The following is a 57,671-nucleotide window of genomic DNA, read 5'->3' as shown; positions in this document are numbered from 1 at the left end:
GTCTGTCGATCATGTGCTATCTCGCTATTTGGTCTTGGTATTCGCCTTGGTGGGAGGCGCTTCGTTGGGTGCTTCGGTCGGTGTGATTACCGGTTTAATTTTAAGCTTGGCCAATATGTCTGCGATTGTGCAGATGAGTTTGCTCGCATTTGCCGGTTTGCTGGCAGGGATGCTGCGTGAAGGGCGAAAAGGCGCTGTGGCGCTCGGGATGTTGCTAGGTTCCTCAATTCTGACGATCTATTTGGACGGAACCGGGGATGTGCTAACATCGACCTGGGAGAGCTGTGCGGCGATTCTATTATTCTTAATGACCCCAAAAAGCTTCTTTAAAGCGGTTTCCACCTATGTTCCTGGTACGCAGGACCACGCCAAATCCCAGCATGAGTATGCCAAAAGGGTCCGTGATCTCACTGCCGAGCGGGTGACGAAATTTTCCCGCGTATTCAGTCAGCTATCCCGCAGCTTTCACCAGATATCTGCGAGTGAGAGCGCGAAGCCGGAAGGTGAAATCGAGCATTTTATGAACGCTGTGGCGGAGGGAACGTGTGCCTCCTGCTTCAAGTGCGAGCAGTGCTGGGACGGCAAGTTTATGCAAACCCATCAGTATATGACGGAAATGATGAGTGCTATTGAGGATAATCCGAATTTGATGCCGGAGCAGATGCCGCCGCAGTGGAGCAAGGCATGCGCCAAGACGGGCGCGGTGCTGCAAGTGATGAAGCAGCAGTATAGCCTCTACCAGCATAATATGCAGTGGAAACGCCAAGTATACGACAGTCGTCAGCTTGTTGCTGATCAGCTATCGGGCGTATCGCAGATTATGGAGGATTTGGCGCGGGAAATTCAGCGGGAAGGGCAAACCATGCATCGGCAGGAGGAGCAAATACGAGAGGCGCTTGATCGGCTGGGCTTATCCATACAATCTATTGAGATTATTAATTTGGATGCGGGCCAAGTAGAAATTGAGATTGTCCATGCTTATACAAGGGGATTTGACGAATGCCGGAAAATCATTGCTCCACTGCTGTCGGACATATTGGACGAGCATATTGCTGTGATGCGCGAAACGGCGGCAGATCGCCGCCAGGGGTTGGCTACAGTCATGTTTGGCTCCGCCAAAACATATGAAATTGCCACGGGAGTAGCAAGCGCTGCCAAAGGAGGGGATTTTTTCTCGGGAGACAGCTACAGCATGATGGAGCTGGGGAACGGGACCTTTGCAGTCTCTTTGAGCGATGGTATGGGCAATGGAGAGCGGGCGCAGCAAGAGAGCAGCGCGGCGCTTCAAATTTTGGAGGAATTACTGCAATCCGGCATGGATGAGAAGCTGGCGATCAAGTCGGTCAACTCTGTTCTGATGCTGAGATCACCCGAGGAGATGTATGCTACGGTTGATATGGCGCTAATTGATCAGTATACGGCCCGGACGACATTCATGAAGATTGGGTCAACACCGAGCTTTATTAAAAGAGGGGAGGAGGTCATTCCCGTATCTGCCAGTAATTTGCCGATTGGCATTATACAGGATATTGAAATTGATCTGGTGTCGCTTCAATTACAGCCGGGTGATATTTTGATCATGATCACAGATGGTATATACGACTCGCCGGGTTATGCGGTAAACAAGGAAATATGGATGAAGCGCATGATTCAGGAAATTGAAAGCGATGACCCGCAGCAGTTGGCCGACTGCCTATTGGAACGAGTTATTCGTTACCAGCAAAATCAAATCTATGATGACATGACGGTAGTTGTTAGCAAAATAGATCATTTCCGCCCAGAATGGGCCACGCTTCATGTACCGGGTATGAGCTGGAAGGAGCGCCCGCGTACGGTTAGCTGAATAGACATTGCCCGGGAAATTCCGCATCCTTTTAAAAAATCCGCACTCTTCGTTTGAATCGTTCGAGATTCGGCAAAGATAGAATCTATCAGGATAGATTACGAGGAAGCGGAGGTCAAAAAGCTATGAAGCAAATTTTGATCATTACAGACGGATGCTCTAATGTGGGTGTCAGCCCGGTCATGGCGGCGGCTCAGGCTTTACAGGAAGGCATTACGGTGAACGTAGCCGGAGTCATAGATTACGGGACGATTGGCGAGCTTGGAAGTACAGAGATTCAGGAAATCGCTAAAGCGGGAGGAGGTTTCAGCCAAATCGTAGGCACGAAGCAGTTGGCACAGACCATGCAGATGATGACCCGCAAAACAGTGGTTCAAACGATTCAGCAGGCGGTTAATAGAGAGTTAACGCATATTTTGGGTGAGGGGGGCGCTCGACATATCGGTGAACTGCCGCCGGCCAAACGGGCCCAGGTGGTCGAGGTGATGGATGAACTGACTGAAACCAGCGCTTTGGAAATTGCTTTGCTCATTGATGCCAGTGCGAGCATGAAGCCCAAGCTGCCTGCTGTAGAAGACAGTATTCGGGATTTGCTGCTCAGTTTACAGTCCAGAAGCGGGCCTAGCCGTATTTCTGTCTTTCATTTTCCTGGGGGACGGATGGGTGAAGATGCGGTAATGGATATAGGTTGGACCTCTGAACTTAGCCAGGTTAAGTCGATATTTGGCCGTTTGCGGATGAAGGGGGCGACGCCAACAGGTCCAGCCATTTTACAAGTGATTGATTATTACCGATATGTTACACTAGGGGAACAGAAAGATATGGAAGAATCCTATGGCAAAGGAGAAGGGATGCTCGGTGACTACGTCGTCTGATCCCGTTCTTGCACCCGGAACGGTCATCAAGGGCAAGTGGAAGCGGAGCAGCTATGTCATTCAGCGTCTGCTGGGCCGTGGGGCGAACGGAACTGTATATTTGGTAAAAGAGGCACAGGCAGATCGACAATTTGCTCTGAAAATGGGGAAGAACACGCTTGATCTGCAATCGGAGATTAACGTGCTGACCACATTGCAGTCGCAGGGAACCCAATCCGCTCTCCAGCAAAACGGACATCCATCCTTTTTGTTCGAGGTGGACGATGTATCCTTGCGTAGCGGTGGGGAAATACCCTTTTATGTCATGCGATACGTCAAGGGAGACCCGCTTCACCGTTTTGTGGCGCTCAAGGGAGCGGAATGGTATGGTGTGGCTGGAACTGGCATATTGAATCGTTTGGCTGATCTGCATCAGGCAGGATGGGTATTTGGCGATTTGAAGCCTCAAAATATTTTGGTCAATGCCTATGGAGAAGCCGAGTTGATTGATTATGGCGGGGTGTCACTTGCGGGACGGAGCGTCAAGCAATTTACAGAATGGTATGACAGGGGATTCTGGAATGCGGGCAGTCGAAATGCCGATTCTCAGTATGATCTGTTTGCCTTTGCCCTTCTGACTATTCATATATTGGAGGGCGAATCGTTAAAAGTAGCGGCGGGCAGGCTACCACAGCTGCGTAATACGGCGGAATTAACCATCATCATTCGTCGTAGCCGTGTATTACGACCCTATGCCGAATGGCTGATGGGTGCAGTGCGTGGAGAATATCCCGATACCCGTGTGGCGGCTCGTTCCTGGTCGCGTCTGGCTGCTGCGCATGTCAGGCAATCGTCCGTGAAAAGAGGAACTCCACGCTGGCTGGGATATGCTTTCACTCTCTCGCTTTTGCTGCTTGCCGGAGCGCTCTGGATTGCGCTAAGGTAGCGGCAGGACTTACATAAGATAACAGAGGATCATCATTTTTCGGTCGGCAGAAAAGAGGGTCGTGAATGGGAACAACAAAACCGACCGGTGTTGTACAGGAAGTGCTCGCCCTCGCGCGGGATCATTCGCTGTGGAGCCCCGGAGACCGCATTGTGGTTGCTGTATCCGGCGGGCCGGATTCGGTGGCCCTTTTGCACATTTTACATGAAATATCCGTTGTACATATGTCTTTGCAGTTGATCTGTGCTCACGTCCATCATGGCTTCAGACCGGAGGAATCGGATGCGGAGGCTGAAGAGGTACGTCACATGGCCCTGAAACTTGAGGTTCCGTTTGAAATGATTCGCGTTGATGTGCCCGCTTATATGAAGGAGAGCGGCAAGGGACCGCAGGAAGCGGCTCGCGAGCTGCGCTATACCTTTTTGCATGATACGGCTGCAAAGTGGGCGGCACAGCATATTGCGATGGCTCATCATGGGGATGATCAGGCCGAAACCGTTCTTCTGCACTTGCTGCGCGGTAGTGGCCCGGCGGGTTTGGCGGGTATGCGGCTGACACGCAAGGAAAAAAATGTGCAACTCATTCGCCCGTTGCTTCGTATGTACAAGGCTGACCTGATCGAGTTCTGCAAGTATCATGACCTTTCCTATGTAACGGATAGCAGTAATTTATCATCGAAATACCGCCGCAACTCCATTCGTATGGATGTGCTTCCTTTTTTGGGGCAATATAATGAGCAACTGACACCTTCTCTAAATAGGCTGGCTGAAACCATGGCTGACGAAAATGATTTTATGGAGGCATCCACGCTGGCGGTATATGAGGAATTGGTGCACATAGATAACAGCAGGTATATGTTTTCCATCGCTTCCTATCGTAAGCTATCCGTTGCTTTACAACGGAGGTTGATTAAACTAATATTAAATTATCTGCCTTCGGACAGTGAAAATTTAGATTTTCGTAAAATTGAGACCGTTCGACTGAGGCTTCTCCAGGAACGACCATCCACGTGGAGTCTGGACTTGGGCGGCGGTGCAGTTGGAGTCCGCGAATATGACCAAGCGGTTTTGTTTGACCGTACGCAAGGCGTTATGGGCGAATGGTGCTATGGACTGGACGTATTGCCTATTTCCGGTGAGCTTGAATTGCCTGAGGCGGGGGGGATACTTCGGTGGCGAAGAACTTCTTATCCGGTTGGACAAAATCCGGCAAATGAGGAGGAAGCATGCTTCGACGCAGATGAATTGGTTCTGCCGTTGACAGTACGCTCGCGATTACCTGGAGATACCATGTATGTAATGGGATTAAACGGAAGAAAAAAGGTTAAAGATATTTTCATTGATGAAAAAATACCTCCTTCGCTGCGTCCCGTTATTCCCGTCGTCTGCGACCGTTCCGGGGCTATTCTCTGGATTCCGGGCGTGCGGCGTTCTGTACATGCCGCGGTGCAAAAGCACACGTCTTCGGTTATATACATGTCATGGCAAAGACAGGAGAGTCCAGGGCATCGGTAATTGCGCAGGAACGGCTTTCATAGTATAAACTTAGGAGGTTTACACCGTTGCAAAATGATATTCAGGAAGTATTGATCAGCGAAGAAGAAATTCAGAGTAAAATCAAGGAATTGGGCGCACAGCTCAGCGTGCAATACGAAGGAAAGAATCCGTTGGTGATCTGCGTGCTGAAGGGTGCGTTTATCTTTATGGCGGATTTGGTTAAAGCTATTACAGTACCACTTGAGCTTGATTTCATGGCTGTATCCAGTTATGGTGTGTCCACCAAGTCATCAGGCGTCGTTAAAATTATTAAGGATTTGGACGCTTCGGTTGAAGGACGCGACGTTCTGATCGTCGAAGATATTATCGACAGTGGCCTGACGTTGACTCATTTGATTGAATTGCTTAAGAACCGTAATGCCAATTCGGTATGTGTCGTAACCCTGTTTGACAAACCTGCCCGCCGGACGGTTAATCTTGAAGCTGATTATACCGGATTTACTCTTCCGGATGCGTTTGTTGTGGGTTATGGTCTGGATTATGCCGAGCACTACCGGAACCTCCCATACATAGGGATTTTGAAGCCGGAAATCTACACCAGCTAATCTCAGCCTCCAGTCCTAGGACTAAATAGCGTCCTTTGTTGAGAAGGGCTTATAGGCTATGGTAAAATAACTTAAGTGTTTCGAGAGGAGGTAGGGGATGAATCGGTTCATCCGGAATTCTGGTTTTTATTTGATTCTTTTTTTAGTTGTGGTGGGTATCGTTCAGTTTGTCAGCAACAGTAACGAAGCCTCCGATCTCCCTAGATATGACCAATTACGGCAAGAGGTTAAAGCAAATAATATCTCTAAAGTAACGGTCCAATTTGACGGTTACGCCTATCTTGTAACCGGTGCATATAAGAAGCAGCCGGCTAATGCCAAATCCACCAATTTTTCTGTGTATGTTCCGCCAACGGACTCTGCTTTAACCGAACTGGTTAATGCTAGTGAAACGAACGGATTTGAATACGTACAGAAGAAAATGGAAGGCGAAAGCATTTGGCTGACGTTCTTGACTTCTATTGTTCCTTTGGTGATCATGTTCCTGTTGTTCTTCTTCCTGTTTAATCAGGCGCAGGGCGGTGGCGGCAAAGTTATGAACTTCGGTAAGAGCAAAGCCCGTCTTTATAACGAAGAGAAGAAGAAAGTCACCTTCGAAGACGTGGCAGGGGCCGACGAAGAGAAGCAAGAGCTTGTTGAAGTCGTAGAATTCTTGAAGGATCCGCGTAAGTTCGCAGCTGTGGGCGCCCGTATTCCAAAGGGTGTTCTGTTAGTGGGCCCTCCGGGTACTGGTAAAACACTCTTGGCGAGAGCTGTTGCAGGCGAAGCTGGAGTACCTTTTTTCAGCATCTCGGGTTCTGATTTTGTAGAAATGTTCGTCGGTGTCGGCGCTTCCCGTGTACGGGATTTGTTCGAAAACGCGAAAAAGAACGCACCATGTATCATTTTCATTGATGAAATTGATGCTGTCGGACGTCAACGTGGCGCTGGATTGGGTGGCGGACATGATGAACGTGAGCAGACGCTTAACCAATTGCTCGTTGAGATGGATGGATTCGGAGCGAACGAAGGTATTATCATCGTAGCTGCAACGAACCGTCCGGATATTCTGGATCCGGCATTGCTTCGTCCGGGACGTTTTGACCGTCAAATTACAGTTGATCGCCCAGACGTTAAAGGTCGCGAAGCTGTGTTGTTTGTACATGCACGCAACAAGCCATTAACTAAAGATGTTAAAATGGATGTTATTGCGAAGCGTACAACAGGCTTTACAGGCGCTGATTTGGAAAACCTGTTGAACGAAGCTGCGTTGTTGGCAGCCCGTCGTGACCGTAAAGATATTTCGATGCGAGAAGTGGATGAAGCGATCGACCGTGTTATCGTAGGTACAGAAAAACGCAGCCGCGTAATCAGTGACCGCGAGAAACGGATTGTAGCTTATCACGAAGCAGGCCACACGATTATCGGCTTCTTCCTGGAAAATGCCGACATGGTTCACAAGGTAACGATTATTCCACGTGGACGCGCAGGCGGATATGTCATCATGCTTCCGAAGGAAGATCGCATGCTGACAACCAAGCAGGAATTACTGGACAAAATCACTGGTTTGCTGGGTGGACGCGTATCCGAGGAACTGTTTATTGGTGAAATCGGAACAGGTGCCTATAGTGACTTCCAACAAGCAACAAGCATCGCACGCAGCATGATCGTGGAATACGGTATGAGTGAGAAGCTCGGTCCAATGCAGTTCGGCACTTCGCAAGGCCAGGTATTCCTTGGACGGGATATCGGTCATGAGCAGAACTACAGTGATCAGATCGCTTATCAGATTGACCAGGAGATGAACCGTTTCATCACCGAGTCTTATGAGCGTGCCAGAGAACTCCTGACCAAGTATTCCAAAGAGGTTCATTTGATCGCCCAAACCTTGCTGGTAGAAGAAACTCTGGAACTTGAGCAAATTAAACGTTTGATCGAGACAGGTTCTTTGGACGGTAGCACGAATGAGGGAGAAGGAACACCACCGGAAAATGGTGAGCCTGTGATCGACAACATCGGAGACGTTCGTGTACGTATTCAAGGCAAGGATGACGAGCCAAAGAATACAACGGATCAACCGAATGATATTCCTAATCTGCAAAAGCCAGAGGACGGTAATAATTCGGGCAACTCTGGTGGCACTCCACCGACAACAACCTGATCATCGGGTTGACAGTTGAATATGCGTAGATGAAAGCTCCGGGGAACCAGTAACGATTGGTTTTCCGGAGCTTTTTAAATACTGGAGAAATAGCTGAGGCGATTTGACAGACGAAGGAACGTTGTGTACATTTATTGTTAAATAAACGGCTGTTCGTGTTCTTAGCTTATACAAGCTGTCAGCCGCTGTAACCGACTTTCAATCCTTTTGAACATATACCTTGAGCGCATACTGTACAACCTATGGTGTGCGCTATTCTTCTGTGAAACAGGTGAAGGCATGATTCCAAGATATCTGGTTGATTTTGATGTAGCGGAATTACCCAAATTCGAAGCCGACGTGATGATTATCGGCTCCGGCATTGCGGGCTTATATACGGCCATTAAGGCTGCGGAGAATCGGCGGGTGTTGCTAATTACCAAGAAGGCATTGTTGGAAAGCAACACCAAGTATGCGCAAGGCGGCATCGCCGCTGTCACTTCGGCTGAGGATGCACCAGCTTATCATATTCAAGATACTCTGATTGCAGGTGCAGGTTTGTGTGAACCTGAAGCGGTCAGGGCTCTTGTTCATGAGGGTCCAAGCGGTGTACAGGAATTAATACGTTTAGGAACGGCTTTTGACCGGGAGAATGGCGAACTTGCGCTGACACAGGAAGGCGCACATAGCCATCGGCGCATCTTGCATGCAAATGGGGATGCCACTGGGTATGAAATTGTTCGTGCATTGTCAGAGAAGGTCGCTGATCATCCCGCTATCGAGGTATGGAACGAGCATATGGTGATCGACCTGCTGACCGAGCATGGCGAGTGCATCGGCGTTCTGGTTCAAAAGCCGAATGGCGAACGATTATATGTCACTGCGAATGTAACGATTTTATGCTCCGGGGGCGGCGGACAATTATATCGATACACGACCAATCCCGATATCGCGACCGGGGACGGGGTTGCTATGGCATATCGCGCTGGCGCAGCTGTGCGGGATATGGAATTTATACAGTTTCATCCGACAGCTTTGTGTCATCCGGGTGCTCCAAGATTCCTGATTTCCGAAGCCGTGCGGGGCGAGGGGGCAGTGCTGCGCAATATTCATGGAGAGCGATTCATGGAGCAGTATGATTCCCGACAGGAACTGGCACCAAGGGATATTGTAGCTCGTGCCATCGTTCATGAGATGGAACGTACGCAGGCTGCGTTTGTATATCTGGATATTACACATGAGCCTTCTGAACGGATCAAGCAACGGTTTCCAACCATTTATCGAACATGTCTGTCCTTTGATCTCGATATAACGACGGACTGGATTCCTATAGCGCCCGCTGCGCATTATATGATGGGCGGCATCCAGACCAATTTGCATGGAGAAAGCACCCTTGCACGCCTGTTCGCTTGTGGTGAGGTGTCTTCGACGGGTGTACACGGGGCTAATCGGTTGGCGAGTAATTCGTTATCTGAGGCGGTCGTATTCGGTAGCAGGATTGTCGAGCGGTTACATTCTTTACCGCCGCTGGCTGGTCATACGCTGATATCCTACAACGACAACCGCGTGGACTCTCTTGCTTCGTCTATCATGGAGCAGCAGCTTAAGCTGCAAGAAACAATGGTTCATTATGTCGGAGTCCGTCGGAATGGGGAGGGGCTGCAAGCAGCACTGGATCAGCTACGGGGGCAGATGTCCGTTTTGAGCGCTGTCCTGACCAGTCGGGAAGAGATTGAGTTTGCCAATTTGCTCACCTGTAGTTTGCTGGTCACGGATGGGGCGTTGCTGCGTGAGGAAAGCAGGGGAGCACATTACCGTGACGATTTTCCTACAGCAGACGATGGCGTATGGCGCAAGCATGTCCAGCAGCGACGTGAGCAAGGGATAACGGAGGAGTGCGTTCATGACATCTAACAGCGAGCATTACGGAGAGTTTAGCGGGTATCAGGAAGAACTGACAGCACAAATTCGCAGCTGGCTGCGAGAAGATACAGGATCGGGCGATGTGACCACGCGCTGGACCATCGAGCCGAATCATCAATCCAAAGCGGTAATCCATGCCAAGGAATCCGGTGTTGCTGCGGGCTTGCCTGTGGCAGAACTCGTATTTCGGGTCGTAGACCCCTCGCTGTCCTTCACTCCACTGGTGACCGATGGGCAATGGATCGAGCAGGGGACCGTTCTGGCAGAAGTGACAGGGAGTACCCATGCGATTCTGACTGGAGAACGTTTGGCTCTAAACTTGATTCAGCGGATGTCCGGCATTGCGACGCGAACAAAATCTTTTGTCGACCAGCTCCACGGACTTTCGACGCGCTTGGTGGATACACGGAAAACAACACCAGGGCATCGGCTGCTTGAAAAATACGCTGTTCGTGTGGGTGGCGGTTCCAATCATCGGTTTGGCTTGTACGATGCCGTTATGATAAAGGATAATCATATCAAGGGTGCCGGTGGGATTATGCAGGCAGTGACCCGGGCACGTACTCATATTCCGCATACGATGACGATTGAAGTAGAGACGGAAAATATGGAACAAGTTCAGGAAGCGCTGAATGCCGGAGCGGATATTATTATGCTGGATAACATGTCCGTTCAGGAGATGAAGGAAGCAGTTCGTTTTATTCGGGAACAGGCTCCACATGTCAAAACGGAAGCTTCAGGCAATGTATCGCTGGAAACGGTGCGTGCGATGGCTGAGAGCGGCGTAGATGTGATTTCTGTAGGCAGGCTGACTTACTCTTTTCATAATCTGGATATCAGCCTTGACCTTAACGCAAAGAAAGATAGGTGACACCGATTGATTCTTGTAGTGGATGTGGGCAATACCAATATTGTGCTGGGGATGTATCAGGGGCGCGAGCTGCTGCATCATTACCGGATTAGCACCTCCAGACAGGCAACCGCAGATGAATACGGCGTGCTCATACATAATCTTTTTAGTATGGGCGGTGTATTTAAGGATGATATTGAAGGGGTCATTATCTCCTCAGTCGTTCCACCGCTGGTTCATGTATTGGAGGAAATGTGCGACAAATACATAGGCAGAACGCCCCTAATTGTCGGACCGGGAATCAAGACCGGTCTTAATCTGCGTTATGAAAATCCGCGTGAAGTAGGGGCTGACCGGATCGTGAACGCCGTTGCTGCTGTCGAGCGGTATGGCGGTCCTCTGGTTGTGGTGGATTTTGGAACAGCGACGACGTTTGATTGTATTGATGACAAGGGAAACTACTTGGGTGGAGTCATTGTGCCAGGTATCGGGATATCGACGGAGGCGCTGTATCAACGAGCTTCCAAGCTGCCTCGCATTGAGCTGGAAAAACCCAAGAAGGTCATCGGCCGCAATACGGTTCATGCTATGCAAGCGGGGATCATTTTTGGTTATGCAGGGCAAGTGGACGGTATTGTGGAGCGCATCAAGGAGGAAATGCAGGCAGAGCCTACGGTTATTGCTACCGGGGGTCTTGCCGAGTTAATTGCCTCGGAGACACGGAGCATTCAGAAAGTGTTGCCGATGTTGACGCTGGAAGGCTTGCGTATCATTTACCAACGTAACGCTGAATAAAAAATGGATATAAGCTGCCGCCGAGGCCAGCCGGAGATGAAACCGGTTTGGATTGGCGGCGTTTTTCGTCTATACTGAAATATGTTACGTTTTTGAACGATTCGCGTGATCTGTCGATGCAGGTTGTTTATATAGCAGGAATCATGCTTTAGTTATGCGGAAAAAAACATACACTAACGAAAATAACATCATATAGCTGCTCTGAGCATAGGGGAGGAAATCAATTTGGAAAAGAAACAGGATCGACTTATTCGTGGTACAGCTATGGATGGAAGGGTCAGAGCCTTTGCGGTCCGGACAACAGAACTGGTGGAGGAACTGCGGAGAAGACATGATACGTATCCTACCGCCACCGCTGCTTTGGGACGAACACTTACAGCGGGTGCCATTATGGGCTCTATGTTAAAAGGTAAGGAGCGACTGACCGTTCAAGTTAAAGGTGACGGTCCAATCGGACAAATCGTCGTTGATGCCAACGCTGTAGGTGAGGTGCGGGGCTATGTGTCCGAGCCGCATGTGCATTTGCCGAGCAACAGTATGGGCAAACTGGATGTAGCAGGTGCTGTCGGAACAGAGGGCTTTATTCATATCATCAAGGATTTGGGATTAAAAGAACCGTATCGTGGCAGTACCCCGATTATTTCCGGCGAGCTGGGTGAGGACTTCACCTATTATTTTGCTAAATCGGAGCAGACACCTTCGGCGGTGGGCTTGGGCGTGCTGGTGGATACCGATAACTCGGTTATCGTGGCGGGCGGATTTATTATTCAATTGCTTCCGGGCTTGGATGATGATGAGATTACGGCCATCGAAAATGCAGTCGGCTCCATTCCGCCAGTTACAGCTCTGTTGGATCAGGGCTTGGAGCTTGATGAAATGCTGCGCTGGATGCTGCCGGACGTTCGGATTCTCGACGAAATGGATATTCATTTTCAATGTGAATGCTCGCGAGAGCGTGTGGAAAAAACATTAATCAGTTTGGGAGAAAGCGAATTGGAGCAGCTGATTGAGGAAGAGGGACAGGCCGAGGTCGTGTGCCACTTCTGTAATGAGGCTTATCAGTTTAATAAAGACGAATTGCAAAATCTGTTAGATCAAGCCAAAGCCTAACCGGATGGGCGGTGCGAGCGATGACTACACGGGAGAAAGGATTATGGACGACTGTCATTATCCTGACCGTCAGTGTCGCCGCCTTGGGTGGTTTTATCATGCTTCGCGGGCTGTTAAAGCCGGGTGATGTAACCAAGGACGACGGCGATCATACTGTGGCGGAGATGGGTCAGGAAGGCATATCTGAGGAACAGTGGATTGCAGAGCTGAAAAAACGCTATGGAGCCACTACACTGTTGCAAATGTTAAACCGCAAAGTTGTGGAGGCGGAGGCTGGGCGTCTCGGTATCAAGGTTACCCAAGAGGATTTGCAGCAGGTGCTGAAGCAGGATAGTAAAGGGTATGCCTCGGATCGCGCCTATTTTGATGAAATGCAGCAACAGTTTGGATTAAATCCGGATGATTTGCGGAATGAGGCGGAATACCGGATTGGGTTGGAGAAAATAGCCACACAGGGTATTCAAGTTCAGGAAGCTGAGATTGACGAGTACTGGAAGCAACATCCTGAGGAATTTGCAGTCGGCAAGCAGATCAAGTTGGCAGCCATATACCCGACCCAATCGGAGGAAGCTGAGAGGCTACTTGAACGGGTTAAGCAGGGAGAAAGCTTTGATACACTTCTTCAAGAACATTCTAGTCATCTTGACGGCAAAGACAAAAGCGGACAGCTGGGATGGGTGGATGAGTATGATCCTTTTCAGCCGCAAGAGATTATGGAGGCAGCGAGAGAGCTAAGCTCCGGTGATGTTGCTGGTCCCATCGCTGTTAACGAGGGCTACGCCGTCATTTTTGTACAGGATATCCGCTTGGAAGCTCCCCCGAACGAACAACAGATTCGACAGCAAATTCGCCGCTCGCTTGCACTCGCTCAAGCTGCCCCTCTGGAAGAGGTAGAGAAAAGCTTGCGTGATAAATATGGGGTACGCATTTTGCCTGGAAAAGATATGCCCTCCATTTCTCTATAAACAGAGTGAGCGATCCTTGATTTGAAGGAAGCGCGATGCTGAAAATCAGAGCTGGAGGCATCGTGTTTTTTATGGCTCGTATTGACAATGGATTTGAAGATTGTTATGATTATCGTGAAAAACCTACCTTTTTTATCGGAAATTAAAACCAGGATTGATTAACAATGTGATTTTGCAAAATTTAATATAACATTCAATGTCAGGGAGGAACTTATCATGGCTAAAGTTGTCAATAGCGTTACCGAACTTATCGGTGAAACCCCTCTCGTCCGTCTTAACCGGATCGTACCGGAAGATAGCGCAGAAATTTATTTGAAACTGGAATACCAGAACCCAGGGTCCAGTGTAAAAGACCGCATCGCGATTAGTATGGTGGAAGAGGCTGAGCGTGAAGGACTGCTCAAACCAGGCGGTACGATTATTGAAGCTACCAGCGGTAATACAGGAATCGGCTTGGCTATGGTTGCAGCTGCAAAGGGCTACAAGGCAGTAATCGTTATGCCAGAAACAATGAGCTTGGAGCGTCGCAACCTGCTGCGCGCTTACGGAGCAGATCTTGTGCTGACACCCGGATCGGAGGGCATGAACGGCTCTGTTAAGAAAATGGAAGAGCTGCTGAGTGAGAATCCGGAGTATTTTGCTGCCGAGCAGTTCAAGAACAAAGCCAACATCAAGATTCACCGTGAAACGACAGGCCCTGAGATCGTTGAAGCCATCCGCTCCATCGGTGGTAGCTTGGACGGTTTTGTAGCCGGGATTGGTACAGGTGGTACTATTTCTGGTGCAGGGGAAGTGCTTAAGAAAGAATTCCCTGAAATCAAAATCGTTGCTGTAGAGCCCGCTGCTTCTCCAATCTTGGCTGGTGGCAAGCCAGGACCCCACAAAATTCAGGGGATTGGTGCCAACTTCATTCCTGAAATTTTGAACCGTGACATCTATGATGAAATTATTCATGTAGAAAACGATGAAGCTTTCGAAGTTGCGCGTACAGTAGCCAAGGAAGAAGGCATCTTGTCGGGTATTTCCTCCGGTGCGGCTGTTCATGCGGCTTTGAAACTGGCTAAAGAATTAGGCAAAGGCAAGCGTATTGTTGTCATCGTTCCAAGTAATGGTGAACGTTACCTGAGTACGCCACTGTATAATTTCGAGCTGTAATTACGTCGTAATTGTGTATACTATATGTAAGGAGTCCCTCATTTCCCTGTTCCCAGGGGGGTGGGGGATTCTTTTTAAAAATAGCTTATAGACTTTGCGCAAAGTAGGGGAAGGGGAAGCACACACGCATGAAATCGACAGCTAGAGTATCGGAGGCACAGTGGCAGGCTTGGCAGAAGGAAGGATGGAGTATGCTCCCATATATCGCTGAGTATCAGTTACCTGCGGACGGTTTACCCTTATCATGGCAGAAGGCATGGGAGGATTCGTCCCCATATGCCTTTTTACTGGAGAGCGCTAAAGGCGGGAGATACACCTATCTGGGCTTAAATCCGGTTGCTATATTGGAAGGTAAAGGGGAACAGGCAGTCTGGACCGATCTAAAAAGCGGCAAGCGTGATCTTATACACGGACAGCCCCTGATAGCCATGAACGACTGGATCGCTCCCTACCGTTCGCCGCGCGTACCGGGCATCTCTTTTTTCACTGGAGGCTTTGCCGGTTATTTCGGCTACGATGTAGCTCGCTCACTGGAGCGTCTACCGATACAGGCAGCAGACGATACAGGCATACCGGACTATGTATGGATGCAAGTGAACGAGCTATGGATCTATGATCATGAGGAAGGCCGTATTTATTGCACTGTTCATACGCCCACACCTGTTCACCTGGATACCGTCAGTAGTAACACCGCCAGTGTCGATGATGTCGCTTTGGATCAGCAGAAAGCCATACTTTCCGAATATTACGCAGAAGCTGTCCAGCGTGCAGAACGTATGCTGACCCAGTGGGAAAACATCATACAAGCCGGAGCATCTGACCCTGCTTATATTCGCCGTTGCGCAAGGCTTGCCGAAGAAGAGCTGTTCGTTGCTCATCATGAAGCAGAAGGCTGGAAAGCAGCTTTCAACCAACAGGATTTTGAACACGCCGTAAAGCGCGTGCAGGAATACATTGCACAAGGTGACGTGTTTCAGGTGAACCTGTCGATTCGTCAGCAACGTACGCTGGCAGCCCAGCCTGAGGATATCTATGAGTGGCTTCGCCTGCTGAACCCTTCCCCTTACATGGGCCTGCTGCGGATGCCGGATTTACGAATCGTCAGCGGTTCGCCGGAATTACTGGTAAAGCTGGAGGATGGACGCGTCAGCGCACGTCCCATTGCAGGTACGAGAAGGCGAGGACTCACACCGGAAGAGGATACTGCCATGGCTGCCGAGCTGCTATCGAGCGAAAAAGAGCGCGCCGAGCATATCATGCTCGTCGATCTGGAACGCAATGATATCGGACGGATTGCTGAATACGGAACGGTGCATGTGCCAGAGCTGCTGACAGTGGAGTATTATTCGCACGTGATGCATCTCGTTTCTCAAGTAGAGGGTAAGCTGGCTGCGGGTCGTACCGCTTTAGATGTGATCGCCGCCACTTTTCCTGGGGGAACCATTACCGGAGCGCCCAAGGTGCGCACTATGGAAATCATTGAAGAATTAGAGCCTGTCCGGCGTGGTCCTTATACAGGGTCCATGGGGTGGATTGACTATAACGGCAATATGGAATTAAATATTATAATAAGAACACTAGCTGTCAAAGGTAGCACGGCCTATTTACAGGCAGGTGCAGGCATTGTCATTGACTCAGACCCGTACAGGGAATATCGCGAGTGCCGAAATAAGGCAAGAGCCGTCATGAAGGCAGTACAATGTGGTGAAGAAGAAGCCGCTTTGAGCAAAAGCGGTATCACAGGAGGGTGAGTCGTATGATTTTGGTGATTGATAACTATGATTCGTTTACGTACAATCTTGTTCAGTATTTGGGTGAGCTAGGCGAGGAAGTAACCGTAAGACGGAACGATGAGATTGATCTGAAAGGCATAGAAGAGTTGGCGCCGGAGCATATTCTGATTTCACCGGGTCCATGCACGCCGAATGAGGCGGGAATATCGCTGGATGTGATTAGCCACTTTAAAGGGCTGATTCCGATCTTCGGCGTTTGTCTGGGTCACCAGGCCATCGGACAGGCGTTTGGGGGGAATGTCATCCGGGCTGAACGACTCATGCACGGCAAAACCTCACCGATTCTCCACCATAATACATCGGTATTTGAAGGCTTGCCTTCCCCGTTCACAGCGACCCGGTATCATTCTTTGCTGGTGGAGCGCGAGAGCCTGCCTGAATGTCTGGAAATTACCGCTGAAACTGCGGAAGGTGAAATTATGGGCTTACGGCATAAAGAGTTTGCCGTGGAAGGAGTTCAGTTCCATCCTGAGTCCATCATTACGGACCACGGGCATCAGCTGTTACGCAATTTCCTAAAACGCAAGGTAGGCGTCTGATTGATGAAATACATCGGAGTCAATGGCGTCCTCACGGAAGCCGCAGATGCCGTGATTCACGTAAGTGATCACGGCTTTTTGTACGGAATGGGCCTGTTTGAGACCTTCCGTACCTACAAGGGAGTTCCGTTTCTGCTCGATCGTCATTTGAACAGACTGGCAGAGGGCTGCCAGATGCTGGGCATTCCTTTTCAACCGGACAAGGGCCAGCTTACCGCGCATGTCCAAAGTCTGATGGCCGCGAATAGTCTGAACGAAGCATATATCCGTTACACCGTGTCGGCGGGCGAAGAGGTACTTGGGTTGCCGTCTGGTGACTATACACGGCCTAACCATATATTGTTCGCCAAGCCGTTACCCGCTACCCATACAGAAACCGTGGGAACAACTGTCGCGTCGGCGCTTCAGTTGTTGCGAACGCCAAGAAACACGCCCGAGGGTGAGATTCGTTTAAAGTCGCTCCATTATATGAATAACATTCTCGCCAAGCGGGAGCTTCAGCAGTACGCCGCTGCCGTCCAGCATAGGGCTGAAGGGATGATGCTTACGGCAGACGGTTTCTTGGCAGAAGGCATGGTCAGCAACCTGTTTTTTGTACGAAATGATACGCTGTACACCCCGGAGCTGTCTACAGGTATCCTGCCAGGTATTACACGTGGACTTATTGTGGAGCTGGCGCAAGCGAGAGGCATCCACTGTGAGCAGGGTCTATACCGTTGGGACGAGCTGCGGCTGGCTGATGAAATATTTATGACGAATTCCATACAGGAAATCCGGCCTGTGAACCTACTGCTGGAGCTGGATGGAACGACGCACCGGTTATCCGATGCCTGGAAACAGGCTGGTTCCATAACCGCTCTGCTGATACACGATTACAGAGAGAAAGCAGGGATGAATTGAATATACCGACCTTTTACCGACGAAGCTATCAGATGGGCGAGGCCGAGCTTACGCTCGGAGATTCCACACAGGTGATGGGTATACTGAACGTGACCCCGGATTCATTTTCCGATGGCGGATTGCACAATAGTCTGGAGATTGCCGTTTTACATGCCTTGAAGCTGGTGGAGGATGGAGCCGATATTATTGATATTGGCGGCGAGTCCACCCGGCCGGGGCATGATCCGGTAGGTGTGGAAGAAGAGCTGGCCCGTGTTATTCCGGTAGTACAGGCTATCCACCGTATTGCTCCACACATTCCATTATCCGTGGATACTTACAAAGCTGAAGTAGCCCGGAAGGCGCTTGAAGCAGGTGCGCATATCATCAATGATGTGTGGGGGTTTAAGGCAGACCCTGACATGGCACGTGTAGCTTCACAATTCGATTGTCCAGTCATTTTAATGCATAATCGTCATGACCGTAACTATAGCGATTTTATACCGGATATGATTAATGATTTAAAAGAAAGTATCGGATTGGCGCTGGATGCAGGTGTACGTGCGGAACAGATTATTTTAGATCCGGGCATCGGGTTTGCCAAAGATTACGACGAAAATATCTATGCTATGACTTCTCTGGATACACTAAGTCAGTTGGGCTACCCGCTGTTGCTGGCGACATCACGCAAAAGATTTATCCGTACAGCGCTGGATTTGCCTGTAGATGATGTGGTTGAGGGCACAGCGGCTACGGTCGCCTTTGGCATTGCCCAAGGCTGTCAGATAGTGCGTGTACATGATGTTGCGCAAATCAAACGCACGGTGAGGATGTGTGATGCGATGGTGTACGGGTCTAAAAATGCACTGAGTTATGATGGTTAGAAGACGCTGCATGAATGATTTGATCCTGCGATCGCTGTTGCAACGGGATTCTTTGAATTGGTAAAACATTTGGCTGTAAGAATCCCGTTGCAAAGGCGAACGCTACGCTTCTTCGGATTCAAATCCTTCATTCCGCTACAACGCACCATAAAGTCACTGCATTTTAGAGAAAAAATTGAAATAAAAAAACAGGGGGACTACCACGATGGATAAAATGGTTTTACATCGCATGGAGTATTACGGATATCATGGCGTTTTTCCTGAAGAACGTAAGCTGGGACAGCGTTTCTACATTGATTTGGAACTGGAGCTTGATCTGCGTGAGGCGGGCGAGCAAGACGCATTGGACAAAACGGTTAATTACGCTGAGGTGCATTACACCGTTAAAGATATTGTAGAAAAGGAATCTTACCAATTGATTGAAGCTTTGGGCGAACGTATTGCATCTTCCTTACTGGACACTTATACTAGTGTCAATGCACTGACTGTCAAAGTCACGAAGCCGCATCCGCCGTTCGATATTCATTTTGAGGGCGTGACGGTTGAGCTTTATCGCGCAAGAAAGTAGGAACGGTACATGAACGCACATTCGACCTCTGAGGCATCAGAGGCTTATATTGCTTTAGGGGCTAATTTGGGGGATCGTGAGCATACCCTGTATGAAGCCATCACGGCGCTGGACGAACATCCGGGTATACGGGTGCTGCGTTGCTCCAGCCTGTACGAAACAGAGCCTGTCGGGTATCTGGATCAGCCTTCTTTTTTGAATATGACAGTAGCCATATCCACAACACTTGCTCCAGAGGAGCTTCTGGCCTTCATGCTGGAGGTAGAGAGTCATTTGGGCAGAGTAAGACATATTCCTAACGGTCCGCGCACCATTGATCTGGATTTGTTATGGATGGAAGCGGTGCAGCTGGCTACACCGGATTTGGAGCTTCCTCATCCCCGTATGCTGGAGCGTGCTTTTGTGCTTGTGCCATTAGCTGACATCGTTCCGAACCAAGATCCATCCGGTCTGTACAGTATCGTGCATACTGCATTGAAATCATTGGATGGAAAGGACGGCATACAGTTTTGGAAAACAAGCAGCTGGCGCAACGGCTTCGCGCCTTTCGGAAGCTAAAAGGATTCACGCAGCAGGAGTTGGCTGAGCGAACCGGCATATCCTTGGCCGTACTGGGTGCTGTGGAACGGGGCAACCGAACAGTAGAGCCTGACATGTTGGACATTATTGCCCAAACGCTAGAAATTGAAGTCCGGGAACTGACGGAATGACGATAAGTGTACGATATAAAAGAAGGAATAAAGGAGTGAACAGATATGTTGAAAATCGGCGGTATTGAAATGAAAAACCAGGTCGTCCTGGCTCCGATGGCGGGCGTGTGTAACCCTGCTTTTCGCCTGATTGCCAAAGAATTTGGCACAGGCTTGGTATGCGCAGAAATGGTTAGTGATAAGGCGATCATTCACGGTAACAAGCGCACGCGTGAGATGCTGTTCGTAGATGATCGCGAGAAACCGCTTAGTCTGCAAATTTTCGGGGGAGACCGTGAATCTTTGGTGGAAGCGGCTAAGGTCGTGGATCAGGAGACGAACGCAGATATTATTGACATCAATATGGGCTGCCCGGTTCCCAAGGTAACCAAATGTGATGCGGGTGCTCGTTGGCTGCTCGATCCCAATAAAATTTATGAAATGGTATCCGCTGTAGTGGAATCCGTGAGCAAGCCTGTTACCGTGAAAATGCGTATTGGTTGGGATAGCGAGCATATTTATGCCGTAGAGAACGCCCGTGCCGTAGAACGCGCCGGAGGTCAGGCTGTCAGCGTACATGGTCGTACACGGGAGCAATTGTATACGGGACATGCGAACTGGGATATTATAAAAGAAGTTAAAGAAGCAGTTTCCATACCTGTAATTGGAAATGGAGACGTGGCATCACCGGAAGATGCCCGCCGGATGCTGGATTTGACCAACTGTGACGGTGTTATGATCGGACGCGGCGCTCTGGGTAATCCTTGGATGCTGTACCGTACGATTGAGTATTTGCAGACAGGTGAGCTTTTGCCTGATCCTTCACCGGAAGAAAAAATCCGCATTGCCATTCTGCATATGGATCGTCTGGTGGCATTGAAGGGTGAAGCTGTGGCTGTCCGCGAAATGCGTAAGCATCTGGCCTGGTACCTCAAAGGACTCAGAGGCTCTGCACGCATTAAGGACGTTGTTATGGAAGAAACGAAACGTGATGATATGGTACGTATTTTGGATGGCTTTGTATCCGGACTGCACACGGTAGAAAATGATGAACATTCCACAGAGGCTGTGTCTCCTGCCGCCGTTGCGCAATAAGGAAGCTGTTTTCTGCCTTTGTATGTGATTGACTTTTCCAATTACTTGCCCTATAATCGTTCAGTATAAAATCTTGATGTATGCTACAAATTGTATGCAGCTCTCAAGACAACAGCAGGAAATGTTCTCATTCCCTCAGAGTGGCATATTATGTTTTGAAAGCGTGCATTCCGATGCACTTTTAAACTTTTCCCATGACAGGAGAATCGGTTAAGATGAGCGATAAAGAAGTCATTCTGACACAGGAAGGTCTTAGAAAGCTCGAAGATGAGCTTGAGAACTTGAAGTCTGTCAAACGCCGTGAAGTGGCGGAACGGATTAAGGTAGCTATCGGATACGGGGATATCAGTGAAAACTCCGAGTATGAGGATGCGAAGAATGAGCAGGCTTTCATTGAAGGCCGTGTCATTACACTGGAAAAAATGCTACGCAATGCCCGCATTATCAATAGTGATGAAATTGAAACCGATGTTGTGGGAGTAGGCGCAACCGTGACCGTTGAGGATATGGAAATCGGAGATGTTACAGAGTATGCGATCGTAGGTTCAGCTGAATCGGACCCGCTCCAGAATAAAATCTCCAATGAAAGTCCGCTTGGCAAGGCAATGCTCGGTAAGAAAAAAGGAACTGTTGTGGATGTCACCGTTCCAGCAGGTGTTATACAATATAAAATCGTGGATATCAAAAAATAAGACACAAACTTTGGAATTGAATGTAAAAGCTTCCTTGGGGAAGCTTTTTTTCTCTACACCCGGACGGACCCCGGCCCGTCTATTCATATTGAAGGAGCTGATTTAGCACCATGTCGGATGAAACTACTAACCAGGAACCTCAAGAAAATCGTGAGGAACTAAGCGAACTGTTGCAAATTCGCCGCGCCAAATTGGACGAGCTTCGCTCGTTGGGCATTGATCCTTTTGGTCGTAAATACATACGCACAGCTGAGGCAGGTGTACTGCTAAGCAAGTATGACAGTCTGACCAAGGAAGAACTGGAAGAAAAGAATATTGAAATTAGCATTGCAGGCCGTATTATGGCCAAACGGGTTATGGGGAAAGCCAGCTTTGCCCATGTACAGGATCTCAGTGGACGTATTCAAATCTATGTTCGTCAAGATACCGTGCCGGAAGCTAAATACAAAGCCTTTGGTATTTTGGATCTGGGCGACATTGTGGGAATTAAAGGCGTGCTGTTCAAGACCAAAACAGGGGAAACCACCATTAAGGTGCTGGACCTTGAGGTATTGTCCAAATCGTTGTACCCGTTGCCGGAAAAATATCATGGTCTGAAGGATGTTGAGCTGCGCTACCGTCAACGCTACGTCGATCTAGTTATGAACCCGGAAGTACAAAAAACGTTCATTACGCGTTCCCGTATTATTCAATCCATGCGCCGTTATCTGGACTCGCTCGGTTATTTGGAGGTTGAAACCCCAACACTGCATTCCATCGCAGGCGGGGCGGCGGCCAAGCCGTTTATTACACATCATAATGCATTGGACATGCAGCTATATATGCGTATTGCCATTGAACTTCATCTGAAACGACTGATTGTCGGCGGATTGGAGAAAGTATATGAGATCGGTCGCGTTTACCGTAATGAAGGTATTTCCACTCGTCATAACCCTGAGTTCACGATGATTGAGCTGTATGAGGCGTATGCTGACTACCAGGATATCATGCAATTGACGGAAAACATGGTGGCTCACATTGCGCAAGAAGTGCTGGGTACACAGCGCATTCATTATCAGGGCCAGGAAGTGGATCTGACGCCGCAATGGCGCAGAGTATCTATGGTCGATGCTGTTAAAGAAGTAACAGGCGTGGATTTTGGAGCGCAATTGAGCAATGAAGAAGCTCATCGCCTTGCGAAAGAGCATAAAGTGCCAGTAGAGCCGCATATGACCTTTGGACATATCCTGAATGCCTTCTTCGAACAATTCGTAGAGGAAACACTCATTCAACCGACCTTTATTATGGGGCATCCGGTTGAAATCTCGCCACTGGCGAAGAGAAACGAGCAAGATCCACGCTTTACGGATCGCTTCGAGTTGTTTGTTGTAGCTCGTGAGCATGCCAACGCATTCACCGAGCTGAATGATCCGATTGACCAACGCCAGCGTTTTGAAGCACAATTGCTGGAACGTGAGCATGGCAATGACGAGGCTCATGAAATGGATGATGATTTTATCCGTGCCTTGGAATACGGTATGCCGCCAACAGGCGGACTGGGCATCGGCATCGACCGCTTGGTCATGTTGCTGACGGATGCTCCTTCCATTCGCGATGTGCTGCTTTTCCCGCATATGCGTAACCGTACGGTAGAATAACATAACATTATGAATATAGAGGATCAGCCGGGCTTCCCGTGTCTTGTTCCTCTTTTTCATAAGAACGGATGGAGAGAAGACTTCTAATGAAACGCAGCGTCAAGCTTGCCCGGTTTGCGTCGTCGCCTCCTTTTATATTGGTCATCGGATACTTGCTGATTATTGCATTGGGCACTTTGCTGCTGATGCTTCCTATTTCCAATCATAGTGGACATGCTCCACATTGGATTGATTCACTGTTTACGTCCGTGTCCGCTGCTTGTGTCACGGGATTAGTCGTAGTAGACGTTAATTCAACTTATACGATGTTTGGAGAAACGGTCATCATGGTACTGATGCAGTTGGGCGGTCTGGGTTTTATGACCCTGGCGACCTTGTTTGCATTGCTGCTGGGGCGACGGCTATCGTTGAAGGATCGGCTGTTGCTAAAGGAAGCGATTAATGCCGATAGCATGGAAGGAATTGTGCGCATTATTCGCAAGGTGCTGATTTTTTCTTTTACCATTGAGGCGATAGCTGCCGTAGTCATGGCTTTGCGGTGGATGAGGGAGATGCCCGTCGGACAAGCGATATACTACGGAATATTCCATTCGGTATCTCTTTTTAATAACGGGGGATTTGACCTGTTCGGAAGCAGCTTCCAACGGTATGCCGGAGATTTTGTGTTCAATATAATTGCATCTGTGCTTGTCATTTCAGGGGGATTGGGCTTTCTTGTACTAAGTGATCTGTTCGATTTTCGCCGCACCCGGAGACTGAGTCTTCACTCCAAAATGGTGTTAAGTGTGTCGGGTGCGCTTATTGTGATTGGGGCACTGGTCATATTTATTTTTGAGTTTACCAATGCACGAACCCTGGGCTCGCTGAACTGGGAAGGCAAAGTGTACGCATCGGTCTTTCAATCCGTTTCCACGCGATCTTCGGGTACCAGCACAGTAGATATCAGCGGGTTGAGGCAGGCAAGCCAGTTTTTTATCATGTTGCTGATGATTATCGGTGCTTCTCCAGGCTCTACCGGGGGAGGAATCAAAACGACTACGTTCCTGCTGATGGTTGGCGCTCTAATTGCCGTCATGCGGGGACAGAAGGAAATAGTGTTCTTTCGCCACCGGGTTCCCAAAGATATCATGATGCGTGCGCTGACCATTATTGTATTGGCTCTATTTATCTTCTCCATTGTGGTCATGCTGCTCTTAATGACAGAGGAGGCACCTTTTCTCTCACTTGCGTTTGAGGCTGCTTCCGCGATCGGAACGGTTGGTCTATCCGTAGGTGTGACCCCGGGACTGTCTGACGCGGGTAAGCTGATCATGTGTGTAACCATGTTCATTGGCAGAATTGGGCCGCTTACGATCGCTTATGCCATTCGTCCACGCTCCACCAAGACGCTATACCGTCGTCCCGAAGGGCATATCGTAATTGGATAGCTCAATAGTATAAAAAGATGCACCCGTGCTGATTGACACGGGTGCATCTTTTTTCATTTTACATCATCATCGTCTAATGTGCAGCATATCATGAAAAGTATCCAATTTGAGAAAATGAGGCACAATGGGCTTGACAGAGACTATTTTTTTGTAGAAAAAAGGCTATTTGTTTCCTTTTATGTAATTATAGACAAGATACTAGGAATATTATGTATAATATTGTATGATAGTGGGCATGAAAGGGGGATAGCTGAGGGGAATACCAATTTCAATTTGAAAGGAATTATCTATTATGTATTTATTTATTATTAGTGCTGAAGTTTTATTCTGGGTTTTTGTTGTTGCAGGGTTGATCGCAAGATATATGTTTGGCTTAAAGAAATTAGGCGGTCTTCTTTTACTGTGTACTCCTATTATTGATGTCCTGTTACTGATTGCGGTGTTTATCACGGTGAGCAGTGGCATGGAGATTACGACCGCTACTGGCCTGGCGGCTTGCTATCTTGGCATTACGGTGGCATTTGGTCATAGGTTAATTAAATGGGCAGATGTGCGGTTCTCTCATTGGTTTGGCAAGGGGCCGAAGCCCGAACGCAAATATGGCGCTGCTCATGCAAAAGAGGAACGGACGGGGTGGTTGCTTCACCTGTTGGGCTGGGTCATCGGTAACGCGCTGCTGCTCGCCATCATTGTGTATGTAGATGATCCACAGCGTACGGTTTCCTTGGAAGGCATTATGAGCACATGGGCAATTGTTCTGGTAATCGATTTTATTGTTTCCTTTAGCTATACTTTGGCTCCAAAGAAAAATAAGGCGTAGCCCTCAGCACACTCGGATGAAATAAGACCGACCAATCAGGATGTTCAAATCGGAAGGGACATTGATGGTAAAAAATGAAGTTGTCACTTCCGGTGGTTTGCTGAGTTTTTATACTACTCTCGCTTTGACAGTCACCTCATTTTTGCCTCTCTACCTTTTCATTCGTATGGATTCCTTCCGATTTGAACACAGACCAACAGAAGCAGTTCAGATTATTTTTTCGTGAGCTGATAGACAGCATGCATCATGTGTTCTCCTGACCTTTTTAAGAAGGAGAGTAATGAGATGACTTTATGTCTTGTAAATATTTATGAATTTTAGATGAATTCTTGAATCTGCGTAAAACGTGGCCTGTTTAACTTTGGCAACTAACATGATAATATTCCAGAAAAGATTACATATGTCTATATATGTAGACATACGAAATTAAGTTGTTTTTTTGTAGAAAAATGTAAATAAGAAAGGTGGTTTCTGTGGCAGCACTGCTGAGTAGTAAGAACATTTTGATTATGGGCGTGGCTAATAACAGGAGTATTGCCTGGGGGACAGCCCAATCTTTAGCTGCTGAAGGAGCAAGGCTCATTTTTACTTACGAAAATGAGAGGGTCGCAGATCGGGTGCTAAAGCTCGTTGAAACGATTCCGGGGTCCATTGTCTGTCCCTGTAATGTACAAAGCAATGAAGAATTGGATGCACTGGCGGATTTTCTAAAGGAGAAAGTAGGCGTCCTGCATGGTTATTTTCACAGTGTTGCCTATGCTAAGGCTGAGGATTTGGACGGCCTGTTCGTCGACACTTCTCGCGAGGGATTCGCCATTGCTCAAGAAATCAGTGCCTATTCTTTGGCTGCTGTTTCCCGACGAATTTACCCGCTGATGACGGAGGGTGGAAGTATCGTCACCATGACGTATATTGGCGCAGAACGAGCGATCAAGAATTACAACGTTATGGGTGTGGCGAAGGCTTCACTGGAAGCAAGCATGCGCTATCTGTCGAACGATCTGGGTACTTATGGTATTCGTGTCAATGCGATTTCGGCTGGTCCCATACGGACTTTGGCCGCATATGGGATTAAGGATTTTAGCACGATGCTAAAGCATATTGAAGAGACGACGCCCCTACGCAAGACGGTTGACACGTCCGAAGTTGGAGATACCGCGTTATTCCTATTTTCCCATTTATCGAGAGGCATTACGGGAGAAGTTATCCATGTTGATGCAGGATACCATATTACGGGGATGTAAGGAGGGAACGCTGTGCTTGTTACGCATACGGATTGCCGTATTATCTCACCTGAAGGGATTATGACAAGGGAGCGTCTGGAGCGGGATGTTACGATCTTCTCCCGTATGTTGGCTCTCCGAGGAATTCCTGAAGAAGGCAGAGTGATTCTGAAAGCGGCCAATTCTTATTATTTTGTTGTGTGTCTGTTCTCCCTGTGCAACATTGCTGTTTCGGTGACTGTAGTGGACGAGCAGACTGTGCTTGATGAAATAGCTCAAATTTACGACGAAGCGGGTGCCTGCTGTATCCTGACCGATTGCGATCCAGGACTTTCTCATGCTTCTGTTATTCTGATTCAAGATCTAATCCAAGAAGAAACAGTACACCCACATTGGGTTGGAGAGCCGGAGATCCAAGGCATCGACTTTAACAAGTGGTGCGAGAGATCGGATGCTCTCATTCTGTATTCTTCAGGTACGACGGGAAAACCCAAGGGAATCGTGAAAGCTGGATCAGCCTTCATGAACAATATCAGGCATTCTATACACGCCATGAACTACCTGCCGTCTGACCATATGCTCCCCGTTGTACCGTTTTCTCACTTCTATGGTATTTCACTCATCTTCTCCTGGTGGTTAACCTCATGTTCTCTCATCATTTGCAATCCTAAAAACCTCTGGAGCGTCATTGCAAGTATTACGAAGGACCGGGCGACGGTCGTAGACGCTAACCCCTCGGCTTTTTACACCTTGTTGCGTATGCTAAACCGAAAACCCGAACAACTGGAAATGGTCAAGGAATCTCCGGTGCGCATGTGGTGCGTAGGCGGTTCTCCACTTACCCAAGACCTCGAAGAGAAATTTAACAACATATTTGGACAGCCCTTGCTGAATGGTTACGGTCTTTCTGAATTGGGCAACGTTACGCTGGGGACGCTGGAGTGTCCACAAGGTTGTGGCAAGCCGTTGCCGGGTGTGGATCTGAAAATACTAGATGCTGCTGGCGAGCAGCAGGCGGACGGCATCGTAGGCGAAGTGTGGATACGCAGTGCCGGATGCATGGAAGGCTACCTGAATCGTCCAGACCTGACGCAGTCGGTTCTTCAGGACGGTTGGTTCAAGACGGGCGATCTGGGCTACCTGGATGACGAAATGCTGTATGTCATTGGTCGCAGCGGTAAGACGGTCAACCGGATGGGCTATATGGTATCTCCGGTCTATATCGAGGATCGGATTGGTTCGCTAGGTTACCGATCCTGCGTGATTACCTTGGAGGACGAGGCGAAAGGAACATTGCTTGTTGCATTCATCGAAAGCGAATCCTCGCAGGCTTTGTCTGTACTCCGCAAAGAGATGAATCGGGTACTTCCTTCATACATGTTTCCCGATCTTTTGCTTCCGCTCGCCCATTTTCCTTTAAATCGCAATGGAAAAGTAGATCGGCTGGAGATGGAGCACATTGCCCTGGAGAAAGCTGCTTCTCGCAAAGTGTAAGTGTTGAAGAAACAAAATATTTACCAAAAACTGCATATAGGAAAGGGAGATTGCACCATGAGTATGAATCCGGAACTGGCAAAAAACACGCTTTTTTTGGAAAGGCATGAAGCAATTCTGAAGTGCCTTAATTATTTGATTGAGCATCGGCAGGAAGTGATGGATATTCTCACCCAATTTTCATCCTATCGGGCCGCCAATGCAGAAATTGATTCCACCATCCTCACACTTCAAGGTGCTTTACAAGAAGTGCAGACCTATCAGCCAAGCCTGCAACGATCTATGGCTGTATTTATGCCTTCCAACGTCGTTTTGTATTCCTATGCATTATACCTCTTGATTCCGTCCCTTTACGTTGAGAATATAGACTTTCGTCCTTCTTCTCACGTAAACGAGTACGTCAACATGCTGCATGAAAAGCTCCAGGCTGTACATGGATTACCCATCTATATTCGTAAGGTTAGCCAGAGAGTTTTCATGGAAAATTCTGTTTTGCCAGCTGATATTGTGGTGTTCACGGGTAGCTATACCAATGCGGAGAAAATCAAAAAACAGATTCGAAAAGAACAGCTCTACATCTTTTACGGACAAGGGATAAATCCTTTCATCATTGGACCTGATGCCGATCTGGAGCTGGCGGTTACCGATGTGATCCGAATGAGATTGTTCAATTCTGGACAGGACTGCCTGGGACCCGACATCATTCTGGTGCATCAAGATGTGACGGAGAATTTTAAAAACTTGCTAATTGAGCGGCTTGACCAACTGGTGTTTGGAGCCAACAATGATCCGAACGCGAGCTATTCCCCTATTTTCTATAAAGACACGCTGTATTCGGTTTCGGAATATTTTAATACGAACGATAAGTTTATTATTTACGGCGGTGGCATTGATTTCCGTACGAAAAAGATGGAGCCGACGATTGTATATAGCGAGCTAGATCAGGATTTGGAGATTATTGAGTATTTCTCACCGGTCTTCAACGTGGTTAGCTACCGAGACGACGAGCAGCTAATCAAGCGTATTTCCTCCAGCTATTTCAGTGAACGTGCGATGGGCTGCAGCTTATACGGGTCTGAACACCTTACGGACGTTCTGCGAAAGAAGCACACGCTGACCATTAATGAGACGCTTGAGGATGTGGATCAGGGCAATAAGCCCTTTGGTGGCTATGGCACGATGTCGAATTATATTTTTTACGATTTTAAGCTCGTTTCGAAGCCAATTTTAATTTCAGAAATTGTCGCAGAATATTTGTTGGAAAAGAGGAGTTTGGTATGACTGCGAGCTTGTTTCCCTGGGATGCCATCATTGGCTACTTAAAATCGGCTGGAGTTCGGCATCTCTTTGGATTACCAAGTGATGATCTCAAAATCGTATCGTCACTCCCTTCGTCGGGTATGGATTTTATTCTGTGCAAAGATCAGCGTAATGCTGTGTTTATGGCAGCAGGCTATGCACTCACAACCAACCAGATGTCCGTATGTGTTGTAGGTAAAGGCCCTGCGCTCAGTAATACACTTACGGGGCTGCTGGAAGCGAAGAACCTTGGTGCTCCGCTTTTACTTTTGGCGCTTGGCACTGGAGGAGACAAGCTGGGTACCCGATCCTTTCAGGAGGCAGATCAAATCTCACTCGTGAAGCCGCTCGTAAAATGGGCTTACCGTGTCGAGCATGTGGATCGACTTGTATGGGCGCTGGAGCGAGCGGCTTTTTTGGCGATCAATGGGGCTCCAGGTCCGGTCTATATTGAACTACCCGAAAACCTGATGGACCAGCCTGTGCCGACAGGGCTTCAGTTTATTCCGCCAGAAAAGCTTTCGTGCTCTCCGTCTCTTCGGGAGCTGGATGCGGCATGGGAGATTATCAAGACTGCTCGCAGGCCTGTCATTTTGGTCGGAGGCGGGATGAAGTCCGTTACAAATGATGTAATCGGGATATTCGCTGATCTGTGCGGAGCAGCCTTGTTCGCAACCGCCTCGGGACGGAGCGCAGTTGATGAAGAGAACGAGCTTTTCTGTGGGGTGGCCGGGCTCTATACGGATCTCAGTCTGAGACAAATCTGGAAGGAATCTGATGTAGTGATTGCGCTGGGCAGCCGATTGGAAGAAACGGCTACGTTTGAGTGGGATATTTTTCTAGAGGATACACCTTTAATTCAGGTCAATGTCGAGCTGGAGGATTTTGCACACGAATACCGGGGTGTCAAAGTGCTTGGAGATGGATATGCAGCATTAGAGCAGTGGGTTCAACGGTACGGACATAAACCTGATGGAGCGTGGCTTGAAACGATCAGAAGGTGTAAGCAGAAGGCATTTTCTAATAGAGCCATTTATCTGGAGGAGCTGAAAAAGGCCCCTGGAATTCACGTTCCAGAGCTGCTGGAGATTATTCAGACAGATTTTCCAGAAAAAATGGTGCTTGTTCAGGAAAATGGATTGCAGGATATGTGGTCTTACTTTTATCCATATTTTTGCTTCATGCAAGGTTCTCTTTCAATTGTTCCCAGTGACCAAACGAGCCTTGGATTCGGTGCGGCTGCTGCTTTGGGAGCAAGCCTAGCAACAGAACGTCCAGTAGTGGCACTGGTAGGGGACGGTGCGTTCAATCTCTTCTGTTCGGATTTTATGACGGCTGTGCAGTATCAAATACCGCTGATTTATCTCGTGCTCAATAATGGCGGGTATGGTTGGTTGCAAAATCAGATGAACTATAAGCACCTTTCAGGGCAGTCCCTCCCATTTGTTTCCGAGGCGGCCAAGACAGGAATCCAAATTCCACAGTATGAGTTTGTGGAAAGTCTTGCGATCCGGAGCAAGGGGGAGGCCCGGAAACAGCTTCAGCTTGCTTGGCAAAAGTATCAGGAGAACAAGCTTGTGGTCGTCGAGGTATATGCTGATCTTGCGGATGTGCATGAGAAAATCAGTCATGTGTATGGCGACTTTCCTCTCTACGAGCAACAGGCTTCCAAGAATTAATTTCAGCGAAGGACGTGGGTACAGTGAGAAGACGTGTTGTGGTGACAGGACAGGGAGTCGTAACGCCGGTTGGGCTTAATCTTACAGATTTCTGGAATTCACTGTTGGAAGGAAAGAGCGGTATCGGACCTGTCACTGTTTTTGATACAGCGGACATTCCGACGAAGATTGGCGCACAGGTTACGGGCTTTGATCCGTTGCAATATATGAGCAAGAAGGAAGCTAATAAAGTAGCACAGTTCACCCAATTTGCCTTGGCGGCTGCCCGTCAGGCAGTCGAGCAATCGAAATTAGTGATTGACGAGCGGAATGCAGGCCGCGTGGGTGTTATTGTCGGCTCTGGAGCAGGAGGCCTCGACGTCATAGAGGAGAACTACAGGAAATTAACAGAGCTTGGCCCCAAAAGGGTTTCTCCTTATTTTGTTTCCTCGATGATGATTAATTCAGCGCCTGGTGAAATCTCCATTGCTATCGGAGCCAAGGGACCTTCGTTTGCCGTGGTTACGGCTTGTGCTACTGGAAGTAATGCTATCGGTGAGGCATTACGTACGATCCAGTATGGCACGGCAGATGTCGTGGTCGCTGGGGGAGCAGAAGCCAATTTTAGTCAGCTTGATTTGGCATCTTTTGCGAATATCCATGCTCTTTCCAGACGCAATGAAGAGCCGCAGAAGGCCAGTCGCCCGTTTGATGTGGACCGCGATGGATTTGTCATCGGTGGAGGGGCAGGGGTCTTGGTACTGGAGGAACTGGAGCATGCCATGAACCGGGGGGCCACCATTTTGGCCGAGGTTGCGGGTTACGGATGCACAACCGATGCGTATCATATCACGGCTCCAGATCCCTCGGGCTCCGGTCCGGCAGAAGCGATCAGCATCGCACTGCAGGATGGTGGCTTGACACCGCAGGAAATCGACTATGTCAATGCCCATGGTACAAGTACGCCGTTTAACGACCGTATGGAGATCAACGCCATTCAGAAGGTATTCGGGGAGCATGCCCCCCATTTGGCGATATCGTCTATTAAATCCATGACAGGCCATTTAATGGGCGGCGCAGGGGCAGTCGAATTAATTGCAACTGTACAGAGCATGATCCACAGCAAAGTACCACCGACACTCAATTGCGACAGCCCTGAAGCCCCTGAACTGAATTTTGTCCCGCATGTATATCAGGAACGTGAGGTCCGTGCGGCGATTAGCAATTCCTTTGGTTTCGGGGGGCACAACGTCTGTCTTGCTGTTCGCAAGTGGGAAGGGGTATAAGCCTGTGAGCAAAGAGCTAATCCATATCCCGGATGTGCTTCCGCACAGGTACCCGTTTCTTCTGCTGGATGGCGTGACTGGGTACGAAACATCGCAATGGGCGAAGGGGTACAAGCTTGTCACCTGGAGTGAGTGGTTTATTACAGAGGCTAATCCATACATGCCTTCTATGTTGATCGTGGAGTCGCTCGCACAATTGGCGGCATTCGCTGCGATTGACAAAAAAGGCATTTCATATCTGACCAACCTTAATGGAGTTCGATTCCATAGCTTGGCGAAGCCAGGGGACCGAATTGATCTCCATTTTCAAGTCAACAAGCGTCGGCGGGGCTATATACTCGGAAGCGGCCGGGCTTCTGTAGGTGAGCGTTTGGTGGCTGAGGCGGAAGAAATTGTTTCACTTGATCAATGAGCGGAGGAAGCGCACGTTAAATGGTCCTTTTGTCCTCCTGACTGCCAGTAGCAGCGGGAGGATAATCACATCACGGAATAGGAGTGAACGAGATGAATGACATGCAGTTATATGATTTAACAAATGCGCAGAAACGTATATGGTATACCGAATTACTCTATCCAGATACGTCAGTGTCACAGCTTTCCGGTACAGCCAAGATGAAGGGCCGTATCCATATCGCTGCCTTCATGCAGTCCATTAATTTGATTATCAAACAGTATGATGCGTTCCGCATTCGTATCACCTCAGTGGATGGAATGCCTCAGCAGTATGTCGTTCCTTATGAAGAGAGACAGTTGGAGTATCTGGACCTTACTCACTATGAAAGTGTATCAGAGGTAGAAGCTTTACTTGAGCAGCACAAAAGCAAACCCCTGCAACTGCTGGATTCTGAGCTATTCCAGTTTTTGATTGTAAAGATTAGCGAGGATGAGTATTGGATTAATACCAAGATGCACCACATTATTTCTGACGGGATATCAATGGTGATCTATGGCAATCAATTGACGGAATTTTACATGCAGATCATCCAAGGAAATGAACCGACGCTGAATGACGATTGCTCCTATATTCAATATATTTCAGAAGAGAACGCATACGAGCTTTCTGACAGATACCAAAAGGACAAGGCATACTGGCTGAATAAATTTTCTGATTTACCTGAACTTACGGGTTGGAAGTCATACAATCCGTTATCTCTAAGCACCCGCGCCGTTCGGGAGCATTTTACCGTGCCAGAGGTGCTGTATCACGAGCTGCAGGCATTTTGCCAACAGAACAGGATTTCTCTGTTCCAGTTCTTCATGGGTGCGATGTATATTTACATACACAAAGTGACGAATCAGCCGGATGTGGTGATCGGTACTTCATTCGCTAACCGGGGGAACAAAAAAGAGAAGCAAAAGATAGGTATGTTCGTCAGCACGGCTGCAGCCAGAACATACGTCGAAAAGGATATGGATGCGTTGAGCTTTCTGCAGGATGTAGCCAGGGATCAGATGTCAGTCCTGCGGCATCAGAAGTATCCATATAATCAGTTAATTCAGGATCTTAGAGAAATGCATGGTAACAAGGATATTCAGCGGCTTTTTGGCGTTTCAATGGAATACCGCCTTATCAATTGGGTTGATTTGGATGAGGTGCGCATTTTGACGGATTATGATTTCTGCGGTGACGAAGTGAATGATTTCGTGCTTCATATCGTGGAGATCCTGGATGAAGGCGAGCTGGTACTGGATGTCGATTACCGGACGACGCTGTTTGAACGCAGTGAAGTAACGGACATGGTTTCCCAGTTGCTTACGATCGCCGAGCAGATCATTCATGCACCGCAGCTTCCCATCGCAGAGGTAACCCTGCTGGGAGAAGCGGATGAGCAATCCATTTTGGCTCTCTCGGAAGGGATTGTAGCTGATTATCCGCGTGAAAAGACAATTCATGGCTTATTCGAAGAACAAGCCGAGCGCACGCCAGATCATGTTGCCGTTCAGATGGGCGAGCAGAGCATTACATATCTAGCTCTAAACGAGCAGGCTAACCAGCTTGCGAGATATTTGCGCTCCGAGGGAGTAGGAGCAGATACGCTCGTAGGGATCATGGCTGACCGTTCCTTGGAGATGATCGTCGGCATTATGGGCATTTTGAAAGCAGGAGGTGCCTATGTACCGATTGATCCCGATTATCCCGAAGAACGTATCCATTATATGCTGGAGGATTCGGGAGTTCATCTGTTGCTCACCCAAAGCCATCTATGGGAGAGTACCACATTTGACGGAAAGCTTGTGAATCTGGACGAAGCTGCATCGTATAAAGGGGGCACTTCAAATCTGGAGAGCATTTCGGGGGCGAGCAATCTTGCCTATGTTATCTATACGTCGGGTACAACTGGCAAGCCGAAGGGAACGCTGATCGAGCATAAAAATGTAGTTCGACTGCTCTTTAACGATAAAAATTTATTTGATTTCAGCGCTCAGGATACGTGGACGCTATTCCATTCGTTCTGCTTCGATTTTTCGGTTTGGGAGATGTATGGAGCCCTTCTCTACGGAGGAAAATTGGTGATTGTTCCGTCTCTCACAGCCAAGAGTCCAGCAGCTTTCCTGGAGTTGTTGAAAGACAACAAAGTCACCATTTTGAATCAGACGCCGACGTATTTTTATCAGGTGATACAGGAAGAATTGGCGCTCTCTTCGACAGAGCTTAGCCTTAGAAAAATCATTTTTGGTGGAGAGGCCTTAAGCCCATCTCTTCTGGGAAACTGGCGGTTTAAGTATCCTGATGTGCAACTGATTAATATGTACGGAATTACGGAAACAACGGTCCATGTCACCTACAAGGAAATCACGGAACGTGAGATTGAAGCGGGGAAAAGCAATATTGGCAGAACAATTCCGACACTTAGCGCTTACATTTTCGATGAGCAAAGACGTCTGCAGCCTGTCGGGGTTCCAGGGGAGCTATACATCGCGGGCGACGGTCTTGCCCGAGGGTATTTGAACCGTGCAGAGTTAACAGCCGAGAAATTCGTAGAGCATCCGTTTCGGGCGGGAGAGCGGATGTACCGTACCGGCGATCTGGCTCGTTGGTTGCCTGATGGTAATATCGAATATTTGGGCCGGATCGACCATCAAGTCAAAATTCGTGGCTACCGAATTGAGCTTGGCGAGGTGGAAGCCCAAATTCTCAAGGTTCCGAATGTACGGGAAACGATTGTCCTTGCAAGGGACGACGAACAGGGACAAAAATTGCTGTGCGCCTACTACGTTGCCTCCACCGACCTTTCGCCGAGCGAATTGAGGTCTCAGCTGGCCGTAGAACTACCAGCTTATATGATCCCCTCTTATTTTGTCCGGCTGGAGCAAATGCCGCTTACGCCAAATGGCAAGCTGGATCGCCGCGCGCTGCCAGCTCCTGAGGGCAGTGTACAATCCAGCGAGGTTTATTTGGCTCCGAGAACTGCTGCGGAAGCGCAGCTAGTGCTAATCTGGCAGGATATTCTGGGAGTTGCCCGTGTCGGCGTCAGAGATAATTTCTTTGAAATTGGTGGTCACTCCTTGCGGGCGACATTACTCGTTTCACGGATTCAAAAAGAGCTGGGGGGCAGCCTTTCGTTGCGGGAAGTGTTTCAGTGGCCTACGGTCGAGTCCATGGCACGACTGGTGAAAGAACGCATTCCGACCGTGTATGAATCCATCCCACGGGCGGAGGAAAGCGAAGCTTACCCCGTGTCCTCAGCACAGAAGCGGTTATATGTGTTGAGACAAATGGACGGAGGAGAGCTCAGCTACAATATGCCTGGAGCATTCACGGTGGACGGGCCGTTGGATCGCGTTCGGCTGGAATCTGCGTTCCAGGCACTGATCCAGCGTCACGAATCCCTGAGAACCGGCTTCTATATGAAGGATGGAGAGCTTGTTCAGCGTGTGCATAGGGATGTGCCGTTCGCGTTGGACTACACAGAAGCTTCGGTGGAGGCGCCGGATACGCTCGTACGCAGCTTTATCCGTGCCTTTGATCTCAGCCAGGCCCCATTACTGCGTGTTGGCTTGGTGAAGTTGGAAGAGGAACGTCATCTGTTGCTGTTTGATATGCATCATATCGTTTCGGATGGGGTTTCCATTCAAATACTGGTGGAAGAACTCACCTCATTATATCAGGGAGAACAACTGCCAGAACTGCACATCCAGTACAAGGATTATGCTGTATGGCAACGGGAGCATTCGGAGAACCAGTGGAAAGAGCTTGAAGCATACTGGCTGCAGGCTTTTGAAGGGGAACTGCCTGTACTTGATTTGCCTACGGATTATCAAAGACCTTCTGTTCGCAGCTTCGAGGGTAGCCGAATTGATTTTACATTGGATGCGTCCGGCAATAAGGCAATACAGGAACTCGCATCCCGTACAGGTACTACGCTGTATATGGTATTGCTGGCTGCTTATTCGGTCCTGTTGCACAAATATACGGGGCAGGAGGACATCATCGTAGGTTCTCCGGTGGCCGGAAGACCGCAAGCGGAGCTTGAGAGCATCATCGGGATGTTTGTCAATACACTGGCTATGCGCAGCTACCCGGCGGGAGACAAGACATTTCAGGATTATCTTCTCGAAATCAAGGAAACGGCGCTCAAGGCGTTCGAGCATCAGGACTATCCTTTGGAAAAACTGATTGAGAAGCTGGGTGTAGGACGTGATGTCAGCCGCAATCCACTCTTTGATACTCTGTTGGTATTGCAAAATACGGAGCAGGCAGAGCAGGACATGGGCGGGCTGCGCTTTACTCCTTACCCGATGGAGACCGTTACAGCCAAATTTGACCTGTCACTCAATGTAGAGGAGCAGGGGGCAGAGCTAGCTTTTGGTTTGGAATATAGTACGGCTTTGTATCGGCGGGAGAGTGTGGAGCGACTTGCTATGCACTTGCTTCGGGTTCTGCATGCGGTCGCTGTCAATCCCCAGTTAAAGCTGGCGGAGATTGAGATGATCACACCGGAGGAGAAGGTGCAGATCATTGAAGAATTTAACGCGACATCGGCTCCTTATCCACGTGAGAAGACTATTCACGAGCTGTTCGCGGAACAAGTAAAGCGTACACCAGAGCAGACGGCGCTTGTATTCGGCAACGTCCAGCTAACCTACCTCGAATTGGAAGAGAAGGCGGGGCGGCTGGCCCAAACACTGCGTCGCTTGGGAACGTTGAGGGAGCAGCCTGTGGCCGTGATGGGCGGACGAAGCATCGAGATGGTCATTGGTATGCTCGCGATACTACAGGCGGGTGGAGCCTATGTGCCTATTGATCCCGAATACCCGGAAGACCGGGTTCGTTATATGCTCAATGATTCCGGCGCCAAGCTACTACTGGTGCAAAAGGGTGAGTTTGTAAGTGTAGACTACGGTTTACCGATTGTCGACCTCAGCAGTGAAGAGGCTTATGCAGCCGAACCTGCCCAGCCGGAGGAGACTGTCCATGGATCGCAGGGACTCGCTTATGTCATCTATACATCGGGTACGACGGGTAGACCGAAGGGTGTTATGGTTGAACACCGGAACGTGGTCCGTCTGGTCAAAGAAACTAACTATGTGGAGTTGAATGAATCCACACGAATTTTGCAGACAGGAGCCGTGGCCTTCGATGCTTCTACTTTCGAGATATGGGGGGCGTTGCTTAATGGCGGACAGCTCTATTTCGTAGAGAACGACGACATTCTGATTGCTGATAGGCTCAAAGCTGCCATCGCCAAGTACAGGATTACGACGTTGTGGCTCACTTCACCGCTTTTCAATCAGCTTTCACTGCAGGATGAGTACCTGTTTAGAGGGCTGAAAACATTGTTGGTCGGCGGTGACGTACTGTCCATATCTCATATGAACCGTGTGACCGAGGCCAATCCTGATCTTGTCCCTATCAATTGCTATGGTCCGACAGAGAATACTACCTTCTCCACCACCTACAAGATTCCAGGTCGTTTTGAAGGGGGAGTGCCGATTGGTCGCCCGATTAGTAACTCGACCGCTTATGTAGTCAATGGATCGCTTCAATTACAACCCATTGGGGCTTGGGGCGAACTGATTGTCGGCGGAGAAGGTGTAGCGCGCGGATATCTCAATCGTCCCGATCTCACGGCAGAAAAATTTGTCCCTAGTCCCGTGAAGGACGGAGAATCCTGCTACCGAACTGGTGATCTGGTACGCTGGCTTCCAGATGGTAATCTGGAATTTAAAGGAAGAATTGATGAACAGGTCAAAATACGTGGCTACCGCATTGAGCTCCCCGAAATCGAGGCTCAGTTGGCCAAGGTGGAGACGGTCATCGACGCCGTAGTGGTCGTTCGCGCGGATGAGCTTGGAGAGAAGCAGCTTTGCGCTTATTATGTGGCGGATCGCATGCTCACCGCAGGAGAAGTGCGTCTTGCTCTATCGCAGGTACTTCCGGGTTATATGATCCCGTCCTATTTTGTGCAGCTGGATCGTATGCCATTAACGTCGAACGGAAAAGTGGACCGCAGATCTCTGCCGGCTCCTCAAGTGGGTGCGCATACGGGACGGAAGTATACGGCTCCCCATACACCGGCGGAAGAAGCCTTGGCGTCTGTTTGGCAAGGGGTGCTGGGTGCCGAGCAGGTGGGGATCCATGACAATTTCTTTGAATTGGGAGGAGACTCCATTAAGGCCATTCAGGTTTCGTCACGGTTACTACAGGCTGGTTATCGGTTAGAGATGAAGGAACTGTTCAAATCTCCAACCATTGCGGAGCTAAGCACGCAAATACAAGCGGCTGTGCACATGGCTGAACAAGGAACTGTGCGTGGATCGGCCTCCTTGACTCCAGTCCAGCAGTGGTTCTTTGGACGGAAGCAGGCAGAGCCGCATCACTTCAATCAAGCGGTCATGCTGTACCGTGAACAGGGATTTGAGGAAAAGGCCTTGCACCATGTGCTGAAAAAACTCGCCCAGCATCATGACGCCCTCCGCATGGTTTTTCGTCAGACAGAACAAGGCTACGAGGCTTGGAATCGTGGTCTTGAAGAAGGAGAGCTTTATAGTCTGCAAACCGCTGATTTACGGAATGAATCCAGCCCGGTCGCAGCCATTACAGTGTTGTCGGACGACATTCAGCGCAGCATCAATCTGGCAGAAGGTCCGCTGTTGAAGCTAGGACTTTTCCATTGTCAGGATGGAGACCATCTCCTGATCGTGATCCACCATTTGGTGGTGGACGGAGTATCCTGGCGGATTTTGTTCGAGGATATCGCAGCGGGCTATGAACAGGTGACTCAAGGACAAGTGCTGACATTCCCGCAGAAGACGGACGCTTTCCGTGACTGGGGTGATGCTCTTTCCCGTTATTCGGAAAGTCCGGAAATCGAAATTCATCAGGCGTATTGGACAGACCTGGAAGGACAGCAACCTGAGCAGTTACCGAAGGATGAGGCTGTAGAAAGCCTTCTTTTACGGGATAGCGAAGTGGTAACAGCACAATGGACTGTAGAAGAAACCGACCAACTGCTGAGAAAAGCCCACCGTGCTTACCAAACGGAGACGAACGATCTGCTATTGACCGCTCTGGGCATGGCGGTATCCAAGTGGTCCGGCATTGGAAAGATTGCTGTAAATCTCGAAGGCCACGGTCGTGAACCGATTATACCGAATATCGACATTACCCGTACCGTCGGCTGGTTTACAAGCCAATATCCGGTGATTTTAGACTTGGGCGATGACCCGGAAGTGGCAGCCTTGATCAAGTCTGTGAAAGAAGGGCTGCGCCGAATTCCGAACAAAGGTATCGGATATGGGTTACTCAAAACCATGGCAAGTCAGGTGGACGCAGACAGCTTCAACTTGCAGCCAGAGATTTCTTTTAACTACCTGGGGCAATTTGATCAGGATTTGCAGGGAAGCTCGTTGCAGATTTCTCCTTATCCGACCGGAAGCGCCCAAAGCTTGTTGGAGGAACCAGCCTATACGCTAGATATCAATGGCATGGTGACGGACGGAGCCCTGAGTCTGACGATTACTTATAATGGAAAACAGTATAAGTCATCTACGATGGAACAACTCGCTGGATATATTGAAGACAGCTTGCGCGAGCTTCTCCATCATTGCGTAACCCAAGAGAGAGCGGTGTTGACACCAAGCGACGTGCTTGCGAAAGGGCTGAGCATTGCCGATTTGGAAGAGCTTTCTAAGCAAACCAGCCACATAGGTGATATTGAGAATGTATACAGTCTGACGCCGATGCAGAAGGGCATGCTGTTTCATGATATGTTTGAGCCGCATACAGGTGCTTATTTCGAGCAGGCTGCCTTTGACTTTAAGGGTAGCTTTGATCCGGCCGCCTTTGGACACAGTCTGGATGCAGTGGTGGAGCGTCATGCCATCCTGCGCACGAACTTTTATAGCGGATGGGGTAGCGAGCCTTTACAGGTTGTATTTCGGCACAGAGGCGCCAAACTGGTGTACGAAGATCTGCGGGAGATGAACGCAACGCAGCGCGAAGCTTATTTGAAGACGTTTGCTGCAAAGGACAAAGCACAGGGCTTCAACCTGTCTGAAGATGAGCTTCTCCGTGTTTCGATTTTGTGCACAGGTGAAGATAGCTTCCGTCTTTTGTGGAGCTTTCACCACATCGTCATGGATGGATGGTGTGTTCCGTTAATTACGCAGGAGGTATTTGAGCATTATTTTGCCCTCCTGGAAGGAAGAGCACCTCAATTGGCGGAGGTTCAGCCGTATAGTCGATACATCGAATGGCTGGAACAGCAGGATGAAGCAGCTGCGGCCAACTATTGGAGCCGTTATCTGGCTGGTTATGACCAGCAGACGCTTTTACCTCAAGTCGGGGAAGCAAGTATAGGGGAAGGTTATCTATCAGAGAAACTGAATTACACCCTCGACAGGGAATTGACCGGGCGTCTGGAAAAGGTAGCCAGAGACGCTCATGTCACGATGAATATATTGCTGCAATCCATCTGGGGCATTGCGCTTCAACGATACAACGGTAGCCGAGATGTCGTATATGGAAGCGTAGTATCAGGAAGACCAGCAGAAATCCCGGGCATTGATCGGATGATCGGTTTGTTCATCAATACGATTCCAGTTCGTGTGAAGACGGAAGAAAATCTCCCCTTCAATGTCCTGATGAAGCAGCAGCAGGAACAATATATGGCTTCTCATATGTATGACACCTACCCACTGTTTGAGATTCAGGCTCAGACCGATCAGAAGCAGGATTTAATCTCACATATTATGGTATTTGAGAACTATCCTGTCGAGGAGGAGGTAGAGCGTCTGGGTGGTGGCGAGGCTGCCTTTGAGATTGAGGACGCGGAGCTTCTTGAGCAAACGAACTACGATTTTAACCTGATCGTCCTGCCGGGTGAAGAGATGAAATTGCTTTTCCAATACAATACGCTCGTCTATGACTCATCCAATATAGAGCGAATCAGGGGACATCTGGTTCACCTTATGGAACAAATTGTGAAGAACCCTGGAATATCCGTGGATGCTCTGGAACTGGTCACGCCGCAAGAGAGAGACCACATCCTGAACATATGGAAAGATATCGCAGTCCCATATGAGCATTATGCCGAGCTTCATGCACAAGCACAGACTGCACCTATTGGCCAACCTAACGTATACATTGTGGATGACCATTTCAGGTTGCTGCCTGTCGGTGTCGCTGGCGAGCTATGCATCGCAGGTGTCGGATTTACGCGGGAGCATCATAACCATCCTGAATTAACGGATGAAAAGTTCGTGGACAATCCGTTTGCTCCAGGGGAGCGCATGTATCGTACGGGTGACTTGGCTCGTTGGTTGCCGGATGGCACGATCCAGTACCTGGGCCGAGTCGACCATCAGGTCAAAATCCGCGGCTACCGGGTCGAGCTGAGCGAGGTAGAAGCGCAAATGCTCAAAGTGCAATCTGTTCAGGATGTTGTGGTCATGGCTGTAGAGGGTGATGACGGTCACAAGGATCTATTCGCTTACTTCGTAGCTGACCAGACGATTGAAATAAGTGAGTTACGAGCGGTTCTATCGGAGCTGTTACCGGTGTATATGATTCCCTCCCACTTCGTGCAATTGGAAAATCCGTTACTGACGCCAAGCGGAAAAATAGATCGAAAAGCGTTGCAGGGAGAGCGCGGATGGGCAGTTGCTTCATCTGTAGCTCCAAAGACACCTGTGGAAATTCAATTAGCTAAAATCTGGCAAGAGGTGTTGGGTGTAGAGAACGCGGGAGTGAAGGATAATTTCTTCCATTTTGGAGGTCACTCACTGCGTGCAGCCCTGCTAGTCTCACGAATTCGCAAGGAAATGAACCGTGAGATTAGTCTGAGAGAGGTGTTCCAGTCACCTACAATTGAAGGATTGGCTTATGCCATTGAGGGCTACACACCGCTCGATTTTGAGGAAATTCCTACGGCTGGACTACGTGAGCACTACCCATTGTCCTCAAGCCAAAAACGGCTGTTTATTCTAAGTCAGCTGGAAGGCGGAGAGCTGAGCTACAATATGCCGGGTATCCTTACGGTTGAGGGAGCCTTGGATCGGGAACGGCTGGAGCAGGCATTCCGTCGCCTGATTCATCGCCATGGGTCGCTGCGTACCCGTTTTGTGACTGTTAACGGTGAACCCGTACAGCAGATCCTGACGGATGTACCATTTACTGTGGAATATGCGGAGTTGAGCGGGGAAGAGGCAGAAGCTTCCGTTCAGCAATTTGTCCGTCCTTTCGATCTTGGCGAAGCTCCATTGCTGCGGGTCGGCCTTATCCGAATTGCGCATGAGCGCCATTTACTGTTGTTTGATATGCATCATATTGTCTCAGATGGTGTTTCTATGAATATTCTTATAGAAGAGTTTCTCCGCTTCTACCAAGAGGAGGGCTTATTACCTGCACTACAGATCCAGTACACAGACTATGCGGTATGGCAGCAGGAGCAACTCGGAAGCGAACGTCTCAAAGCCCAGGAAGCTTACTGGCTGGATGCATTCCGCGGAAGCTTGCCAGTGCTGGATTTGCCGGGGGATGAAGTCCGTCCTGCGGTGCGAAGCTTTGCGGGGGACCGGATCGACTTCCGTATTGATTCTTCTCTGAGCGGTTCACTCCAGGAGCTGGCTACCCGGACGGGTTCTACTCTGTTCATGGTACTGCTGGCAGCCTATACAGCGCTCTTGCACAAGTACACAGGTCAGGAAGATGTCATTGTCGGCTCACCTGTGGCGGGAAGATCCCATGCGACACTCGAAGGTCTCATCGGTATGTTCGTCGGCACACTGGCACTGCGTACTTATCCAGAAGGGGAGAAGTCTTTCGAGACTTATTTGCAGGAAGTGAAGGAAACAGCGCTGCAGGCGTATGAAAACCAGGATTATCCGTTCGAGGAGCTGGTAGAAAAGCTGGAGCTTCAGCGTGACCTGAGCCGCAACCCGTTATTTGATACCATGTTTGTCCTGCAAAATATCGAGCAGGGAGAACAAGAAATAGAGGGATTGCGTTTCACTCCTTACGATAATGTACATCCTGCTGCCAAGTTTGACCTCACGCTGACCGTAAGTGAAGCGGATGGGGCATTGGATTGCACGCTTGAGTACTCGACTGCGATCTACAAGCGAGAGACTGCTGAACGAATGACAGGTCATTTTGTACAGCTTATTCGGGAAGCAACCGCCAATCCGGCGATGCCGTTGTCATCCCTTGATATCGTGACACCTCAGGAAAAATCAAAGCTGATGCAGGAGTCGGCCGAAGCCAGAGCAGATTATCCTCGTGACAAGACGATTCATGCGTTGTTCGAGGAACAGGCTGCTCATACTCCGAATGCAGTAGCAGTCGTATGTGAAGAGGCAACCCTGTCCTACAGCGAGCTGAACGAACGGGCAAACAGACTTGCCAGAACGCTCCGCGAGCGTGGCCTCCAACCAGATGGTTTGGCTGGAATCATGGCCGATCGTTCCCTCGAAATGGTCGTCGGGATTTTGGCCATTTTGAAGGCGGGCGGAGCTTACGTCCCTGTGGACCCTGAATATCCGGAGGACCGCATTCGCTTTATGCTGGAGGATTCAGGAGCCAAGCTACTGCTGACACAAACGCATCTGGAGAAACGCGTCTCCTTCGCTGGGGACATCATTAATCTGGACGAGACGGCTTCCTACAAGGAAGATATCTCAAACCTGAAGCCTGCAGCCGGACCGGAGCATCTTGCCTACGTCATCTACACATCGGGTACGACAGGCAAGCCAAAGGGAACGCTGATCGAGCACAAAAATGTAGTTCGCTTGCTCTTTAATGATAAAAATATGTTTGATTTCGGTCCTCAGGATACGTGGACACTGTTCCATTCATTCTGCTTTGACTTCTCCGTATGGGAGATGTATGGGGCATTGCTGAACGGAGGACGTCTGGTCATCGTTCCATCGCTTACGGCGAAGAGTCCGGATCGTTTCTTGCAATTGCTTAAGGACCAGAAGGTCACCGTCTTGAACCAGACGCCGACATACTTCTACCAGTTACTACAGGAAGAGCTTGCTCATCACGCGGCAGAGCTGAGCCTCCGCATGATTATCTTCGGTGGAGAGGCATTAAGCCCGGCCTTGCTCAAGGACTGGAGAACGAAGTACCCGCAAGTGCAGCTCATCAACATGTACGGCATTACCGAAACGACCGTACATGTAACATACAAGGAAATTACAGAGCTGGAAATTGAACAGGGCCGCAGCAATATCGGCATCTCGATTCCGACGCTGCGTGCTTACATTCTGGATGAACAGCGCCGTCCGCAGCCGATTGGCATTCCGGGTGAACTCTACGTGGCGGGCGAAGGTCTGGCGCGCGGCTACCTGAACCGACCGGAATTGACGGAAGAGAAATTTGTTGCTCATCCGTTTGCAGCGGGCGAGCGTATGTACCGCTCGGGTGACTTGGCACGTTGGCTGCCTGATGGCAGCATGGAGTATTTGGGACGGATTGACCATCAGGTTAAAATCCGTGGTTACCGCATCGAGCTGGGCGAAGTGGAAGCGAAGCTGCTCCATGCCCCGTCTGTAAGGGAGGCCGTTGTGCTCGCCCGGGAGGATGGAAGTGGGCAAAAGGTGCTTGTCGCCTATTTCACTGCCGATCAGATGCTGACGGTAGGCGAATTGAGAAAAGCCTTGGCTGCTGAACTGCCAGCTTATATGATTCCGTCTTACTTCATGCAATTGGAACAGATGCCATTGACGCCAAATGGCAAGCTGGATCGCAAGGCGCTTCCTGCTCCGGAGGCCAATGTGCAGACAGGAGCGGTTTATGAACCGCCAAGGACGAAGGCTGAGGAAGCTCTGGCGTCCGTATGGCAAGGTGTACTGGGAGCGCAGCAGGTCGGCATCCATGATCATTTCTTCGATCTGGGTGGTGACTCCATCAAAGCGATCCAGGTATCCTCAAGATTGTTCCAAGCCGGGTATAAGCTGGAGATGAAGGATCTCTTCAAATATCCGACAATTGCCGAGCTAAGCCCGTATCTTCAGGCAGCCGGACGCACAGCAGAACAGGGCGAGATCCAAGGTGCAGCGGAGCTAATGCCAATTCAGCGTTGGTTCTTTGAACGCCATACAGCGGAGCCGCATCATTACAATCATGCCGTTATGCTCTATCGGAAAGACGGCTTTGATGAAGCTGCACTCCGATTGACGGTGACCCAAATTGCTACCCACCATGACGCGCTGCGTGTGGTCTTCCGTTCTACAGAAGCTGGATATGCAGCCTGGAATCGGGGAACGGACGAAGGTGAGCTCTACACATTGGACATCGCTGATGTGCGGCAGGCAGAAGATCAGGCAGCTGCCGTTCAAGCCAAAGCCGATGACATCCAGGCAAGCTTTCACCTGGAAGACGGCCCACTGTTCAAGCTAGGCTTGTTCCATTGTGACGATGGCGATCATTTGTTAATTGTCATCCATCACCTCTTGGTTGACGGCGTATCCTGGCGCATCCTGTTTGAGGATATCGCAGCGGGATACGAGCAGGCGTTGAATGGACAAGCCATCGTTCTTCCTCAAAAGACCGATTCGTATCTTGTATGGTCTGAGCAAGCGGCGAAGTATGCAGCAGGGCCTGCTCTGGACAAGGAGCGTGCATACTGGCAGCAGATCGAGGAGGCGATTTTGGCTCCACTGCCAAAGGATAAGGATCAGGAGCCGGGCACCATTCGGGATACCGAGTCGGTAACGGTAACGTGGTCTGCGGAAGAAACGGACCTGCTGCTGCGACAAGCGAACCGGGCGTATCATACGGAGACGAATGATTTGCTCTTGACTGCTCTGGGGGCAGCAATACAGCGCTGGACAGGCATGGAGCAGATTTTGGTCAATCTTGAAGGGCATGGACGGGAAATGATTATACCTGAACTGGATATCACCCGTACCGTGGGCTGGTTCACAACCCAGTATCCGGTTCTGCTGAACCTTCAAGACGGACAGGAAGTATCAGCACGAATCAAGCGTATCAAGGAGAATTTGCGCCAGATTCCACACAAAGGAATCGGCTACGGCCTTCTGAAATATATGGCACTGGAGAAAAGTGGCGGGTTCGGCGTAGAGCCGGAGATTTCCTTCAACTATCTTGGACAGTTTGATCAGGATTTGGAGGGGAATGCCCTCAGCCTATCCACACATTCAGTCGGTAAGGCGCTCAGCGACCACACACCGCAGCAGTATGCTCTGGATGTGAATGGCATGATTGCCGAAGGCCAGCTATCACTGACGGTTACGTATAGCACCAGGCAGTATCGCAAGGAGACGGTGAATCATTTTGCTGAATTATTACAGTCCAGCCTTAGCGAGGTCATCCGGCATTGTGTGGCGCAGGAGCGTTCACAGCTTACGCCAAGTGATGTTTTGTTCCAGGGATTAACGTTGGAGCAGTTTGATCGACTTACAGCTCAGACGGCCCACATTGGAGAGATTGAAGATGTGTACAAGCTTACGCCAATGCAGAAGGGGATGCTGTTTCACAGCCTGCTGGAGCCAGACTCCTCTTCATACTTCGAGCAGGCTACGTTCGAGCTGCGAGGCAGCTTCGATGTAGATACTTTCTTCGAGAGCTTTCAGGCTTTGGTGCAAAGACATGCCATACTACGTACCAGCTTTTACAACAACATTGGTGATTTACCGCTGCAAGTTGTCTTTAAGCAACGGCCAATCCCACTGCACTACGTAGATTTGCGTGCCGCAACTTTGCAAGAGCAAGAAGCCCAAATCAAGGCTTACACTGCTGAGGATATGGCTAAGGGGTTCAGCTTGGCGGAAGATCCGCTGATGCGAGTAACCGTCTTGCAAACAGAACAAAGCTCACTGGTATTATGGAGCTTCCACCATATTGTCATGGATGGCTGGTGTATCCCGATCATTACACAGGAGCTGTTCGATTATTATTCTGCTATGCGACAGCAGGTACAGCCTGTGCTGCCGCCAGCTCAGCCCTATAGCCGTTATATTGAGTGGCTTGATGCACAGGATGATGAGGAAGCTTCAACATATTGGAGCCAATACCTCAAGGACTATGATGGGAATACCGTATTGCCGGAAGGCAAGACGAAATCTCAGGCCAAAGAAGCGGGCTATGTTCTAAATGAGCATGTTCTCCATCTGGGTGCATCCTTGACCGATAAAATGGATGTTGTGGCGAAGCGAAACCACGTGACCGTCAACACCTTAATGCAGACAGCTTGGGGACTGATTCTTCAACGTTACAATGCCAGCTCGGATGTGGTTTTCGGCGGCGTTGTGTCAGGTAGACCGGCTGAGATTGCAGGTATCGAAAATATGGTGGGTCTGTTCATTAATACAGTACCTATCCGTGTACAGTCCTCCAAAGACGAAGCCTTTGTCGAGGTCATGAAACGTACACAGGCACAATCGCTGGCAGGCCGTGCTTACGACACTTACCCACTATATGAGATTCAGGGGAAGACAACCCAAAAGCAGGACCTGATTTCTCATATTATGATCTTTGAAAATTATCCGCTCGACGAACAGGTGGAACAGTCGGGTAATCAAAATGAGGACAATCTCGAAGTCGCGAACTTCACCATGTTTGAACAAACGAACTATGGCTTTAACCTGGTTGTGATTCCAGGCGAGGATATCAAGGTCTGCATACGTTACAATGCTTTGGTCTACGAACAAGAAAGCATTGCACAAATCGGTGGACACTTGATGCAAATGCTCGATCAGGTAGCTACTCGTCCGCAGGCGACCATAGAGGAGCTGGAGATTGTAACATCTGAGGAACGGGTGAAACTGCTAGACTGGGGCGGCAAGGCCCACACCTATCCAAGTGATCAGGGTCTGCATACCTTGTTTGAAGAGCAGGTTGTCCGTACGCCAGATAAGATTGCAGCTGTTAACGGCGATATTCAGGTCACGTATCGGGAGCTGAACGAGCAGGCGAACAGATTGGCCTCCACCTTGATCGCTCAGGGACTTCGGAGTGAACAAGTGGTTGGTCTGTTGGCGGATCGGTCTGTAGAACTGCTTGTCGCCATCATGGGTGTGCTCAAAGCGGGCGGGGCCTATGTACCTATTGATCCTGAATATCCGCAGGAACGGATTCAGTATATTCTGAAGGATTCTGGCGCTGGAATTCTGCTCACACAGAGCCACTTGACGGAGTTGGCCTCTTTTGAGGGAACGGTTATGGAATTGGATTCCCCGCACATCTACGGCAACGGGGTGGATAATCCCAATCTGCCAGTGAGAGGAAACGATCTGGTGTATTTAATCTATACCTCGGGTACAACAGGGAATCCGAAGGGAACCATGATTAACCATAAAGGGATCGTGAACTACATCTGGTGGGCCAATGAGGTCTACTGTGCGGAGCAACCAACAGATTTCCCGCTTTACTCATCCATTTCATTTGACCTGACGCTGACATCAATTTTCACTCCATTAATTAACGGAGGATTGGTACGGATTTACGATGGTATAGATAAAGCGGAGGTTGTTCAGCATATTTTGCGCGAAAATGCGGTGGACATTCTCAAGCTGACGCCGACTCATCTCAGCCTTATTAAAGATATGACCATCCCGGCGGAAAGTCGCATTCAGCAGCTCATTGTGGGTGGAGAGAATTTGACCACACATTTGTCGCAAACCATCACAGATCTCTTTGGCGGCAACATCAAAATCTACAATGAATACGGTCCAACCGAAACGGTCGTCGGCTGCATGATTCACCTGTACGATCCTGTGAAGGATACACGTGAATCCGTACCTATTGGATTGTCGGCAGACAATATATACATCCATATCCTGGATGAACAACTTCGTCTCGTGCCATTAGGCGTGGAGGGCGAAATGTACATCGCAGGGGACGGGGTAGCCCGCGGATACCTGAACCGTCCTGAGCTTACCGCAGAAAAATTCATTAGAAATCCGTTTGCTTCGGAAGGAAATATGTATCGAACCGGGGATTTGGCTCGTCGCCTTCCTAATGGAGACATTGAGTACATTGGACGTATTGACCATCAAGTTAAAATACGGGGCTATCGTATAGAGCTTGGTGAGATTGAGGCCAAGCTACAGGATATTCCACTCGTCGAGGAAGCTCTCGTTGTTGCGTGGGCAGATGCCCATGGACAGAAGTCTCTGTGTGCCTACTTCGTAGCTGATCGGGAAATGTCTGTCAGCGAGCTGCGGAACGAACTTTCTGGACTGCCTGCGTATATGATCCCGTCCTACTTCGTCCAACTGGACGTGATGCCTTTGACACCGAATGGCAAGCTGGACCGTAAGGCACTGCCTGAACCGAACTCGGGTGTGAAGGCGGGCGCGGCCTTTACTGCTCCACGGACGGATGTGGAGAACATTTTGGCTTCGATCTGGCAGGGTGTGCTAGGTGTTCCGATTGTCGGCATACATGACAATTTCTTTGAGCTTGGAGGCGACTCGATCAAATCGATTCAAGTATCATCAAGGCTTCTCCATGCAGGCTATAAACTTGAGATGAAGGATTTGTTCGGCTATCCAACCGTTGCAGAGCTGGCCCAGCGCGTTAACGCAGTCAGCCGAATTGCAGATCAGAGCGAGGTACACGGAGCGGTAAGACTGGGACCTGCCCAGCGCAGATTTTTCGACGAGCAGTCGACGGACCTGCACCACTTTAATCAGTCGGTCATGTTGTACAGACGGGAAGGCTTCAATACCGATGCGCTCGCCAAGGTTGTTCGGAAAATTGCAGAACATCATGATGCGCTGCGACTGGTGTTACGCCAAGGAGAGCGGGGATTTGAAGCATGGAACCGCAGCTTAGGTGAGGGTGAGCTTTATAGCCTCCAGATCCACGATCTGCAGGATGAAACAGACCCGGCTTCGGCAATAGAAGCAGGTGCGGAAGCCATTCAGCGCAGCATCTCTCTCGGTGATGGACCTCTCTTAAGATTGGGCTTGTTCCGCTGCGCGGAAGGCGAACATCTGTTAATCGTTATTCATCATCTGGCTGTTGATGGCGTATCCTGGCGCATCCTCTTTGAGGACCTGCAGGAGGGTTACGAGCAGGCAGCACGCGGAGAAGCTGTCAAGCTTCCGCAGAAGACGGATTCGTACCGTGCATGGGTTGAGGGAATCACACAATATGCGAACAGTCCGGCGGCTGAACAAGAACGCAGCTATTGGGCAGAGGTAGAAGGGGATGGCTTCGCCCCTCTTCCAAAAGACAAGGTAGACGGTGCTCTTCTCATCAAAGACAGCGAGACTGTTACGGTGAGATGGTCACCAGAAGAGACAGAGCAGTTCCTGAAAGAGGCAAACCGCACTTACAACACGGAAGTTAACGATCTGCTCCTGACGGCCCTCGGCATGGCTGTTCACGAGTGGACCGGGATCGAACGTGTAGGCATCCTTCTGGAAGGACATGGACGGGAGCCTGTTGTACCTGAACTGGATATCACTCGCACTATAGGCTGGTTTACAAGTCAATACCCTGTCGCCCTTGAGATGAAAGAGGAACTGGAGATCGGCGCTAGAATCAAGCGTGTCAAGGAAGGCTTGCGTCACATTCCTAACAAAGGTGTCGGATATGGTATTTTGAAATATTTGAGCGACGTATCCGATGTCTCCTCCATCTCTGCTGAACCGGAGATTATCTTCAACTATCTGGGACAGTTCGACCAGGATCTTGCAGGGGGGATGATGGAGGTATCGCCTTACTCAGTAGGATCTGAGGTCAGTGAGCAGATGGTACAGCATCAGGCATTGAACATTAATGGACTGATTGCCGAAGGACGACTTCAACTTTCGGTCAGCTATAACCGTCAGCAGTTCCACACGGAGTCGGTAGAGAAGTTTGTCGGCATCCTGAAGAACCGTCTCAGCGAAGTCATTGGACATTGTGTACGAAAGGAAAGAACGGAGCTTACACCAAGCGACGTACTCCTCAAAGGTATCAGCCTTGAGAAAATCGAGGAGCTGGAAGAGCAGACACGGCATATCGGCAGTATTGAAAATATGTATAAACTGACACCGATGCAAAAAGGAATGTTGTTCCACAGCTTGCTGGAGCCTCATTCGGAAGTCTACTTTGAGCAGGCTAAATTTGAAATTCACGGAGCATTCTATCCTGAGGATTTCAAACGCAGCTTAAAGCATCTGATGAAACGGCATGCCATATTGAGAACGAATTTCCATGCCGGATGGGGCGATTTCCCTATACAGATTGTGTTCAAAGAAAGAGCGTGTGACTTCGTATACGAGGACCTGCACGAGCTGGAATCTGATGAAATTGAAGGGCGTCTTGCAGCTTATACTGCTCAGGACAAAGCAAGAGGCTTTGATCTTGCCGAAGGAGCATTGCTGCGAGTGACCATTCTACAGACGGCAAAAGAGGCTTACCATCTGCTGTGGAGCTCTCATCACATCATTTTGGATGGCTGGTGTATGCCTCTTGTGCTTCAGGAAGTGTTTGAAACGTACGGGGTTCTGCGTGAGCAGAGGGAGCCTGAACTTCCTGTTGCTGTATCGTACAGCCAGTATATTCAATGGCTGGAGGAGCAAGGTGAAGAAGAGGCATCCTCTTACTGGAGAGGTTATCTGGAAGGTTACGAACAGCAGACGAAGCTGCCGCAAGCGACAACACAGCCATTGGCAAAAGCAGAAGCCTACGTATCAGAGAAGCTTGTATTCACGTTGGATGCGGAGCTGACCGAGCGGCTGGAACAAGTGGCCAAGCAGAACCAGGTAACGATGAACATGCTGATGCAAGCAGCCTGGGGAATCGTATTGCAGCGTTACAATAGAAGTCAGGATGTCGTCTTCGGAAGTGTGGTATCGGGAAGACCTGCCGAGATTCCCGGTATCGAAAGCATGATCGGTCTCTTCATTAATACGGTTCCGGTTCGGGTACAGGCCGAGGGAAGCGATACGTTCTCCCATGTGATGAAAAGACAGCAGGAATTATATTTGGCAGGACATGCTTATGATTCCTATCCGCTCTATGAGATTCAAGCACAGAGCGAACAGAAGCAAGATTTAATTTCTCATATTATGGTATTCGAGAATTATCCGGTAGAGGAGCATCTGGAAGAGAAAATTGCCAGTGAAGAGGCTGAATACCAAATTACGGATGTTCAGATGTTTGAACAGACGAATTATGATTTTAACCTCATTGTGCTGCCAGGCCGTAATCTGGAGTTCTTGTACCGTTACAATGCCCGCGTCTATGATCGGGAGAGCGTGGAACGGATTCAAGGGCACTTGATGAAAATTCTGGAAAGTGTATCTGTTCAGCCTGCCATTCGTATTGATGAGCTGGAACTGATTACGCCCGAAGAGAAATCGCAGATTATAGAGGTGTGGGGCGATACAGCAGCTCCTTATCCGCGTGAGAAGACCCTTCACGGCATATTTGAGGAAAAGGCTGCGCTCACACCGGATCGTACAGCACTTATTTATGGCGAAACGAAGCTTACCTACGGAGAACTTCATCAGCAGGCGAACCGCCTCGCACGTACGTTGCGTGCCCAAGGGGTCAGACCGGACCAGCCGGTCGGCATCATGGTTGAACGTTCGCTTGAGATGATCATTGGCATCCATGCCATTCTAAAAGCGGGCGGGGCCTATGTACCGATTGATCCGGAATTCCCGGAAGATCGTATTCGCCACATGCTGGAGGATTCGGGAGCGAAGCTTCTGCTGACGAAGAACCATCTCAAAGATCGCTTTCCGTTCACTGGCACGCTCCTGGCACTCGATGACCCGCAGGCGTATCATGCTGATGACTCGAATCTGGAGCCACTCGCGGGGCCGGAGCATCTGGCGTATATCATTTACACGTCAGGTTCAACTGGCAAGCCGAAAGGCGTAATGATTGAGCATCGATCTGCCGTCCATACGCTGAGCCAGTTGGAAGCTGAATATCCGATGCTGGCAGGCGACCGATTCCTGCTTAAAACGACATTCACATTTGACTTCTCCGTGCCGGAGCTGTTCTGCTGGTTCTTTGGGCAGGGAACTCTCGTGATCTTGCCGCAGGGCGCGGACAAAGATCCGGTGGCACTGCTGGAGGCCGTGGATACGAGCCATATCACGCATCTCAATCTGGTACCGTCGATGCTCAGTGTCCTCGTTCAATATTTGAAGGAAGGCGGCAGCCAAGGATTCCTTACTCTGAAATATCTGTTTGCTTGCGGCGAGACGCTGCCCGCCAAACTTGTGGAAGAGTACTATAAAGTATCTCCACACGCAGTACTGGAGAACATCTATGGTCCTACGGAGGCGGCCGTATATGCGACCCGATATACTACGAGCCTTGAGACTGCTGCTCTAACGCATGTGCCTATCGGTAAACCGTACGCTAACGTCCAAGTATGGATGATGGACAGTGCTTCTCAGGTATCACCTGTGGGTGTACCAGGAGAACTCTGCATTGCAGGCGAAGGGGTAGCGCGAGGGTACTTCAACCAGCCGGACCTGACGGCAGAGAAGTTCATTCCTCACCCGTACAAACCGGGAGCACGGATTTACCGGACGGGCGATTTGGCCCGATGGCTGCCAGACGGGAATATTGAGTATTTGGGGCGGATCGATCACCAGGTAAAAATCCGGGGTTACCGCATTGAACTGGGAGAAGTGGAGGCACAAATTCTTAAAGTGCCGTCTGTGCAGGAAGCGGTAGTCCTTGCACTGGCTGATGCTACTGGAAGTACTCAGCTTTGTGCGTACTTTGTGGCTGAAGAGGGATTTGCAGCCAACGTATTACGTGAAGCACTGGCCAGCGAACTGCCAAGCTACATGATTCCGACTGCTTTCGTACAGCTGGCACAAATGCCGCTGAATCCGAACGGCAAATTGGATCGCAAAGCGCTGCCGGCACCGGAAGCACTCCTGCGGAGCACAGCGGAGTATATCCCGCCGCGTACGCCGACTGAAGTAGAACTGGCGCAGATTTGGTCCGAGGTACTCGGTGTGCAGGAAATCGGAGTCAAGGATCATTTCTTCGAACTTGGGGGTCACTCCCTGAAAGTATTGGGATTGATCCAGAAGATCTCGTCCGTCATGGGTGTCCAGCTCCAGCTCCAGCTCGTGTTCAATCTTCCGACTGTGGAGCAAATGGCACATGAAATATCCAAGCTGCAGACAAAAGATGCTCCTGATGAAGAAGAAATGGAAATTATCCACTTCCCAGGCAAAGGCGCGCTTAAAGTATTTTGCTTCCCTCCTCGGGTCGGCTACTCTCTGGGCTACTATGAGATGGCTAGAGAGCTGGAAGGACATTGTGAGGTATACGGGCTGGAATTCATCGGCGATCGTTTTGAGAGTCAAGACATGCTGGATCGATACATGGATGCCATCGTGGGTATTCAAGCAGAGGGACCATATGTCTTCCTGGGATACTCACTCGGAGGGAATCTGGCCTTCGAGGTGGCCAAAGCCATGGAAAGCCGAGGTCAACAGGTCAGCGACCTTATTATGGTGGATGCTATGAGAAAGACGTCCAAGGATGAATCGACGCCGGAGCAGCTTGAAGAGATCGTTGAGACGGTGTTGGACAGCATTGGGGATCAGTACAAAGCATTCTTGGCCGATCCATCCGACAGGAAGCGAGTCAAAGACAAAATGTTGATCTACTCCATCTATCGGAATGAGCTTATTAACGCAGGTGAAGTTCAGGCCAATATCCATGCCTTGGTTGCAGAAGACGATAGTATGGGTCCGGTGACATCATCAGATAAATTGCTATGGCAACAGGCGACGCTTGGTCAATACGAAGAATACGGAGTTATCGGTACGCACGATGTGCTGCTTGATCCCGGTTATGTTGGGGAGAATGCTAAAGTGCTGAGACAGATACTTGGCAAGGTCGCAGAAGCATCATCTAAAAACAAGCCCATATTGTCCTAAGATTAATCAACAATAATAAGTTTTGGGCAGTAAAGACGCCCGGGTTCCTTTATATAGGAGTAACCCGGGCGTCTTTTGTGTTTTTTGCAACCATCAACATGTAGAGTATCTAATCATCTGTGTTTGTTTTAGCAACGGCTGACCGTGGGTGATTGATATTGGAGATTAGCTCACGGATGACTTGAATGACAAGCTCTGGTTGATCATGAATAATCATATGGTCGCTCTTTTTGGCAACAATAAATTTGCTGTTTGTAGAGATGTTGAGCATCTCACGCTGCCCCATTTGCCAGCTTTGTTCGATCTGCTCATTCCCGCGCTTACTAATACCGAACTGAGTCAAATTTTGCTGGATGCCCCGGGCAATCACACGCACAGGGAGGTTTCCCAAATGTTGCCCACGTATGGCATTTTCGGTCGTGCTCACCAAATCACCCTCCTCGGCAACAGATCGAAAGTATTTGGGTGAAGCGACAATATTCACAAACGATTTTCTATCTTGATGCTCGACACGACCAGTTAGAATAAAATTAGGGAACAGACGAAAAGCCCCCGACCTTTCTAGAAGAATGGATATTAACGGCGAGGGGTTGACCTTAGGTCGTTCCTTGGCATAAATCTCATTTGTCCGGCGGGCGTCATTCTCAGGCCTAGCATCCACCAGCACCAATCCTGCCACCTCATCACTGTACGTTTGTGCGTACAGCCTTGAGTACATGCCCCCGAGAGAATGGCCTACAAGGATATAAGGAGGCTGGATGTCTGTATTCTTTAAGGCGAGATGAAGCTCTCGAACGATGTTTTCCCCAGTGCGTGGAGTAGCAGCCTCCTCGCTCCAGGCATAGCCTGCCCGGTCATAGGATACAACGGTGGCGAATGATGACAGATTTTCGGGAATATCCCTCCAGGACAAGCTGCTTTCCCCGCTTCCCGATTCAAGCAGTATTGTCGGAGTGCCGCTACCAAGTTTGCGAATATGGAGTCGATAGCCTCCGACGTCAACCATTTTCCCCAGAGGAGGATATTGCAATTTATCCTGTTTGGATGCAATCCACTCATAAACAAATCCAGAGATAACGACAAGTAGTAAGCAAGAGATGACAAAAAACACAATTCTCGTCCATGTTCGTCTTCGTTGCTTCATTACAAGATCTACTCCTCTATACTGTTAATTAATCAATAGCTAACGTTAGTATGATACAAAATTGTCTACGTGTAATTTGGTAAGCTTGCTGAAGATTTCAGGTAAACCATCAAAATGAAGTTCCGTAATATCCATCTATTCTCTATTAAAGAGGGTGGTGGTTATGACGATGGTTTTCTCATATCATTTTTGCCCATCCTTTCTTTGTCAAATCATCAATATTAAAGGGAAATAAGACTTAGCACTTGAGCTGTAATGAGTAACGCGGTATTTTGGAGCGATAAAACAATTAAATAAAAAAGCTTGCATTTAAATATTTGGCATGATATATTCTAATTCCGGCCAAGAAATACAAAGTTGCGAGCGAGAGTTACAAAAAGAATTTTAAAAAAAGCTTGCAAAGTTGGTTCGGACATGATATGATATAAGAGTTGATAAGGCGACGAGCTGAGTTAACAAAAAGAAATGTTTGATCTTTGAAAACTGAACAACGAGTGAGTACGGATTTTGCTTGCAAAATCCAACGCTGAGATTTTGGTACATGCCGTCAGG

Annotated in this window: 32 protein-coding genes (1 of these 32 running past the window's edge); 31 read left to right on the top strand and 1 reads right to left on the bottom strand. The window is 49.3% G+C overall.

Features of this window, described 5'->3' with window-relative positions; all coding sequences use genetic code 11:
• The 31 genes from spoIIE to ABH897_RS24570 all read left to right on the top strand — a co-directional run.
• Positions 1 to 1,843: the 3' portion of a stage II sporulation protein E gene (gene spoIIE, locus ABH897_RS24720; protein WP_283654060.1), read on the top strand. The gene continues 665 nt to the left of window position 1, outside the view; 1,843 of the gene's 2,508 nt are visible here — the last part of the coding sequence; the start codon falls outside the window, past its left edge; it ends in the stop codon at positions 1,841 to 1,843.
• Between the two features lie 125 nt (positions 1,844 to 1,968).
• Entirely contained in the window at positions 1,969 to 2,718 is a 750-nt protein-coding gene (locus tag ABH897_RS24715; protein ID WP_283654061.1) for a vWA domain-containing protein, read from the top strand.
• Entirely contained in the window at positions 2,702 to 3,643 is a 942-nt protein-coding gene (locus ABH897_RS24710; RefSeq protein ID WP_044646044.1) for a protein kinase domain-containing protein, read from the top strand. Before ABH897_RS24715 ends, ABH897_RS24710 begins: the two co-directional genes overlap by 17 nt.
• 65 nt (positions 3,644 to 3,708) lie before the next feature.
• Positions 3,709 to 5,157 (top strand): tRNA lysidine(34) synthetase TilS, encoded by a 1,449-nt coding sequence (tilS, locus tag ABH897_RS24705; RefSeq protein ID WP_283654062.1) that lies wholly within the window; start codon positions 3,709 to 3,711, stop codon positions 5,155 to 5,157.
• 47 nt (positions 5,158 to 5,204) lie between these two features.
• The gene (hpt, locus tag ABH897_RS24700) at positions 5,205 to 5,744 is read left to right on the top strand and encodes a hypoxanthine phosphoribosyltransferase (protein ID WP_014279057.1); all 540 of its coding nucleotides are present in this window, start codon (positions 5,205 to 5,207) and stop codon (positions 5,742 to 5,744) included.
• Between the two features lie 97 nt (positions 5,745 to 5,841).
• Positions 5,842 to 7,884 carry an ATP-dependent zinc metalloprotease FtsH gene (gene ftsH / locus ABH897_RS24695; protein WP_283654063.1) on the top strand — a complete coding sequence of 681 codons (2,043 nt, stop codon included), beginning with the start codon at positions 5,842 to 5,844 and terminating at the stop codon, positions 7,882 to 7,884.
• A 279-nt stretch (positions 7,885 to 8,163) separates the two neighbouring features.
• On the top strand, positions 8,164 to 9,777 hold the full coding sequence (gene nadB / locus ABH897_RS24690) for an L-aspartate oxidase (protein ID WP_404592845.1): 1,614 nt from the start codon (positions 8,164 to 8,166) through the stop codon (positions 9,775 to 9,777).
• On the top strand, positions 9,767 to 10,657 hold the full coding sequence (nadC, locus tag ABH897_RS24685; RefSeq protein ID WP_283654065.1) for a carboxylating nicotinate-nucleotide diphosphorylase: 891 nt from the start codon (positions 9,767 to 9,769) through the stop codon (positions 10,655 to 10,657). Before nadB ends, nadC begins: the two co-directional genes overlap by 11 nt.
• A 6-nt stretch (positions 10,658 to 10,663) precedes the next feature.
• On the top strand, positions 10,664 to 11,431 hold the full coding sequence (locus ABH897_RS24680) for a type III pantothenate kinase (protein WP_044646049.1): 768 nt from the start codon (positions 10,664 to 10,666) through the stop codon (positions 11,429 to 11,431).
• A 225-nt stretch (positions 11,432 to 11,656) separates the two neighbouring features.
• The gene (hslO, locus tag ABH897_RS24675; RefSeq protein ID WP_025683055.1) at positions 11,657 to 12,541 is read left to right on the top strand and encodes an Hsp33 family molecular chaperone HslO; all 885 of its coding nucleotides are present in this window, start codon (positions 11,657 to 11,659) and stop codon (positions 12,539 to 12,541) included.
• Positions 12,542 to 12,561: 20 nt separating this feature from the next.
• The gene (locus ABH897_RS24670) at positions 12,562 to 13,506 is read left to right on the top strand and encodes a peptidyl-prolyl cis-trans isomerase (protein WP_404521339.1); all 945 of its coding nucleotides are present in this window, start codon (positions 12,562 to 12,564) and stop codon (positions 13,504 to 13,506) included.
• Between the two features lie 216 nt (positions 13,507 to 13,722).
• Complete coding sequence (gene cysK, locus ABH897_RS24665; protein WP_283654067.1) at positions 13,723 to 14,661, top strand: cysteine synthase A; 939 nt, start codon at positions 13,723 to 13,725, stop codon at positions 14,659 to 14,661.
• Positions 14,662 to 14,789: 128 nt separating this feature from the next.
• Positions 14,790 to 16,412, top strand: a complete 1,623-nt coding sequence (locus tag ABH897_RS24660) for an anthranilate synthase component I family protein (protein ID WP_404592844.1) — start codon at positions 14,790 to 14,792, stop codon at positions 16,410 to 16,412.
• 5 nt (positions 16,413 to 16,417) lie between these two features.
• On the top strand, positions 16,418 to 16,993 hold the full coding sequence (gene pabA, locus ABH897_RS24655; protein WP_404592843.1) for an aminodeoxychorismate/anthranilate synthase component II: 576 nt from the start codon (positions 16,418 to 16,420) through the stop codon (positions 16,991 to 16,993).
• Positions 16,994 to 16,996: 3 nt separating this feature from the next.
• A complete protein-coding gene (locus ABH897_RS24650) occupies positions 16,997 to 17,893 on the top strand; it encodes an aminotransferase class IV (protein WP_342416164.1) in 897 nt (298 codons plus the stop codon).
• Entirely contained in the window at positions 17,890 to 18,756 is an 867-nt protein-coding gene (folP, locus tag ABH897_RS24645; protein ID WP_404592842.1) for a dihydropteroate synthase, read from the top strand. Before ABH897_RS24650 ends, folP begins: the two co-directional genes overlap by 4 nt.
• 205 nt (positions 18,757 to 18,961) lie before the next feature.
• Entirely contained in the window at positions 18,962 to 19,324 is a 363-nt protein-coding gene (gene folB, locus ABH897_RS24640) for a dihydroneopterin aldolase (RefSeq protein WP_007428051.1), read from the top strand.
• A gap of 9 nt (positions 19,325 to 19,333) precedes the next feature.
• On the top strand, positions 19,334 to 19,882 hold the full coding sequence (gene folK / locus ABH897_RS24635) for a 2-amino-4-hydroxy-6-hydroxymethyldihydropteridine diphosphokinase (RefSeq protein ID WP_283654073.1): 549 nt from the start codon (positions 19,334 to 19,336) through the stop codon (positions 19,880 to 19,882).
• Positions 19,834 to 20,034, top strand: coding sequence for a helix-turn-helix domain-containing protein (locus ABH897_RS24630; RefSeq protein WP_283654074.1), 201 nt, complete (start codon positions 19,834 to 19,836; stop codon positions 20,032 to 20,034). The genes folK and ABH897_RS24630 overlap by 49 nt, the downstream gene beginning before the upstream one ends.
• Before the next feature lie 45 nt (positions 20,035 to 20,079).
• Positions 20,080 to 21,108, top strand: coding sequence for a tRNA dihydrouridine synthase DusB (gene dusB / locus ABH897_RS24625; protein ID WP_283654075.1), 1,029 nt, complete (start codon positions 20,080 to 20,082; stop codon positions 21,106 to 21,108).
• 215 nt (positions 21,109 to 21,323) lie between these two features.
• Positions 21,324 to 21,800 (top strand): transcription elongation factor GreA, encoded by a 477-nt coding sequence (gene greA, locus ABH897_RS24620; RefSeq protein ID WP_283654076.1) that lies wholly within the window; start codon positions 21,324 to 21,326, stop codon positions 21,798 to 21,800.
• 110 nt (positions 21,801 to 21,910) lie between these two features.
• Positions 21,911 to 23,437 (top strand): lysine--tRNA ligase, encoded by a 1,527-nt coding sequence (gene lysS / locus ABH897_RS24615; protein ID WP_283654077.1) that lies wholly within the window; start codon positions 21,911 to 21,913, stop codon positions 23,435 to 23,437.
• An 86-nt stretch (positions 23,438 to 23,523) separates the two neighbouring features.
• Positions 23,524 to 24,864: a TrkH family potassium uptake protein gene (locus tag ABH897_RS24610; RefSeq protein ID WP_283654078.1), complete on the top strand. Its 1,341-nt coding sequence runs from the start codon at positions 23,524 to 23,526 to the stop codon at positions 24,862 to 24,864.
• A gap of 292 nt (positions 24,865 to 25,156) precedes the next feature.
• A complete protein-coding gene (locus ABH897_RS24605; protein ID WP_342416170.1) occupies positions 25,157 to 25,684 on the top strand; it encodes a hypothetical protein in 528 nt (175 codons plus the stop codon).
• A 473-nt stretch (positions 25,685 to 26,157) separates the two neighbouring features.
• Complete coding sequence (locus ABH897_RS24600; RefSeq protein WP_283654080.1) at positions 26,158 to 26,928, top strand: enoyl-ACP reductase FabI; 771 nt, start codon at positions 26,158 to 26,160, stop codon at positions 26,926 to 26,928.
• A 12-nt stretch (positions 26,929 to 26,940) separates the two neighbouring features.
• Positions 26,941 to 28,401 carry a class I adenylate-forming enzyme family protein gene (locus tag ABH897_RS24595; protein ID WP_283654081.1) on the top strand — a complete coding sequence of 487 codons (1,461 nt, stop codon included), beginning with the start codon at positions 26,941 to 26,943 and terminating at the stop codon, positions 28,399 to 28,401.
• A gap of 57 nt (positions 28,402 to 28,458) precedes the next feature.
• A complete protein-coding gene (locus ABH897_RS24590; protein WP_404581383.1) occupies positions 28,459 to 29,682 on the top strand; it encodes an aldehyde dehydrogenase family protein in 1,224 nt (407 codons plus the stop codon).
• On the top strand, positions 29,679 to 31,379 hold the full coding sequence (locus ABH897_RS24585) for a thiamine pyrophosphate-binding protein (RefSeq protein WP_283654083.1): 1,701 nt from the start codon (positions 29,679 to 29,681) through the stop codon (positions 31,377 to 31,379). Before ABH897_RS24590 ends, ABH897_RS24585 begins: the two co-directional genes overlap by 4 nt.
• 23 nt (positions 31,380 to 31,402) lie before the next feature.
• Positions 31,403 to 32,644: a beta-ketoacyl-ACP synthase II gene (gene fabF, locus ABH897_RS24580; RefSeq protein WP_283654084.1), complete on the top strand. Its 1,242-nt coding sequence runs from the start codon at positions 31,403 to 31,405 to the stop codon at positions 32,642 to 32,644.
• A gap of 4 nt (positions 32,645 to 32,648) precedes the next feature.
• Entirely contained in the window at positions 32,649 to 33,056 is a 408-nt protein-coding gene (locus ABH897_RS24575; protein WP_404521325.1) for a 3-hydroxyacyl-ACP dehydratase FabZ family protein, read from the top strand.
• Positions 33,057 to 33,148: 92 nt separating this feature from the next.
• Positions 33,149 to 55,975 carry a non-ribosomal peptide synthase/polyketide synthase gene (locus ABH897_RS24570; protein WP_404592841.1) on the top strand — a complete coding sequence of 7,609 codons (22,827 nt, stop codon included), beginning with the start codon at positions 33,149 to 33,151 and terminating at the stop codon, positions 55,973 to 55,975.
• 109 nt (positions 55,976 to 56,084) lie between these two features.
• Here the strand turns inward: ABH897_RS24570 and ABH897_RS24565 are convergent, their stop codons facing one another.
• Positions 56,085 to 57,119 (bottom strand): alpha/beta hydrolase, encoded by a 1,035-nt coding sequence (locus ABH897_RS24565; RefSeq protein WP_283654086.1) that lies wholly within the window; start codon positions 57,117 to 57,119, stop codon positions 56,085 to 56,087.
• Positions 57,120 to 57,671: the final 552 nt, after the last annotated feature.

The organism is Paenibacillus sp. RC73 (assembly GCF_044908085.1).
GTDB classification, from domain to species: domain Bacteria; phylum Bacillota; class Bacilli; order Paenibacillales; family Paenibacillaceae; genus Paenibacillus; species Paenibacillus terrae_A.
Note: the sequence above shows the minus strand (reverse complement) of the source record. Positions and strands in the feature narration are given on the sequence as shown.

Coding starts and splice junctions, on each gene's coding strand:
- ABH897_RS24715 (WP_283654061.1), top strand. CDS start 1,969: ATGAAGCAAATTTTGATCATTACAGACGGATGCTCTAATGTGGGTGTC.
- tilS (WP_283654062.1), top strand. CDS start 3,709: ATGGGAACAACAAAACCGACCGGTGTTGTACAGGAAGTGCTCGCCCTC.
- ftsH (WP_283654063.1), top strand. CDS start 5,842: ATGAATCGGTTCATCCGGAATTCTGGTTTTTATTTGATTCTTTTTTTA.
- nadB (WP_404592845.1), top strand. CDS start 8,164: ATGATTCCAAGATATCTGGTTGATTTTGATGTAGCGGAATTACCCAAA.
- nadC (WP_283654065.1), top strand. CDS start 9,767: ATGACATCTAACAGCGAGCATTACGGAGAGTTTAGCGGGTATCAGGAA.
- ABH897_RS24670 (WP_404521339.1), top strand. CDS start 12,562: ATGACTACACGGGAGAAAGGATTATGGACGACTGTCATTATCCTGACC.
- cysK (WP_283654067.1), top strand. CDS start 13,723: ATGGCTAAAGTTGTCAATAGCGTTACCGAACTTATCGGTGAAACCCCT.
- ABH897_RS24660 (WP_404592844.1), top strand. CDS start 14,790: ATGAAATCGACAGCTAGAGTATCGGAGGCACAGTGGCAGGCTTGGCAG.
- pabA (WP_404592843.1), top strand. CDS start 16,418: ATGATTTTGGTGATTGATAACTATGATTCGTTTACGTACAATCTTGTT.
- ABH897_RS24650 (WP_342416164.1), top strand. CDS start 16,997: ATGAAATACATCGGAGTCAATGGCGTCCTCACGGAAGCCGCAGATGCC.
- folB (WP_007428051.1), top strand. CDS start 18,962: ATGGATAAAATGGTTTTACATCGCATGGAGTATTACGGATATCATGGC.
- folK (WP_283654073.1), top strand. CDS start 19,334: ATGAACGCACATTCGACCTCTGAGGCATCAGAGGCTTATATTGCTTTA.
- dusB (WP_283654075.1), top strand. CDS start 20,080: ATGTTGAAAATCGGCGGTATTGAAATGAAAAACCAGGTCGTCCTGGCT.
- greA (WP_283654076.1), top strand. CDS start 21,324: ATGAGCGATAAAGAAGTCATTCTGACACAGGAAGGTCTTAGAAAGCTC.
- lysS (WP_283654077.1), top strand. CDS start 21,911: ATGTCGGATGAAACTACTAACCAGGAACCTCAAGAAAATCGTGAGGAA.
- ABH897_RS24610 (WP_283654078.1), top strand. CDS start 23,524: ATGAAACGCAGCGTCAAGCTTGCCCGGTTTGCGTCGTCGCCTCCTTTT.
- ABH897_RS24605 (WP_342416170.1), top strand. CDS start 25,157: ATGTATTTATTTATTATTAGTGCTGAAGTTTTATTCTGGGTTTTTGTT.
- ABH897_RS24590 (WP_404581383.1), top strand. CDS start 28,459: ATGAGTATGAATCCGGAACTGGCAAAAAACACGCTTTTTTTGGAAAGG.
- ABH897_RS24585 (WP_283654083.1), top strand. CDS start 29,679: ATGACTGCGAGCTTGTTTCCCTGGGATGCCATCATTGGCTACTTAAAA.
- ABH897_RS24570 (WP_404592841.1), top strand. CDS start 33,149: ATGAATGACATGCAGTTATATGATTTAACAAATGCGCAGAAACGTATA.
- ABH897_RS24565 (WP_283654086.1), bottom strand. CDS start 57,119: ATGAAGCAACGAAGACGAACATGGACGAGAATTGTGTTTTTTGTCATC.